The following is a 55,735-nucleotide window of genomic DNA, read 5'->3' on the forward strand; positions in this document are numbered from 1 at the left end:
GGCGCAGCGCCTCGACCTCACCGTGCTCCAGCAGCTCCTGCACCGTGCCCGACCAGGTGGTGCCCAGCGCCTCGTTCACCGCCGTCAACAACACCGCACCCGACGGCCGGACCAGCGCCGCCGGCTCGCCACCGTCGATCCTCAGGGACGTCAGTCGCACAGGAGTCCTCCTCCAGGAGTGGCTTCGGCGGGTAGCCCTATGACAGCGCTCACGCGGCACCCGCTGCGTCGGTGCCGAGCAACTGGTCGACCACGTGCTCGGCGATCGCCAGGCACGAGGTCGCGCCGGGCGAGGGGGCATTGCGCAGGGCGAGCACCGGACCGCGACGGGTGATCCGGAAGTCGTCGACCAGCGCGCCGTCGGGGTCCAGCGCCTGGGCCCGGATCCCTCGCGGTCCGGGAACGACGTCGGAGACCCGGAGCTCCGGCACGTACCTGCGGGCGGCGGCCACGAAGGCCCGCTTGCTGAAGGACCCCACCATCTCCCGGACGCCGGTGCGCCAGTGCTGCCGGGCGAAGCGGCGGAAACCGGGGTAGCCGACGACCTCGGCCAGATCCCGGGGCGAGACGGTCGTCCAGTCGTAGCCCTCGCGCGCCAGGGCCATCACCGCGTTGGGGCCGACCATCACCTCGCCGTCCACCCGTGGCGTCAGGTGCACCCCGAGGAAGGGATAGCGCGGGTCGGGCACCGGGTAGACCAGGCCACGCACCAGACGCCGGCGTTCCGGCCGCAGCAGGTAGTACTCGCCGCGGAACGGCACCACCCGCGGCTCCCGCGCGTCCCCGGCCAGCTCCGCGACCCGGTCACCCTGGAGGCCGGCGCAGGCGACGACGAGGTCGAACAGCTCCTCGGTCCGCGGCCCGTCGGGCGTCCGTCCGGTCACCAGCACCTGCGAGCCACGTTCGGCCAGACCGATCACCTCGACGCCCAGACGCACCTCGCCCCCGCGGTCGACCAGGTCCTCGGCGAGCGCACGGGTGACCCCGGGGTAGTCCACGATCGCCGTCGTCGGGGAGTGCAGCCCGGCCACGCCCCGGACGTGGGGCTCGATGTGGCGGAGCTCGTCCGCGTCGATCCGCCGCACGCCCGGCACCCCGTTGGCCCGGGCCCGGTCCTCGATGTCGGCGAGCCGGCTCTCCTCCACCGCGTCGAGCGCGACCAGCACCTTGCCGATCTCCTGGTACGCGACGCCCCGCCGCTCGCAGTACTCCCGGAGCAGGCCCACGCCCCGGCGGCACAACGTGGCCTTGAGGGAGCCCGGCGCGTAGTACAACCCGGCGTGCACGACACCGCTGTTGCGTCCCGTCTGGTGCCGGGCCAGCCCCTCCTCCTTCTCGATCAGGACGACCCGTGCGGTCGGGTCCGCGCGGGTCAGCCGCTCGGCGACGGCGGCGCCCACGATGCCGCCGCCGATCACCGCGATCCTGGGTCCGGTCATCTGTCGACCACCTCTTCCTCGTGCTGTCCGAGCACCGGTGGCGCGATCGGGCTGGCCGCCGGCGCACCGTCGAACCGCAGGGCCGAGCCGGGAACGGCCACGGTGCCCAGCGTGGGGTGCTCCAGTTCGTGCACCAGGCTCAGGTGCCGCACCTGCGCCCAGTCGTAGACCTCGGGGATCGTCCGGATGCGCCCGGCGGGCACCCCGGCGGCGCTCAGCGCGGCCAGCGTCGCGTCCGCGGGACGGGTCCTCAGGATGTCCCCGATCTCCGCTTCCAGCGCGCGCACGTGGCGGACCCGGTCGTCGTTCGTGGCGACGTCGGGGCGGGCGGGGTCGATCCCGACGGCGTCCGCGAACCGGCGCCACAGCCCCTCGGAGCCGACGGCCACCACGATCGAGGCGTCGGCGCAGGGGAACACCCCGTACGGGGCGATCGAGGGGTGCCGGTTGCCGGTGCGCACGGGCTCCACGCCCGCGGTGAGCCACCCGGCCCCGTGGAAGGCCTGCACCGCGACGACGGCGGAGAGCAGCGAGGTCTCCACCGCGCGGCCCCGCCCCGTCGTCTCCCGCTCCCGGAGGGCGGCGCTCACCCCGAAGGCACCGAACATCCCGGCCAGCAGGTCCGCGATCGGCAGCCCGACCCGGGTCGGCTCCCCGTCGGGCGCACCGGTCAGGCTCATCAGGCCCGCCTCCGCCTGGAGGATCTGGTCGAAGCCCGGTCGGTGCCCGTCCGGGCCGCCCGACCCGAAGCCGGTGATCGACAGGGTCACCAGTCCCGGGTTGTCGGCCCGCAGCGACTCGAGGCCCAGGCCCAGCCGATCGAGCAGACCCGGCCGGTAGTTCTCCACCAGCACGTCCGCCGTCCGGCACAGCTCCCGCAGGCGGGCGGCGCCCTCCTCGGACTTCAGGTCCAGGCGCACCGACTTCTTACCCCGGTTGGCGGCGAGGAAGTACGCCGACTCGCGGGCCCCGTCGCGCTCGACGAAGGGCAGCCATCCGCGGCTGTCGTCGCCCGTCGGCGGCTCGACCTTGAGCACGTCGGCCCCGGCGTCGGCGAGCATCATCGTCGCGTACGGCCCGGCCAGGGCCCGGCTGAGATCGACCACCCGCACGCCGGTCAGCGGACCGGTCACGACTTCCCTCCCATGAGCTTGATGCCGAGGCTCATCAGCACGATCACCGACGTGATCCGCAGGACGTGCACGGCGAGGACCAGGGGCGCGTTCACCTGCGCCTCGGCCGAGAGCGCCCCCATCTGCGCGATCCCTCCGGGGGCGGTCGCCAGGAGCGCCGTGTGGACGTCCAGATCGGTGAAGCGCCACAGCCCCCAGGCCAGGACGAGTCCGAAGACGAGGAACAGGCCCACGCAGACCAGCACGGCGACGACGTGCGACCGCAGGGCCCCCAGGGCGTCCTTGGTCACCGTCTGGCCGAGCAGCCAGCCGACCGCCACGTAGACGATCCACCGTCCGACCCCGGGGATCTGGAAGGTCAGCTCGCTGGTCAGCTTCACCACCCCTACGCCCACCATCGCGCCCAGCAGCGGGGCCGCCGGCAGCTTGAGCAGGGTGGCGAGGGCGGCGCCCACCAGCGCGGCGACCAGCGTGGTCGCCACCGAGGCGAAGGTCATACCGAGGTCCGGTCGCGCTCTCGCGACGCCTCGGCCTCGTCCCGGCGCTCTCGACGCCGCTGGCTCATGGCGTCGAGCCGGGCGGCCGTCGCGCGGCGCAGGTACGGCGTCAGCAGCGGCACCAGGACCAGGAAGGCCATCACACCCAGCAGCACCACCGAGGTGGACCGCTCGAGGAAGATGCCGAAGTCACCGCCGGAGATCAGCATCGTCTGGCGCAGCGTCTCCTCGCCCAGCGGGCCGAGCACCAGGGCGATCACCAGCGCGGCCGGCGAGAAGCCGTACCGGCGCATGAAGAAGCCCAGGATGCCGCAGACCAGCATGATGCCGACCTCGATGATGCTGCCGTTGACGGTGAACGTCCCGACGATGCAGACCAGCAGGATGATCGGCGCGAGCACCCGGAAGGGCACGCGGGCGACACTGGCGAACACCGGGATGCAGAAGATGTTGACCAGCAGCAGCATCACGTTGCCCAGGTACATGCTCGCGATGAGCCCCCAGGCGAACTCCGGGTTCTGCTCCATGAGCAGCGGCCCGGGCTGCAGCCCCCACATCAGGAAGCCACCGATGAGCACCGCGGTCGAGGCCGACCCCGGGATGCCGAGGGTGAGCAGCGGCACCATCGCGCCCGCCGAGGCGGCGTTGTTGGCCGCCTCCGGGCCGACGAGCCCGGCCATCGCGCCCTTGCCGAACCGCTCGGGCTTCCGGGAGATGGACTTCTCCAGGTTGTAGGACATCAGCGAGGCCACGGTGGCTCCCGCGCCGGGCGCGGTCCCCACGAAGAAGCCCAGGAACGAGCCGCGCACCATGGGGCCCCGCGACTCCCGCCGGTCCTCCTTGGTGGGCCAGAACCCACGCTTGCGGGCGCTCACGCTGAAGTAGCCGAGCTTCTCCAGGTGGCCACCGCGCCAGAGGGTGTGCAGCACCTCCCCCACGCCGAACAGCCCGATGGCGACCGGGATGAAGTCGATGCCGTTGATGAGCTCGGTCGACCCGAAGGTGTAGCGCTGCTCACCGCCACCGATGTCGATGCCGACCGTGGCCAGCGCGAAGCCGATCAGCGCCGACAGCGCCCCGAGGAGCCGGTTCTTCCCCACGATCACGATGAGCGTCAACAGACCGAGGATCACGACGAGGAACAGCTCCGGCGGGCCGAAGCTCGCCGCGACCGAGGCCGTGAGTGGAGCGGCCACGCTGATCAGGACGGCGCCGATCGTCCCGGCCACGAACGAGGCGACCGCCGCCATGACCAGGGCCGGGCCGGCCCGGCCCTGCTTGGCCATCGGGTAGCCGTCGAACGTGCTGGCCACCGTCGCCGACTCACCGGGGGTGTTGATCAGCACCGACGTGATCGTGCCGCCGTACATCGCGCCGTAGTAGACGGCGGCGAGCATGACGACCGCGCCGGTCGGATCGAGGGTGAACGTGATCGGCAGCAGGATCGCCAGCCCGGCGGAGGGTCCCAGCCCGGGCATGACGCCCACGACCATGCCCATGAGCACACCGGCGCCGAGCAGGAGCACGTTCTGCACCGTCAGGATGGCCAGGATCCCCTGGCCGAGATCATTGAAGACGTCCAACGTCGGGTCTCCGGGTTCTAGAAGCGCGGCAGGATGCCGCCAGGCAGACCTGCGTTCAGCAGCGTCTGGAACAGCAGGTACACCGCGACCGGCACCGCCAGGCTCAGCACGACGTTCATGACCGGACGCCCGCGGTTGAGGAGGAAGAGGACGGCGGCGAGGAACAGCGCGCTGGCGACGATCATCCCGAGCGGGACGAAGACGATCACGACGAGCGCAGCCAGGCCGATCACCACGAGCAGCGGCAGCGGGTGCCGGCCGAGGTCGGCGTCGCCGGCCTCCTCCTCGCCGCCCACCTCGTCCTCGCCGTCCACCGCACCGGGCAGCAGGCTGGTGACCAGCGCGTACGCGGTGATCGCCAGGGCCAGGACCCCGATGATCCGCGGGAAGAATCCGGCGCCGATCCGGCCGGCCACCGTCCGCCACTCCATGTCGAACGCCATCTGGGTGTAGACGGCGAGCACCACGAGCAGGACGGCCAGGAAGAGGGACCTGCCGGTGGGACGGCGCAGACCACGCCGCCCCACCGTGACGCTCCCCGAAGGGGCGGTCACAGCGCCCCGTGCTCGGTCAGGATCTCCTCGAACCGGTCCTGGGTCTCGGTGAGGTACTCGGTGAAGTCCTCGCCCCAGCGGAGGTCCTCGGACAGGTAGTTCTCGTCCAGGTACTGCTGCCACTCAGGGGTCTCGACGACCTGCTTCATCGTGTCGATCCACCACTCCTGGGCCTCGGCCGGCGCGTCCGGCGGGAGGATCAGGCCGCGCGGCATGGAGGGGAGGCCCTCGAAGCCGAGCTCTTCGGCGGTCGGGACGTCCGGCAGGACGTCGAGCCGTTCCGGGGCGGTGGAGAGCAGCGGCTGCATGTCACCGGCCTCGACCTGGCCGAGGATCGACCCGGGGTTGGAGATCATCGCGTCGACCGCGCCGGACAGCAGCGCCGTCTGCAGCTGGCCCTCCTCGTTGAAGGGCACGTACTCGACCTCGTACCCGGCCTGCTCCGCCAGCATCGCGCTGACGATGAAGTCGACGTTGACCGTGCCGATCCCGCCGACGACCAGCCGCTCCTGCTGGGCGGCCTCGACCCACTGCTCCCAGGTGTCGATCGGGCCCTCGCCCGGCACCAGCAGCAGGGCGTCGTCGGTGGCGAACAACCCGACGGGCGTGAAGTCCGTGGGCTCCCAGCCGGTGTCGGCCTGCAGCGGCGTGGTGATGAACGAGCCCGACGTCGTGGAGACCCCGTAGCCGGAGCCGGCCTGGCCCAGGAGGTACCCCCAGCCGGTCGCCCCGCTGCCGCCCTCCCGGTTCTGGATCTCGATGTTCTCCGGGTACAGCTCCTCCTTCTGGAGGATGTCGACCATGGTGCGGGCCATGATGTCGTTCCCGCCCCCGGGGCCGAAGGCGATCGTCCAGTCCAGCGGCTCGGACGGGTAGTCGCCGCCCCCGGAGCCGCCGGAGTTCGCGGAGCCGGCGCCGCAGGCGGTGAGCGAGACGGTCAACGCTGCCGCGGCGGCCGCGGTGATGAGCTTGGTACGCATTGCTGTACCTCCAACCGGCGTCAGTGCCGGATCCGGGTCATCAGGAAGGGTTCTGGACGCCGTCCAAGCGGTGCCAGGAGCCGGACGCGAAGGCGGCCAGCCGGTCGTGCTCGTCGTACAGACGTGACTCGAGGTGCACGATGCGCCGCCCCGGCTTCAGGAGCCGGCCCTCGATGCGGCCGGTCCCGGTGAGCGGGCGGAAGAAGCGGAACTGCATCTCCACGGTCACGGCCGTGGACAGGAAGCGGTGGCACAGATGGCCCATGGAGATGTCCATCGCCGTCGCGATGATCCCGCCGTGCATCGTCCCCTGCGGGTTGCAGAGGAACGGTGCGTACGGGAGCACCACCGTCGAGGTCTGGGCCTCGTCGTCGTAGCTGATGTCCAGTCCGAGGAACCGGCCCAGGAAGAAGTTGCCGAACTCCTGGGCGGGGTCGGCCGCCGCCTGCTCGGCACGCTCGACGGCCGTCTCGGCGAGGGGGGTCGGCATCCGCGTCACGACCAGGTGAACCGGGGGGCGCGCTTCTCCAGGAAGGAGCGGACGCCCTCGGCGTAGTCCTCGGTGTCGAACGACGAGTTGCGGATCCGGATGGTCTCCTCGTCGTCCGCGACCTGGCCGGCCACCACCCGGCCGACCATGGCCTTGCCCTCGCGGACGCTGACCTGCGCCCGGGTGGTGAGCAGCTCGGCGAACTCGAAGGTTGCCGTCTCCAGCTCCTCGACGGGGTAGACCTCGTCGAAGAGCCCCAGCTGCAGCGCGCGCTCGGCCTGGATCTGCTGGCCGGACATGAGGATCCACTTGGCCCGCGACGGGCCGGTGAGGTCGACGACCCGCTTGGTCGACTCCAGGCTGTAGACCAGCCCCAGCTTCGACGGGGTGATGCCGAACCGCCCGCGGGTGTCGGCGAAGCGGATGTCGCACGCCAGCGCCAGACCCGCGCCGCCGCCGATGCAGTAGCCGTGGATCATGGCGATCGTCGGCTTGGTCGCGCCCTCGATGGCCCGTTCGGCCGCCGCGACGTGCTCGTTGTAGTTCCGCGCCGCCTCGGCGTTGCCGCGCTCGCGCTCGAACTCGCTGATGTCCGCGCCGGACGCGAAGGACTTCTCCCCCGCCCCCCGGAGGACCAGCACCTTCACGGTGGGGTCGGCGTCGAGACCGGCGACCAAGCCGGGCAGGTCCCGGTACATGTCGATGCTGATCGCGTTGTGGCTCTCGGGCTTGTTGAGCACCACCACGGCGACTTCGCCGCGGCGCTCCACGAGGAGGTGGTCGGACATCGTCAGCCTTCCTGCAGGTCGGGGTGGGCGTCGTAGAGGACGCCCTCGGTGAACAGGGTCTTGATGTCGTGCTCGTCGACGCCGGCCTCCGCGAGGACCTGGGCGGTGTGCTGGCCGAGCCACGGCGCAGGTCCTCGGACCTTGAAGTCCAGCCCGGAGAACTTGGCGGGCGGGCCGATGGTCTTCATCGGGCCGATGATCGGGTGCTCGAGCTCGACGACCATGTCCCGCGCGAGCACGTGCTCGTCCCGCAGCGACTCGTCGTAGCTGAGCACCGGGCCACCGACGACGCCCGCCTTGTCCAGCTTGTCGATCCACACGTCGGTGGGAGCCGTGGTCGTGATGGCCTCGATCTCCCGCTCGAGCTCGTCGATGTTCCTCATGCGGTCGGGGAGCGTGGCGAACCGCGGGTCCTCGGCCCACTCCGGGACGCCGAGCACGTCGTTGATGAGGCGCAGCCACAGCCGGTCGTTGTTGGCTCCGATCACCACGTATCCGTCTGCGGTGCGGTACGCCTGGTACGGGGTGGAGCGGCGGTGGCGGGTGCCGGTCGGCTGCGGGATCTCGCCGTCGGCGAAGTAGGCGCCGGACTCCCAGACCGTCCAGGCCAGGCCGGCGTCGACCAAGGAGATGTCGATGTACTGACCCTCACCGGTGGCCCGGCGGACCATCTCGGCCGCCATGATCGAGTAGACGGCGGTGACCCCGGCCGCGATGTCGTTGATGGCGATCCCGACCTTCGCCGGCTTGCCGCCCGGCTCCCCGGTCATGCGCATGAAGCCGGCGACGCCCTGGGCCATGATGTCGAACCCCGGCCGGTCGCGGTACGGCCCGGTCTGGCCGAAGCCGCTGATCGAGCAGTAGAGGATGTCGGGGTTGGTGGCCTTGAGCGACTCGTAGTCGATCCCCAGGCGCCGGACCACGCCGGGCCGGAAGTTCTCGATGACCAGGTCGGCGTCCCGGGCCAGCTGCTGGAACAGCTCCCGGCCGCGATCGCTCTTCAGGTCGACGGAGACGCTGCGCTTGCTCCGGTTCGGCATCGCGAACGGGTAGCTCTCGTCGTTCACCTTCGGCGCCATGCGACGGGAGTCGTCACCGGTCACCGGCTGTTCGATCTTGATGACGTCCGCGCCGAGCTCGGCCAGCACCATCGTGCAGTAGGGACCGGAGAGGAACCGGGTCAGGTCCAGCACCCGGAAGCCGTCGAGTGGAAGCATGGGCTCATTCCGTATAGTGGGATGCAGTTCCGTTTGGTGGGACGACCGTAGAGTGACGCGCGCCATACCGTCAAGGCCTCCGGCATGCTGGTTTCTGAACGCGGCGGTGGAGGTCCGTGAGAGGCACGACCGAGTCATCGGGGGAGAAGACGTGGGCGACGAGGACAGCAACGCCGGCCGCAGCAGCGTGCAGTCGATCGACCGGGCCGTGGCGCTGCTGCGCTGCTTCGACGCGCGGCGGCCGACGCTCGGGATCTCCGACCTCGCACGGGCGACCGGCCTGTCGACCACCACGACCCATCGCCTGCTGATGGCGATGCAGGCCAACCGGCTGGTGCGGCAGACACCCGACCGCCGGTACGGGCTGGGGCCCCTGCTCGTCCAGCTGGCGCGCAGCGGCGCGCTACCGACGACGCTGCGGGACGCCGCTCGGCCGGTGATGACGGCGCTGCGCGACGAGGTGGACGAGACCGTGGGCCTCCACGAGCTGCTGCCCACCGGCGAGCGGGTGGTCGTCGACCAGGTGGAGAGCCACCACGAGCTGCGCCGTACCTACACCGACATCGGTGTGCCCATCCCGCTGCCGCACGGTGCGCCGGGAAAGGTGATCCTGTCCGTGCTCCCGACCGACGAGCAGGACCGGTGGCTCGCCCGTCCCATCACCGCGGTGACGCCCGCGACGATCACCGACCCCGAGCGGCTGCGGGCGGAGCTGGCCGAGGCGCGCCGGCGCGGCTACGCCGGCTCGAACGCCGAGCGCACCTCGGGGATCCGGGCCGTCGCAGCTCCGGTGTTCGACCACACCGGCGAGGTCATCGGCGCCCTGGGCTTGTCGGTCCCGGGCGTGCGGATGGACGACGCCCGCGCGGACCAGCTCGGCCGCCGTGTCGCCCAGAGCGCCTGGGCCATCTCCGAGCAGCTCGGGGCGACGGAGTCGAGCGTCGAGGAGACCGTGCTGCGGGCCGGCGGTCGTTGACCGCCGGCCGGCCGGTCAGTCGCCGGAGGAGGCGCGGGGCTTCCGCAGCTCGTGCGGCAGGGCGAACACCAGCCGCTCCTCGGCGGCCTTCACCGTCTCGACGTCCGGGTAGCCCCGCGCGGCCAGGTAGTCGAGCACCTCGCTGACCAGGATCTCCGGCACCGAGGCGCCGCTGGTGACGCCCACGGTCCGCACGCCGTCGAGCCAGGCCTCGTCGATCTCGGCGGCGTAGTCGACGAGGTGGCTGTCGCGCGCCCCGGCCTCCAGGGCGACCTCGACCAGCCGCACGGAGTTCGACGAGTTGGTGGAGCCGACGACGAGCACCAGGTCGCACTCCCCCGCCATCTTCTTCACGGCTTGCTGCCGGTTCTGCGTGGCGTAGCAGATGTCGTCGCTCGGCGGCGACTGGAGCCCCGGGAACCGGTTCTTGAGCTGGTCCACCGTCGCCAGGGTCTCGTCGACCGACAGCGTGGTCTGGGACAGCCAGACCACCTTCTCCGGGTCGCGCACCTGGACGTTCGCGACGTCCTCGGGGCCGTCGACGAGCTGGATGTGGGCCGGGGCCTCCCCGGAGGTGCCCTCGACCTCCTCGTGCCCGCGGTGCCCGATCAGCAGGATGTCGTAGTCGTCCCGGGCGAAGCGCTTGGCCTCCTGGTGCACCTTGGTGACCAGCGGGCAGGTGGCGTCGATGGTGTGCAGCTGCCGGTCGGCCGCCTCCTGGTGCACCGCCGGGGAGACCCCGTGCGCGCTGAAGACGACGACCGAGCCCTCGGGCACCTCGTCGGTCTCGTCGACGAAGACGGCGCCACGCCGCTCGAGCGTCGCCACGACGTGCTTGTTGTGGACGATCTGCTTCCGGACGTACACCGGCGCACCGTGGATCTCCAGGGCGCGCTCGACGGCGACCACCGCCCGGTCCACGCCGGCGCAGTAGCCCCGGGGATCGGCCAGCAGGACACGTCCGCGCTGATCAGCCATGCACCCATGGTAGGTGGGCCGGGAGCACTCGGACGGCGGCCGCGGGTGACGCGGGGCACGGATGTGACCAGGCACATCCCCCCGGCGGGCGCATCGATGCTGGTCGGGTGTGTCGCCGGGTCCTTTCTGGGGCACGCTGTGGCCATGTCCCGTGAGATCCCCGAGGTTGTCCGCGCCGCCGCCGGTCTGGCGGCCACCGTGCTGGACGAGGCCCGGAAGCTGCCCGAGACCCTGCCCGGCCTGCCGGTCCGCGTCATCGGCGTGGCGATGCAGCACGCGATGAAGGTGCAGCAGACCTACGCCGGGTTCGTCGCCCGCGGTGACGAGCTGCTCGTCGGGCTGCGCGGCGACGCCGAACCGGGGCTGGCAACCTTCGACGACGACGAGGAGCCGGCCGCCGGCTTCCGCGGCTCGGCCTTCGACCGCGTCGCCGACGCCGGCGCGATCACCGACGAGGAGGTGGCCGACCTCCCCGACGACCCGGCCGCCGACGCCGTCGTCGCCGCGATCGACGACCTCAGCCAGGAGCTCGTCGAGGACCTCGCCGACGGGGTCCAGGACCTCGCCGACGGTGCGGACGAGGCCCAGCAGAGCCTCACCGACCTGCCGGCGGAGGAGGCACCGAGCACCGACGAGGTGCTCGACGAGCTCGCCATCGACGAGATGGTGCCGACGACGCCGGACACCGACCCGCTCACCCCGGGCACCGACGAGGCGGCGGCCACCGAGGACGCCGACGCCCTCGAGCGGGCCCTGCTGGAGAGCGACCCGGCCCCCGCGGCCGACGCGACCGCCGACGTCGCCACCTCCGTGGACGTGCTCACGGCCGAGGGCGACATCGAGACCGTCGACGCCGCGATCACCGACGAGGGGGTCGCCGCCGTCGAGGCGCCGGCGGAGGAGCCCGGTACCGACGAGACCGTGGCGACCACCGACGGCAGCACCACCGACACCGCCGCCACCGACACGGACGCCGGTACGGACGTCGCCGTCGACGAGAGCGGTTCCCCCGTGGCCGAGGCCACCGGGGGCACGACCGACGCCGAGCCCGCCACCGACCAGCCCGCCGTCGAGCAGGCCGGCAGCGAGGACTCCGGCGCCCAGGCGCCCACCGAAGCCCCCGTCGACGGCTACGACAGCTTCTCGATCGCCCAGCTGCGCGGCCGCCTCCGCGGGTACCAGCTGAACACCGTCTCCGACCTGCTGGCCTACGAGCAGGCCACGCGCGCCCGCGAGCCCTACCTGCGGATGCTGCGCAACCGGCTGGAGAAGCTCGAGGAGCAGGCGGTCGAGTCCAGCCCGCTGTCCCCGCGCGGCGCCTGAACCAGCACGTCCTGCACCCCGCCCCGGCGCGTGAGCCGGGGCGGGGTCGCGCCCCGGCGTCATGCGCACATGTCGCCGGGAGGGGGCGTCCGGGTGGTGTCGGTGCCGTCTGACACGCTCGGGGCATGACCGCCCCGTCCAGCCCGGAAGCCCCCTGGCCGGTGCGCACGGTGGCCCGCAAGGTGGCCGACTGGATCGGCCGGCTCGGCGAGGTGTGGGTCGAGGGTCAGGTCGCGCAGCTCTCCCGGCGCAGCGGCGCCGCCACAATCTTCCTCACCCTGCGCGATCCCGCGGCCGACCTCTCGGTGCCGGTCACCTGCCACCGCGACGTCGCCGAACGCCCCGGGCTCGAGCTGACCGAGGGCGCCCGAGTCATCGTGCGGGCCCGGCCGGACTACTACGTCGCCCGCGGCTCCTTCTCGCTGCGGGCCACCGAGATCCGGGCGGTCGGCCTCGGCGAGCTGCTCGCACGGATCGAGCGGATCCGCCGCCTGCTCGCCGCCGAAGGGCTGTTCGACACCGCGCGCAAGCGGCCGCTGCCCTTCGCCCCCCGCGTCGTGGGGCTGATCACCGGCCGGGACAGCGCCGCCGAGCGCGACGTCCTCGTGACCGCGCGCCGCCGCTGGCCGGCGGTGCGCTTCGCCGTGCACAACTGCGTCGTCCAGGGCCCGCAGGCGGCGGCCAACGTCATCGACGGCCTGCGCACGCTGGACGCGGACCCGGCGGTCGAGGTCATCGTGGTCGCCCGCGGCGGTGGCTCCGTCGAGGACCTGCTGCCCTTCTCCGACGAGGGCCTGGTCCGCGCGATGGCGGGCTGCCGCACGCCGGTGGTCACCGCCGTCGGCCACGAGACCGACACGACGTTGGTCGACCACGCCGCCGACGTCCGGGCCGCCACGCCCACCGACGCCGCGCACCGCATCGTGCCCGAGATCGGGGAGCAGCGGCGCCTGGTGGACGGGCTGCGGGCCCGCGCCCGGCACCTCGTGACCGCCCGGCTCGAGCAGCAGGAGCGCTGGCTGGAGTCCGTGCGCACCCGCCCGGCGCTGGCCTCCCCCGACCGGTTGCTGCACGGCCGCGAGGACGACGTCCTCGCCCTGCGCACCCGGGCCCGCCGCACGCTGACCCACCGGGTCGAGGCGGCCGAGCGCGACCTCGAGCACGCCCGGGCGCGGGTGGCCGCCCTCAGTCCCGCCGCCACCCTGGAGCGCGGCTACGCCGTCGTGCAGCAGGCCGACGGCTCGCTGGTGCGCGACCCGGCCTCGGTGTCCGACGGCGAGCTGCTCCGGGTGCGCGTGGCCGGCGGCCGGCTCCCCGTCCGCGTCGACCGGGCCGCCGCGCCCACCCCTCAGGAGGACCCAGCATGAGCACCACCGACGAGCGCGGCCCGGAGCCGGCGACCACCTACGAGCAGGCGCGGGAGGAGCTCGCCGACGTCGTCCGCCGGCTGGAGGCCGGCGGCCTCACGCTGGAGGAGTCGCTGGCGCTCTGGGAGCGCGGCGAGGAGCTCGCCCGCCTCTGCCAGCACTGGCTGGACCGCGCCCGCGAGCGCCTGGCCGCAGCGGCGCCCGCCGATGACGCCTGAGCCGCCGAGGGACCGCCGGCACCCGGGGCTCAGGCGGGCGGGCGGAGCCGGGTGTCCGGGGCGACCACGAACCCGGCCTCCACCAGGGCCGCCAGCACACGCTCGACGCGCTGCTGCAGCACCGGCGCCCCGTCCGCGGACGGGCGGGCCCCGGCGGGCGCGCCGAACGCCTCGTCGTCGAGGCAGCGCGCCAGCACGTCCCGCACGTCGGTCGCCACCGGGGCCTGGGCCACGGGGATCCGGGTCACCATCCCGCAGGCGCACGACCCGCCGTCGGCCGGAGCCCGGTGATCACTGCTCGTGCAGTCCTCGCGTGCCAGCATCCGGGGCTCCTCAGGCAGTCGGTCCAGTGGTCGATGCCCACACCTTCCCGGCGCGGGTCCGACGCCGCGGACGGACGCACCGGGGAGTCACCATGTCGTGACCTTGCGCCCGCCGCCCCCCGGCCGGCGGCTCAGCCGGCCCAGGGCCGCACCGCGGCCGCCACGGCTGCCAGCTCGTCGTCGTCGGCCGAGCCGGTGACCACCAGCGTGACGCCGTCGGTGACCCGGGACAGCGCGGTCTCCCCGCGCTGCGTGGTGGAGCGGGTCCACTGCTCGCCGGCCAGCTCGACGGCGCCGTCCTCCGTCGCCCCGTCGAGCACCGCGGTCACCGCGTCGGCCTCGGGGGCGTCGGAGACGACGTAGCCGGCGTAGCCGCCGGACGGCGTCAGGTACCCGATCTGCAGGGTGACCGCGTCGCCCTCGGCCGCGTTGCCGGCATCGGTGCGCGCGCTGGTCGGCCGGTAGTCCTCGCCCAGCCCGCTCGGGGCAGGCACGGGGTAGTCCGCCCGCGACTGGGCCAGCTGGATCGTGGTGGACGGGTCGATCTCGCGCACCGGGTCGCCGGGGTCGTTCTTGAACGCGATCCAGCCCACGATCAGCAGGCAGATCACCACGAGCGGCAGCAGCGAGCGCAGCATGTTGGCCGCGCTCATCCGGTCCGCGCGCTGCACCGCGGACGACGGCGGCGGCACCTCGGCCCTGGAGGCGCCTGCGTCGTCGGGCACCTGGGGACGCTGGTTCGTCGGGCCGATTCCGGTCATGGCCCTAGGATCGCAGGCGAGCTCTCCCCCACCGGCGCCCAGCGCCCACGCGGCATCCGCCCGGCACGCACCCGCCGGGCACGGCCGGGCCCGGGCACCGCCACCACCCGGTGGCCCAACCAGGAGGTCCTGTGTCGCTGCCCCTTCCCGAAGGCCCCCTCCCCGCGACGACGGGCGGGCACAGGTTCTCCGCCGACCGCCCGGCTCCCGACCGGAACCTGGCACTGGAGCTGGTGCGCGTGACCGAGGCGGCCGCGATGGCTGCCGGGCGCTGGGTGGGCCGCGGCGACAAGAACGGCGGTGACGGCGCGGCGGTCGACGCGATGCGCGCGCTCATCGGCACGGTGAGCATGCGGGGCGTCGTGGTCATCGGCGAGGGCGAGAAGGACGAGGCGCCCATGCTCTACAACGGCGAGGAGGTCGGCGACGGTCAGGGGCCCGAGTGCGACGTCGCCGTCGACCCGATCGACGGCACCACGTTGATGGCCAAGGGCATGCCGAACGCGATCGCGGTCATGGCCGTGGCCGAGCGCGGCGCGATGTACGACCCCTCGGCGGTCTTCTACATGGAGAAGCTGGCCACCGGCCCGGCCGCGGCCGACGTCGTCGACATCACCGCGCCGGTCGCGGAGAACATCCGCCGCATCGCCAAGGCGAAGAAGAGCTCCGTCGGCGACGTCACCGTCTGCATCCTCGACCGGCCCCGCCACGAGCAGCTGGTCCAGGAGGTCCGCGAGGCCGGCGCCCGCATCAAGTTCATCACCGACGGCGACGTCGCCGGTGCGATCGCCGCCGCGCGCGAGGGCACCGGCGTCGACCTGCTCCTGGGCATCGGCGGCACCCCGGAGGGGATCATCACCGCCTGCGCGCTCAAGTGCATGGGTGGCGCGCTCCAGGGCCGGCTGTGGCCCAAGGACGACGACGAGCGGCAGAAGGCCCTCGACGCCGGCCACGACCTGGACCGGGTGCTGCACATCGACGACCTGGTGCGCGGCGACGTCTTCTTCGTGGCCACCGGCATCACCGACGGCGAGCTGCTCCGCGGGGTCCGCTACAGCGCCGGGGGCTGCACCACCCAGTCGCTGGTCATGCGCTCCCGCTCGGGCACGATCCGCTCGATCGACAGCCTGCACTCGCTGGAGAAGCTGCGGGCCTACTCCGCGGTGCCCTTCGACCGCGACTGACTGACGCCCGGTCACGCCGGGTGGGGCCCGGAGGCTTCCGCGCAGGCGTGCGGGAGCGGCCCGGGCCCGCCGTCGGTCACATCGGCGGCGGCGGGAACGGCGGCCGGGCACCCGGGATCGGCGGCCGCGGTGGGAGCTGCTTGCGGGCGGCGAGCTTCTCCATCAGGGCGCCCCATCGGGTCGGGGAGTCCCCCGGTGCGAGGCTGCGCAGCCGGAGGTCGCCGAAGACGGCCTTCGCGTGGACGACGACCAGCGGCGTGCCCGCCAGCCGCGGGACGGGCGCCAGGTCGACCCGCCGGTCGCCGAACACGGTGCGCCCGTGCAGCTCGCCGTCCACCCCCTCGGCGAGGATGACGTCGACGTCACCGAAGACGGTGCTGAGGGTCAGGTCGATCCGGTCGGCCTCGGTCCGCAGGCCCCGCAGGTCGATGCGGATGTCGCCGAACACCGTGCCGGCGCGCTGCGGCGGCGCCGTGCCGACCGTCAGCGTGATGTCGCCGAAGACGCTCGTCACCTCCTCGCTCGGGCGCTGCCCCACGAGCTGCACCCGGGGAGGGGCGTCGGAGGGCAGGTCGGCCACCAGCTGGTCGAGGTCGGCGCGGGTCAGCGCCGCGTAGGCGGCCTCCGCGCGCTGACCGAACTCGTCGAGGTCGAGGCGTCCCTCCCCGACGGCCGCCTGCAGCCGGGCCACCACCGCTTCCCGCTCCGCGTCGGAGACGCGCACGGCGGGCGGGCGGGCGGTGTCCTCAGGATCGCTCACGCCCCCGGACGCTAGCCGAGACCGTGCGCCGCGCGGGCGCCCGGAGCTCACTCCAGCTCGGTGCAGACCATCACCGTGTAGGCCTTCACCCGGCCGCCGCAGGTGCTGGCGTACTCCTCGTAGCCCGACAGCGGCGGGGACTCGTACATCAGGTCGTCGCAGGACTGCAGGTCGCCGTCGAAGCAGCCCTGGGCGTAGGCGTCGAGGGTCTGGTCCGGGCCGAGGTCACCGGGCGCCACCGGCGGGAACTGCTCGACGGTCCCGGCCGGCATGCCGCCGTACCAGCCCATGCCCTCCTCGAGCATGCCCATGGCGGAGTCCATCTGGTCCTGGGTGCCCTCCGCCAGCCCCTCGCGGATGCCCTCGGCGAGACCGGGGGTCAGCTCCTCGGCCATCGCGCGGCCGATGTCCTCGGCGCTGCCGACGAACACCGCGCTCACCAGGAACGCGGCGGCGACCGCCCCGACGGCCAGCCCGCCGAGGGCGGCACCGGCGACGACCCGGCGGCTCCGCCCGGCCGGCGCCGTGGGAGCGGGAGCGGGGGCCGGCCCGGCCGGCTGCCACGACGTCGTCGCCGCCCAGTCCGGCACCGGCTGCGCACCGGGAGCGGCCCACCCGGCATCAGGGGCCGGCCACCCGGGGACGGCCTGCTCCGGGGGCGACGGCGTGCCGCCGGAACCCGGCGTCAGGGGCGGCTGGGACATGGGGCCCTCCTCGGGGCTCGGGCCGGGTCGGCACCGTGGACGGCGCGGATCCCTCCGGCACTCACGGCCCTCCTCGGCGGACCCCGGCGAGGGCGGAACCCACCTGTCCTCCCACGGGTGTCTAGGGTCCCGTGCGGAGCACTGTCACCATCCACACCACCGGGAGCACAGCGTGGCCCAGCAGAACGGCGCAGCGCAGGACGGCAACGGCCAGGACACCAGCGACTTCCGCATCGAGCACGACTCCATGGGAGAGGTCCGCGTCCCCTCCTGGGCCAAGTGGCGGGCGCAGACCCAGCGTGCCGTCGAGAACTTCCCCATCTCCGGGACACCGATCGAGCGGGAGCTGATCGGCGCCCTGGCCGCGATCAAGGGCGCGGCGGCCACCGTCAACGCCGACCTCGGCGTGCTGGACCGGTCGATCGCCGACGCCATCACCGAGGCCGCCGGGTCCGTGTCCCGCGGCGACTGGGACGACCACTTCCCCATCGACGTCTTCCAGACCGGCTCGGGCACGTCGAGCAACATGAACACCAACGAGGTCATCGCCTCGCTCGCCACCGAGTCGCTCGGCGCGCCGGTGCACCCGAACGACCACGTCAACGCCTCGCAGTCGTCCAACGACGTCTTCCCGTCCGCGATCCACATCGCCGCCACCCGCGCCATCGTCGTCACGCTCATCCCGGCGCTGCGACACCTGGAGGCGTCGCTGCAGCGGAAGGCCGAGGAGTTCGCGGAGGTCGTGAAGAGCGGCCGCACCCACCTGATGGACGCCACCCCGGTGACGCTGGGCCAGGAGTTCGGGGGCTACGCCGCGGCCGTCCGCTACGGGGTCGAGCGGCTGGAGGCCTCCCTGCCCCGCATCGGCGAGCTGCCCCTCGGTGGCACCGCCGTGGGCACCGGCATCAACACCCCGCCCGGGTTCGCCGCGGCGATCATCGAGAAGCTCGCCGGTCAGATGGAGCTGCCGCTGTCGGAGGCACGGGACCACTTCGAGGCGCAGAGCTCCCGCGACGCCCTCGTCGAGGGATCGGGGCAGCTCAAGACGATCGCCGTCGGCCTGGTGAAGATCGCCAACGACCTGCGCTGGATGGGCTCGGGCCCGCGCACCGGCCTCGGCGAGATCGCCCTGCCGGACCTGCAGCCGGGCAGCTCGATCATGCCGGGCAAGGTCAACCCGGTCATCCCCGAGGCGGTCATCCAGGTCGGCGCCCAGGTGATCGGCAACGACGCCGCGGTCACCTACGCCGGCACCACCGGCGTCTTCGAGCTGAACGTGACGCTGCCGCTGATGGCGCGCAACGTGCTCGAGTCGATCCGGCTGCTGGCCAACGTGAGCCGGCTCCTGGCCGACCGATGCGTCGACGGCATCACGGCCAACGTGGAGCAGTGCCGCACCTACGCCGAGTCCTCCCCCTCGATCGTCACGCCGCTGAACAAGTACATCGGCTACGAGGAGGCCGCGATCGTGGCCAAGCAGTCGCTCAAGGAGCAGAAGACGATCCGGCAGGTGGTCGTGGAGCGCGGCTACGTCGAGCAGGGCAAGCTCACCGAGGAGCAGCTGGATGCCGCACTCGACGTGCTGTCCATGACGCACCCCTGACCCACCGGCGGTCCCGGCCGGCGCGGTGCCGGCCGGGACCGCTGTGACTCCTGGGGCCCAGCGGCACTCCTCTGCCCAGAGACCGTGCGTGGCCGGATGGCGACGGCGAGTCGTGGGCACGGCGGCCCGGCGAGCGGGTGACGATCCCCCCTGTCCGGAGCCGGGCCCGTGCGGGCCCGCCCAGCCCGCCCGTGTGGTCGATGCGCGCTCGGCGCGTCCAGCGGGGCACCCCGCCAGGACGGTCGGCGGAGTCCACGGGCGTCCAGCCGGCGGACCCGTCACGTGAGGAGTGCACCCGGTGGTCGCACACGAGCTGATCCGCTTCCAGGCGCCCGTGCTGCCGAGCCTGCGCGAGGTCGAGCCCTGGTTCGCCGAGGCCGAGCGGCTGCGCTGGTTCTCCAACGGCGGACCGTGCGTCGCCCGGCTGGAGCGCGCCTGCGCCGACCACCTGGGGCTCGACCTCCCCGGCGTCGCGGTCACCAACGCGACGTCCGGCCTGATGGTGGCGCTGCGCGCCTGCCTCGGTACCCCCCGGGGAACGCGGCGCCTGGTCGCGGTGCCCTCGTTCACCTTCGTCGCCAGCGTCAACGCGGTGATCTGGGCCGGGTTCGAGCCGGTGTTCGTCGACATCGACCCCTACGACTGGCAGCCCTCGGAGGAGTCGCTCGCCCGGCTGCGGGGCCTGCGCGGTTCCCTGGCCGGCGTGCTGCAGTGCTCCACGTTCGGCACCGCCCCGAGCCGGGCCCGCCGGGCCTCGCTGGCCGCCGCCCTGCTGGACCTGGGCGTCCCCGTCGTCGTCGACTCCGCGGCCGGGTTCGGCGCCGTCGACGAGGACGGCCGCCCGCTGGGCGACCAGGGCGATGCGGAGGTCTTCAGCTTCCACGCCACCAAGCCCTTCGCCATCGGAGAGGGCGGGCTGGTCACCTCCCGCTCCGCCGAGGTCCTCGAGGCGACGGCCGAGCTGATCAACTTCGGGTTCGACCAGACCCGCTCGGTGACCGGCCACCTCGGCATCAACGGGAAGATGCCGGAGCTCACCGCCGCCGTGGGCCTCGCCGTGCTCGACCGGTTCGACGACGTGCTGGCGCGCCGCCGTGCCGCCGCCGGGTGGCTGCGGGACGAGCTGGAGCCCACCGGCGTCGCGTTCCAGGCCGGTTCCGCCGGCTCCACGTTCCAGTTCGTGCCGGTCGCGCTGCCCACCGCCGCCGCCCGCAACCTGCTGCTCCAGAAGGCACACGACGCACGGATCGAGGTGCGCGCGTACTTCGACCCGCCGATGCACCTGCTCCCGGCGCTCACGTCGGCCCGGCGGGTGGGCGACCTGCCGGTCACCGAATCGCTGTCCCAGCGGATCGTGGGCCTGCCGATGGCCAACGACATCAGCGCGGACTCCCTGGAGCGAATTCGGGACCTGGTGCTCCGCGTCGTCGCAACGACGCCACGCCGCCTGCCGCAGCCCATGCGGGAACCGGCCGCCTTCGGCGCACCGGGCGGCGTACCCCACCCCCGGGAGGTGATCGCCGGGAGCGCAGCGGACCGCCCCGGAGCCGCCCCGGTGACTGCCCCCGGACCGACGCAGTGAACCGCCCGCCGCTGCTCGTGGCCGAACGTGCCGCGGGGAGGTGCTCAGCCCGGGCCGAGGGGGCGGGCGGGGTTGCCGGCGACCGTCGTCGCCGGGGCGACGTCGTGCACCACGACCGCGCCCCCGCCCACCACGGCGCCGCTACCGATCCGGCGGCCGGGCAGCACGACGGCGCCGACTCCGAGGAAGGCGTCATCCTCGACGACGACGCCGCCAGCCAGCAGCACACCGGGGCCCAACGTCACCCGTTCCCCGAGCCGGCAGTCGTGGCTCAGCGAGCAGCCCGTGTTGAGATGGCAGTGGCGGCCGAGCGTGACGGCCGTGCTGATGTGGCTACGAGGAAAGACCACCAGGCCGGGAACCTCCCGCACGGCCAGCGGGACGGTGCTCAGCGGACTCACCGCCTGCACCGGCTCCAGACCCCGGTCTTCCGCGAGCGTCACGAACCGTCGTCGCAGCGCCGGGGCGCCGACGGCCGGCAGGTAGTGGCTGGCATCCGCCGGCAGGGCGTCGACCAGCCCGTAGCCCCGTTCCCGGACGGCCGCCGCCGCCGCCGCGGTGGTCGACCCCGGCTCGGCGAAGACGGTCGTCCGCTCCCGCGCCGGGCCGTCGGGGATGGACTCCAGCACGTCGAGGACCTCACGCGCGTGCCCACCCGCACCCATCACGACCAGTCGTTCCACTGCTGCTCCCGGGTCGTCCGACGACACCCGCCCCTCGGGCGAGTTCGGACACATCTTGGCCGATCGCGGCGCGCTTCCCCCGGACCTACGCGCAGTGGGCGCCCCTCGCTCTCAGCCCTCCCGCCGGACGACGACCGCGTGGATCGGATCCACGCCACCCTCCCGTGGTTCAGCACTCGGAAAGGCGGTCGACGCGCGTGACACCTCCACGAGTGAGCGTCCTCCTGGTCATCCGCGATGAGGGGAGCCTCGTCGAGCGCGCGCTGGAGTCGATCCGGAGCCAGCGACTCGACGAAGCTGTCGAGATCGTCGTCGTCGACGAGTCGTCCGGCGGTCGCACGCTGCCGGTCGTCGCGGCGTGGTCGCAGCGGGTGGCCGTCGAGGTGCGTGCTCTCGCCGGCGAGAGACGACCCGGCGCCGCGCTGGGCCTCCACCGCGGTTTCGCCGCCTGCCGAGGCCGCTACATCGCCGTGCTCGCGGGGAACGACGAGTGGTCGTCGTCCGACGAGCTGCGACGCCAGGTGCAGCTGCTGGACACCCATCCACACGTGTCCATGGCCGCCGCGGGCAGCCTCGCCGAGGGCAGCATCTCCTCCGCCCACGTCGAGGTGACGGCTCGACAGCTGGTGCAGGGTGACGTCGCCCTGGCGTGGAGCCGCGCCACGTACCGGGGCGACGCGGTGGAACGACTCCACCCGGAGATCTTCGAGACGGCAGCCCACGACTGGCTGATCGGCCTGGCGATGACCGGGTACGGGCCGGTGGGACTGCTCCCGGGCGGCGCTCCGCGGCACCGGGCGCCCCACGAGCACGTGCACTCGCTCGTGCCGACCTACCTGCACCTGCTGGCGCCGGACGTCGTGCAGGAGCTGAGTGCGGGCACCGGCGCCCCGGACGCCCCTCCGGGTGTCGCCCCGGCCGAGCCCGCAGCGTCCGCCGCCGCACCGGACGGGGCCCGCGGGATGGTGGTGCTCGACGACTACTTCCCGACGAAGGGCACGGGCTTCCGCATCGCGGAGTTCGACTGGATGCTGCGCCACGGCGTCGTCGCCGAGGTCATGACGACGATCGAGCCGCTCGAGCCCCTGGTCAGCCAGTACGCGGAACTCCACCCCCGGACGGCCACCGGGATCTCGCCGTACGACGCCCGCCGGCTCGCGGAGTTCGACTCCGCGTCGGTCATGTTCCTCAACAACGCCGCGCGCTTCCTGGCCGACCTGGAGCGAGCCGCGCTGCCGTTCGTCCTGACCCTCTATCCCGGGGGTGGCCTGCACCTCGGCGAGGCCGGAGCGGAGCGCAAGCTGCGCCGGGTGCTGCGCTCCCCCCAGCTCCGGCACGTCATCACCACCCAGCCGTTGGTGACCGACCTCGTGCAGACCATCACCGGTGGGTCGGTCCCGGTCACCGAGGTGCTCGGTGTCGTGGTCGATCCGGGCTACCTCAGGCCTGGCCCCGGCCTGCGGACCGAGTATTTCGGCAGCGGCAAGCCGGTCCTCGACGTCTGCTTCGTGGCGCACCGCTACACCCCCGACGGCTCGGACAAGGGCTTCCCCGTGTTCCTGGAGTCCCTGGGTCTGCTCAGGGACGCGGGTCTCCCCGTCCGCGGCCACGTCGTCGGCGGTTTCGGCGCCTCGGACGTCGCCGACGAGCACGCGGACCTCGAGCTCGAGTTCGCCGGGGTGCTGAGCACCCCCCAGTTGCGCGAGTTCTTCGGGAGCATGGACATCGTCGTCTCACCGACGGCAACGGGGCGGCTGGCCCCTGGCGCCTTCGACGGGTTCCCGACCGGCGCGTGCGTCGAGGCGGCGCTGTGCGGCGTCGCCGTGGTAGCGACGGACCCGCTGAACCAGAACCGCCTCTACACGGACCGCCGCGACATCCACATGCCGGCAGCGGACGCCACCGAGGTCGTGCAGCGGGTCCTCGACATGCTGGCGGAGCCCGACGGCTTGCGCCGTGTCGCACAGGCCGGACTCCGGACGACGCGGCAGGCGTACGGGGTCGACGCCCAGCTGTGGAGTCGGCGCCGCGTCCTGGAGGCCACCCAGGCCATCGCACCCGACCGTCAGGAGAAAACGCCCGTGGCAGAGCCCCTCGTCAGCATCCTCGTCCCGACCTACAACGGTGAGCGGTTCCTCAAGGCGGCGCTGAGGTCCGCGCTCGGGCAGAGCCACCGCAACATCGAGGTGCTCGTCGGTGATGACGGGTCGACCGACCGGACCCCGGAGATCCTCGCAAGGGTGGCAGCCGAGGACGCCCGGGTCAGGGTGCTCCGGTTCGATCCCAACATCGGCGCGCTGGAGAACCCTCGCCGACTGCTGGCCGAGGCCCGCGGGGAGTACGTGAAGTACCTCATGCACGACGACGTGCTCGGCACCGACTGCGTGCGGGAGCTGGTGCGCGGCATGCAGCAGCACCCGGAGGCGGCCATGGCCTTCTCCCACCGGATGCTGATCGACGAGCAGGGCAAGGCCGTTCCCGACCACGAGTTCCCCAAGCTGGCCGACCGGCCGACGTTGCTCGCCGGCGAGGGGCTGGGCAACTACGTGCTGCTCAACTGCGCCAACGTGATCGGCGAGCCCACCACCGTGCTGTTCCGACGCGACGACGTCGACCCCGCGGAGCTCTGGATCATCGACGGCCGCACGGTCGACGTGCTCAACGACGTCCAGCTCTGGCTGCACCTGCTCGCCAAGGGCCCGGCCTTCTACACCCCCCGCACGCTGAGCCGGTTCCGCCTCCACGCCGGGCAGAACACCCACAACCCCCGGTACCTCGGCCGGGGGGAACGCGACTGGTCCCGGCTGGCCGACTGGGGCGCCCGACACGGGTTCCTCGCCGGTGAGGGCCACGAGCGGCGGGCCCAGGCCAGGGCCCTGGTGGAGGCGGCCAACCGCCTGCACCAGCTCATCGACACCGAGAACTACGGTGCCGCGCTGGAGGCCGCCTTCCTGTCCACCGCCGCCCTCGTCGAGCTCACCCGGCCCACCCCGGCCACCCGGGCCACCGGCCTGGCCGAGCGCGCCCACGGGCCCGCCGTCCGCGACCGCTTCACCCAGGAGCTCGACGTCTGGACGCGTCGGTACCCCGTCGCCCTCGCCGCCCCCGCCCTCGACCCCGTCGAGGTCGGCGCCACGGTGCAGGCCTTCCGCGAGCTCCTCGCCGCCGGCGTCGCCGAGCGGGCCGTGGTGACGGTGCCGCCGGCGGACCTGGACCACGCCGTCCCCCTGCTGGAGAGCGCCCTGGCCGCCGGTCCCGACATCGACCTGGAGCTCGTGCCCGCAGAGGACCCCGCGGTCCTGCTGCCCGAACCGTGGCTCGCCGTCGTCCCCCGCCGGCGCTGGTGGCACGAGGGCCGCGCCCTCGCGACCTGGACGTTCGACCTCCCCGGCGACCTCCCCGGCGGCACGGACGCGGACCGAGCCGGCGTGGCCCGGCTCCGTCTGCCCGACTGCCGGGAAGTCCTCTCCGGCGTGCAGGAGCAGATCGGCGACTTCAGCGGGATGTGGGATGCGCTGACCGAGGCGGAGTTCCAGCGGTCCGGTCGCCGCACCGGACCGCTGTCCCGGGTGGACGAGCAGTTCGTCCGGGACTTCGCGCGGCTGCGTGCCGACGTCCCGCCGGGCCGGCCGTACTTCACCGGCACCCTCACCGGCGGCGTCCAGTACCTGGGGGACGCCCGGGACTGGCCGTCGGCCCTGCACGCCGTCGACCCGGGGTGCAACAGCACCCTCATCGACGCGCTCGCGGTGGAGCTCTCGCGGCGCCCGGGGGACTACCTGGACGTGGGCACCAACATCGGCGTGGTCGCGGCCAGCATGGCGGCGCACCTGGGTCCGGCAGGGCAGGTCCTGGCCTTCGAGCCCTCGCCGGAGACGATGCGGCTCGCCGCGTCGACCATCGCGCTCAACGACGCGCCGAACGTGACCCTGTTCAACGCCGCGGTGAGCGACTCGGACGGGTCCCTCGTGTTCAACGCGACGCCGGGCAACAGCGCCATCGCGTCCGCCCGGCGGCACGCCTTCGGGCTGCTCAACGAGTGGCAGCAGGTCACCGTGCCGGCGATCCGGCTGGACACCCTCCACGCGGCCGGTGAACTCGACGGCGTCTCGCTGCTGAAGATCGATGTCGAGGGCCATGAACCGGACGTGCTCCGTGGCGCGCTGGAGTTCATCGCCGCGGTCCGGCCGACCGTCGTCTACGAGTACACGCCGGTCGCCGCCGCCGACCACGGCTGGACGCAGGAGGACTCGATCGAACTCCTCGGCCGGGCCGGGGAGTTCGAGTTCACCGCGCTGGCCGAGGAGGACGGCCGGGTGCTGCCGTTCCCCCTGCCGGACGGCTACCTCGGCCAGGTGAACGTGTTCGCCCGCCCGGTCGAGCGGACCTGACCCCGGCCGCGGCACGCGGACGGGAGGACACGCCCGTCCGCCTCCCGCGACGCCCTGGCACGCAGTAACGTGCCGAGCGATGAGCGAATCAGCGAGCACCGACGACGTAGCCCTGCGCTGGAGCGGCGGCGAGCTGCCCCTTCCCATCAGGACCGGGACGGAGGGCGCCGACGGCATCGACACGAGCAAGCTGCTGGCGACCACCGGCAAGGTCGCCCTCGACATCGGCTTCGTGAACACCGCGGCGTGCACCTCGGCGATCACCTACATCGACGGTGACGCCGGCATCCTGCGCTACCGCGGGTACCCGATCGACCAGCTCGCCGGGAAGGCCAGCTTCCTCGAGGTCAGCTACCTGCTGATCTACGGCGAGCTGCCCACCGCCGACCAGCTGGGCGAGTTCGACCAGCGGATCCGGCGGCACACCCTGCTGCACGAGGACCTCAAGCAGTTCTTCAAGGGGTTCCCGCTCGACGCGCACCCGATGCCGGTGCTGTCGTCGGCGGTCAGCGCGCTGTCGACCTTCTACCAGGACTCGCTGGACCCCTTCGACGAGGAGCAGGTCGAGATGTCGACCCTGCGCCTGCTGGCGAAGCTGCCCACCATCGCGGCCTACGCCTACAAGAAGTCGGTCGGCCAGCCCTTCCTGTACCCGGACAACTCGCTGGGTCTGGTGGAGAACTTCCTCCGCATGACCTTCGGGTTCCCGGCCGAGCCCTACGACGTCGACCCGGACCTGGCCGAGGCGCTGGACATGCTCTTCGTCCTGCACGCCGACCACGAGCAGAACTGCTCGACGTCGACCGTCCGGCTGGTCGGCTCCTCGCACGCCAACCTGTTCGCCTCCGTCTCGGCCGGCATCAACGCGCTGTTCGGCCCGCTGCACGGCGGCGCCAACCAGTCGGTGCTGGAGATGCTCGAGGCCATCAAGGCCGACGGCGGGGACATCCCGCGCTTCGTCGAGCGGGTCAAGAACCGCGAGCCCGGCGTCAAGCTGATGGGCTTCGGCCACCGGGTGTACAAGAACTACGACCCCCGCGCGGCCATCGTGAAGTCGACGGCCGACACCGTCCTCGACAAGCTCGGCGGCAACAACGAGCTGCTCGACCTGGCGCGCCAGCTCGAGGAGATCGCGCTGAAGGACGACTTCTTCGTCGAGCGCAAGCTCTACCCGAACGTCGACTTCTACACCGGGCTGATCTACCAGGCGATGGGCTTCCCGACCCGGATGTTCACCGTGCTCTTCGCGCTCGGCCGGCTGCCCGGCTGGATCGCGCAGTGGCGCGAGATGATCGCCGACCCGTCGACGAAGATCGGTCGTCCCCGGCAGCTCTACACCGGCGCGACCGAACGGGACTTCATCCCCCTCGACGCACGCTGAACGCACCTCACCCCCGGGCCGGGTGACCCTCCGGGGTCACCCGGCCCGTTGCGTCCCCGGGTGCGGTCCCTACGGTGGATGCGACCCCGCTCTCGGAAGGACCGCGCATGGCCGAGCTCCCCGACGAGGACCTCCTCGTCCTGCCGCCCATGCCCTTGGCCACCGGCCGGCTCCTCGAGCCCGAGGGCGAAGGTTCGCCGGTCCGGATCACCAAGCTGGAGTTCGTCGTCTCGACCGAGGACGGCGGCGAGCTGAGGATCCCGCTGGAGCACCGGCACGGCGCCTGGTGGGCGCCCTGAGGGGCGTCCCCCGCGGCCTCCGCATCTCCCCCGAGGATCACCCCACCCCGAACGGGTGACCCTCCGAGAGCACTACTTCAAGCATCTCCCACGGCGTGTCGATGGATGTGCGTGAGCTCCTGACCTCACTGGTCCCAGGAGCCCCATCCGTCACGACGAGATCGCCCGGGGGGACGCAGTGGCTGCACCGCGCACACCCGCGCGTGCGAGCACGCCCCGACCGGCGTCCTCGGCCCGCACCCCCGCCGGCCGCAGCGCCGCCCCGCGGACCTCCGCCACCCGTACGTCCAGCACCCGCAGCACCGCCGCCCGCTCCGGTTCCGCCGGTGCGGCCGGCGGGAAGCGCGCCCCGGCCCGACCGCCCCTGACCCCGGCGCAGTCTGCGGCGCTGCGGGAGGCACGGGCACAGCGCCAGGCGGCCGCCGCCCGTCCCGGGGTCACCCCGGAGCAGCTCGCCGCGGCCCGCGCCGCCGTCGCCGCCCGCTCGGGTGACCGGCGCCCGGGCACGTCCCGGACCCCGGCCGGCCGCGGACGCCCCACCGCCGGTCGTGGCGCGGCCCGCCGCGCGCCTGCCCGCAGCCGCACCCGGGCCGCGCGACGCGCCGAGCGCACCGGGACGACGTGGTCGACCCGCCTCGGCGTCGTCGCGACCAGTGCCCTGCTGATCCCGGCCGCGCTCGCCCTCCTGCTCCCCGGCGCCCCGGCGCCCGAGGGGGCCGGCACTGCGCTCGACCCGACCACGCTGGCGCTCACCGCGCGCAGTTCGCTGCTGGAGCAGGCCGACCGCTATCAGCAGCTGGCCGGTGAGGCCGAGCAGCGACGCACCCGCCTCGCCGACGCGCTCACCGCCGAGCAGGCCGCCCGGGACGAGCTCGCCCGCACGCAGCTGCCCGTCGGGGCGGGTGCGGCCGAGCTCTACCGGGCCGGCGCCACCACCCGCTACCCGGTGCTGGCGCTCGACCTGCGCGACGCCGACGCCGTCTCCGGCGTGCTCTACCTGCAGGCCCTGGCCGACCGCGCCGGGACTGACCTGACGGGTGACGCCGTCCGGGCGGCCCGGAGCGCCGCCCGGCTCGAGGCGGCGGTGGCCCGCGTGGCCGACGCGCGCGCCGCCGTGGCGGCCGCCGACCGGCGGGCCGCCGACGTCCTGGTGGCCGTGCGCGCCGAGGTCGACGACCTCCCCGCCGAGGTCTCGGTCCAGCTCGCGGGCCTGAGCACGATCCCCGCCTCCGGCGTGCAGCAGGAACGCAACGACGCGGCGACGCGCCGGTGGCAGGAGTACCTCGGGCAGCTCGCCGCCGCCGGCATCGCGCCGCCGCCCGCGGCCGCGCTGGCCGACCTCGACGCGCTGCCGGCCGGCCTCTCCCCCGCGCTCGACGCCGACGGCCACCCCGTCCCCGGGGTGGCCTGGGCGATCATCGCCAGCCAGCCGGTGACCGTGCTCCCCGCCGAGACGGTGGCCGCGGTCAGCAACGCCCTCTCCCAGCTCGGCAAGCCGTTCGTCGGGGGCACCACCGGCCCGGAGACCTACGACTGCGGTGGGTTCACCGCCGCCTCCTGGCTGCTGGCCGGGTACGCGCTGCCGGGCACCCCCGCGGCCCAGTGGGCGGCCGGCACCGCCGTGCCGACCCGCGACCTCCAGGTGGGCGACCTGGTGTTCTCCCCCGGCGGCCAGGACGTCGGCATCTACCTCGGCGACGGCGACGTCGTCGGCGCCTCGGCGGCGTCCTACCAGGTCGGGGTGCGCCCGCTGCCGGCCGGCGCCGCGGCGGTGCGGGTCCCCGTGCCGGCCCCCGTCGTCCCGAACGCACCCCTGCCCGCCGGCGGCGGGACCGGCGCGTGCGGTGCCCCGCTGCCCGCACCCGGTCCGGTCAGCCCGGCGTGGGGCGGCTGGTCCAACGGCCGCATCCCCGCGGAGGCGCTGTGCCGGCTCGGCATCGCCGGGCACGCGCTGCGCTGCGACGCCGCGGCCTCCTACGCCCAGCTCGACGCCGCCTTCGCCGCGGAGTTCGGCACGCCGCTGCGGATCACGGACTCCTACCGGTCCTTCGGGGCGCAGGTGGCGGCGTACTACGCCAAGCCGGGGCTGGCGGCCGTCCCGGGCACGTCGAACCACGGCTGGGCCCTCGCGGTCGACATCGGCGGCGGGGTCAACGTCGCCGGGACGCCGCAGTGGACCTGGATGACGGCCAACGCCGCCCGCTTCGGCTTCGTCCAGCCCGACTGGGCCCGTCCCGGCGGCGAGAAGCCCGAGCCGTGGCACTGGGAGTTCGGTCGAATCAGCTAGCAGCCCGAGGCGGCCCCGGAGGGATCTGCTGGTAGCAAGTCACACATGACCGTTCCGCTGTCCGTGCCCATGGGGAAGCTTCGGGAGGCCCTCGACCGCGTGCTCACCGCGCTCGAAGCCGAACGCGGGGACGAGGTCCCCTTGTCAGCTGACTACTACTGGGTGCTCGACGCGCGCGCGACGTACCGGGTCGATGAGACGCCGTCGGCGCCGGACTTCACCCTCGGTCAACTCTCTGACGACGTGGACACGCTCGACGAGATCCTGGAACCGGACCAGGTGATATCGGTGTGGCACGACCTGCGGCACCTCGTCGGGATCTTGCACCGCCTCGCCACCCAGGATCTACCGGGGCCGAGCTCGATTCCCTGAGCGTCCGCCCGGTCGTCTTCCATAGGCCGCCCCGGGCCGGGGCTGAAGTACGCATCGGACATCCGGCACTGGGAGTGCGGCTACATCTCCTGACCGTCTGGCCGCCGCAACCGTCCGGGACGGTTCAGAGCCAGGGCAGGTCGACGAGGCGGCGCCAGGGCAGCGTCACGCTCGCGTCGCTGGCCTGGCCGGCCAGCCGCCGGGCGACGCCGGGCCCCGCGCAGGCCACCGGCCGGTGCGGCGTCACCACGACGTGCATGTCGGGTAGCGCCAGGCCCGCGCCGGCGATCCGGTGCAGCAGCAGTTCGGGGGCCACGAGGGCGGCCGAGGCGAGCGCCGGCACGGTGCGGTGCGACCAGAGCGCCAGGGGGCCCTCCACCCGCAGCTCCAGCCGCACGTCGTGCGCCCGGCCGGTGGCCGCGGAGCGCACCCGGTGCAGCTCCGCCGTCCGGGCCGCCGGCGAGGGCGTCCACAGCACGGCCAGCTCCCCCCGCAGCACGACGACGGTCCAGCCGATCGACGTCTGGCCGGCGTCCGCCCAGTCGAGCACCGCGACCCCGCCGGCGGCCGCCGCGGCATCGGTGACGGGGCGGCGGGCCACCCAGGTCCGCAGCGCGGCGGCGATGCCCGCGGCCGTGCCGGGCACCCCTGCCCGGCTCATGTCGTCGGCCAGGTCGGTCAGCGGCACCCGCTGGACCCGCTCGTCCTCCTCGAGGTGGAGCACGGTGCCCGCGCCCGGGCGACGCACCAGGTCCAGCTGCAGCCGTGGGGACGCCAGCCGGGGCAGCAGCTCCGTCGCGACGTCGTGCAGGTCGGCCACCTCGACCGGCGCCGCCCGGAGGCGGTGCAGCAACCGGGCGGACGACGCGGTGCCGAAGAGGCCGGCGGTCACGTGCGGCCCCCACTGGTGAGCAGGCCGCGCAGCCGGTCCGGCAGGCCGGGCAGGGCGAGGACCCCGGCGAGCTCGGCCGGGCTCAGCCGGACGGGGAGGACGTCCGCGTCCCAGCCGGTCGCGAGACGGACCCGGGCCGTCGACGCGGGCCACACCGCCTCGCGGGCGGCCGCCACGTGCAGCTCGGTGAGGACGTCCTGCAGGTGGATGGCGGTGACGGGGTGCAGCGCGTGATCCCCGAGCGCGGTCCGCACGGTGTCGGCGAGCAACTCCCGGGCCGCGGCGTCGAGCCAGTGCGGGGCGAGGACCGGCACACCCGGATCACCCGACGGCAGCGCGCTCACCGGGCACCGTCCCGGCAGGCCGGTCCGAGCGCCGACGACGCCGGATCGGCGTGGTGGCGGTTGCTCGGACGGGGCGTCACATGAGGGATATCGGCAGGTGCAGGAGCCAACGGACCCCTCACCGGCGGCTTTTCCGTATTTGCTCCGAGCGCGGGCCCGTCCGGCGCGCAGGCACGTCCCGTCCCGTGCACACCCCTGGCACCCGGCCGGTTGCCGCTCCACCCCGAACGCACGAGATCCCGCGAGCCGGCACCGTCCGCTCGGGAACGGGTGCGGGCTCGCGGGATCTCGACGATCTCGGATCAGGTCGCCACTCAGTCGGCGAGCTCGGCCAGCCGGTCCTTGAGGGCCTTCTCCACGCGGTCGGCGTAGACGTTCATGTTGCGCACCGAGGTGTTCAGGTCGGCGGACAGCTGGGTCTTGGTCTGCCCGCCCCAGGTGGTGAGGTACCACGTCGCCCAGCCCAGGACGTTGGGCTGGCCGGCGCGCTGGTCGCTGCGCGCGTTCGGGTCGGGGGCGCAGGCGGCGGTGAGGGCGTGCGACAGCAGCGTCTGCTCCGCCTCCCCCATGATCTCGTCGGGCGCCTCGGAGGAGTCGGGCAGCAGGATCTCCGTCGCCTCGGGGGTGCCGTCCAGCGACTGCAGGTTCCGCAACCCGTTGAGGGTGGCGACGGTCTGGGAGTTGCGGCGCAGCGTGGCGACGCTCTGGCCCATGTAGGCGGCCAGCTCCCGCTCGCTCGGCCGGCGCTGGTGCTCGGCCATGAAGGCGGCGATCGCCTTCTGCTGCTTGTGCTCGGTGTCGGCGGCAGTGCGCCCGTGGGCGTTGCGCCCCAGGTCGTGCACCCACTTGGACAGCTGGGTGGCCAGGAAGGCCCCGAACGGGACCGACTTGGTCTCGTCGTACTGGGCCACGGCCTTGAGCACCCACTCGAACACCTGCTGCCCGAGGTCGTCCGGGTCGGGCAGGTGCAGCCGGATGGTGCTCATGTTCCGCTGCAGCCGCTTGAGGCTCACCGGCCCGTAGTGGCGGCACAGGTCGGCGAGGAAATCCGCCGGCAGGTCCCGGGGGGCGCGGCGACGGACCCCGGTCTCGGCGCGCAGCCCGACGGTGGTCACGCCGCGCCCGGCACACCAGGCCTTGACCCAGTCGGCGAGCACCGCGGCCGTTCCGCAGGCGCCGTCGACCCGGTAGAGGCCGTCGCCCTGGTCGTAGCTGGCCGTGACGCCGTCGGGCAGCTCCCGGCGGAACTCGTCGAGCGGCAGCTCGTGGTCCACCCGGAAGTGCACGCGGTCGCGGGGCGTGATGGGCGCCAGCGCCCAGCCGTCGGCCTCGGGCAGCCCGCCGAACACCAGGGGCTGGCGGTTGCGGGCGCGGTCGTCTGCGGTCGAGGGGGTCGGGGACGGGATGCGATCGGACATCGGAACTCCAGGCACTACGGGGAAGAAGAGGTGCCGGGTACGCCGGCGCCGGCGTACCGCGCGGAAGGCCGTCAGGCCGGGATGCGCTCCCCCGGACCGGGGAGGCGAGGCGAGGGGATGGGCGCGTTCGGCGCCGACGGGCCGGGCAGCACGTCGAACGCGTCGACGGAGAGCGCGTCGGCCCGCGCGACGCCCGCGCTGACGTGCTCGAGGAGCGCGGTGGCGGCGGCGCGCTCGGCGCCGCTGGGCTCCGCGGTGTAGACCGGCATGTGGTCGTACAGCGAGGTGAACAGCGCCGAGACGAAGGCGTAGGCCGCCTGCGCCTGCGGCGAGAACCGGGCCACCGCGGTGCGGGGGCCGAGGTCGACCCCGACCGTCACCCGGACGACGCGGTCGTCCTTGCTCAGGCCGGTGACGGCGAAGACCACGTCTTCGTGCTCGGCCGCCAGCGTCGCCAGCGCCGCGAGGCACTTGCGGGTGGCGCCGCGGCGCGGCCGCAGCTGCACGTGGACCACCACGGACTCCTGCTCACCGGCCTGGTCGCCGGCCGCCGAAGCGGTGATTGCGTTGCGTGCCATCTTGATCGCCCCCTGTCACTTGCTTGGGGAGAAATCTGCCGCATGCACGCACCGATCACGGAACACAACTCGCTGTGTCCACCGCAGTTGTCGAGCCGAAGCTTCGGCAATAGTTGCCCGTGTCGCGGCCGTCAGGCCCCGTCGGGCCGTCAGATTGGCACGGTCTGCCGAGGTCCACCCCCGGCAGCCGTGCAGATCTGTCAGTCGCCGGAGCGCGCCGCGTCCACGGGGCCCGGGCTCTCCGCCACTGCTGCTCCCTCGTCGGCCGCGTCCGACAGGGCCGTGGGCGCGAACGCCGCGAGGGCGCCGAGCGTGTCCGCGGTGACCTGCGCGGCCAGGAGGTTGGCCTCGGCGATCTGCCGGTAGACCTCCTCGCGGTGGATGGCGACCTCGCGGGGGGCCTTGAAGCCCAGCCGCACGGTGCCGCCGCGTACCTCGACGACGTGGACCTCGATGTCGTCCCCGATGCGGATCGTCTCGCCGACGCTGCGGGTGAGTGTGAGCACGAGTACCCCTCCATGGGTGTGTGATGGCCGTCCGTGGCGGTGCCCGCGGGTGCGGGCACGGGAGCCGCGTCCCTGACGCGGCTTCACTGAGGTTATCGGCGCAGGCGCCGCCGGAGCGGAAGGGCGCCGTCGGTCTGCACGACCTGCCGCGCCCGGTGCGTCGCGGGGGCGACCACGACCGGAGCCCGCAGGTTCGCCGTCGCCTCGGCCACGTCGCCGCCGGGCACGCTGACCAGGCAGTAGACCCGGGCGTCGGCGATGTCGGCCAGCCCGAGCTCCGCCCGCACCGCGGCCGGCACCACGGGCGCGTACTCCGGGAAGAACTCCCTCGCCGGCACGGCCAGGAACCGGGGGCCGTCGGGAGCGACCGCCTGCAGCCAGAAGAGCAGCCCGGCGGTGTCCCCGGCGACCAGGACGTAGTCGGACCACCGGGGGAACCCCGGCAGCGGCTCGGCGAACGACAGCACCTGGACCGGGGGCGGAGCCGGTGTTGTCGTCAGCGGACCCACCGCTGGGCTGTCGGCGAGGACGGTCATCAGCGCAGGTAGTCCATGAGCGTCGGCGAGATCGCCTTCGCCGTCGCCTGCAGCGCCGCCTGGTATCCGACCTCCTGCATCTGCAGCCGCATGATCGTGTTCGGCAGGTCCACGTTCTCGACCTCGCCCAGCTGGGTCTCCAGGGTCAGTGCCAGGTCGCTGTTGATCTGCTGCTCCCGCTCGATCCGGGCCGCCCGGGCGCCGACGTCGGCGACCCCGCCGAGCATCCGCTTCATCGCCGCGTCCAGGTCCACCAGCCCCTGGTCGAGGGAGGCCGGGTCGTTGACCAGGTCGTCGGCGATCCGGGCGACCACGGCGAAGAGGTCGTCACCGGCGGGCCCGAAGGCCTCCGGGCCGGTCAGATCCACGCGGACCTCCTCGGTGAACGAGACGCGGCGCATCACGTCGGCACCCGCGATGCCCTGGAAGGCGCCGGCGTCGTCGTAGGCCGTGGTGCCGGTGGTCACCCCGCCGAAGAGGGGGCGGCCCTGGATGTTGGTGTTCGCCAGGCCCAGCAGACTCTCCCGCAGCGACGCGACCTCCGTGGCCAGCGCCATGCGGCTCGCCTCCGAGGAGCTGCCGGTGCTCGCGCCCTGCACGGTGAGGTCGCGGACCCGCCGGGTGACGTCGAGCATGTTCTGCAGCGTGGAGTCGGTGATCGACAGCCAGCTGTCGGCATCGGAGATGTTGCGGCTGAACTGCGCGACGGCGGCCTGCTCCGACCGGGTCTGCATCGCCTTGTTCGTGCCGGTCGGCGAGTCGGACGGCGCGTTGATGAGCCGGCCCGAGGTGAGCTGCTGCTGGAGCTTGCCGAAGGTATCGAGGTTGCGGTTGAGACCCTGCAGGCTGGTGAGGGCGACGGCCTTCTGCGTGATGCGCACTCAGATCACAGCCCCACGCGGCCGGTGCGGTTGATCAGGACGTCGAGCATCTCGTCGATCGCCGAGACCAGCCGCGACGCGGCCGAGTACGCGTGCTGGAAGGACAGCATGTTGGTCATCTCCTCGTCGAGGTTCACCCCGGCCACGGACTCCCGGGCGGCGTCCACCTGCCCGGTGATGACCGTCTGGATGTCGAGGTTGCGCTGCGCGACCGCGGACTGGACGCCCAGCTCGACGATCATCGCGCGGTAGGCCGTGTCCGGGGAGCCCACGCCGGTGCCCAGCTGGGCCAGCTTGTCGGCGTTGCCGTTGTCGAGGTTCGCGGTGCCGGGGCCGATGGACGACGCCGCGATCTTCTGCGGCTCGGTGATGGCCACGGTGATGGACGACGCCGTCACCGGCCCGCCCGAGGAGCCAATCAGCGGGCCGCCCGCGAGGCCGTCGAGGTCGTAGCCGGCGGCGTGGGCGGTGTTCAGCGCGGTGGCCAGCGACGAGGCCACGGTGTCGAGTTCCGCCCGGTAGGTGGGGAGGATCGAGTTGAGCGAGTGCAGCTGCCCCCCGGCGGTGCCACCGACGGTCACCGCGAGCCCCCCGGTGGCGGTGACGACGCGGGGCGGGTCGCCGGCGGTGCCGGCGGGGTCGACCGTCCCCTGGACCGCGAGCTTCGACGCGGCCCCGCCGGAGACCAGCGTGACACCGCCGACGACCACGTCGACGACGCCACCGTCCCGCGGTCGCACCGACACCCCCACCTGGTCGGCGAGCTTCATGACCAGCAGGTCGCGCTGGTCGGTGAGGTCGTTGGCCGGCAGCCCGCTCTGCGAGGCGCGCAGGATCGCGGTGTTCAGCTGGGCGATGGTCTCGGCCGCCGCGTTGACGTCGTCCACGAGGACGGTGAGGTTCTCGCGGGTCTGCTGCCACTGCCCGTCCAGCTGCGCGCTGCTGAAGTGCAGCCCGCCGACCAGCGTCTCGAGCCGCTTCAGCACCTGGCCCCGGGCAGCCGGGTCCGCCGGGTTGTTGGCCACGTCCTGCCACCCGCTCCACATGTCCGCCATGAGGTTCTGCAGACCGGTGGTCCCGGGCTCGCGGAACGCCGCCTCCACCTGCGTGTACGTGTCGGTCTCGGCGGTCAGCCGCGCGCTGTTGGCGTGCTCGGTGTGCCCGCGGCCCTCGAGGAACGCGTCCCGGATCCGGGTCACCTGGTCGGCGTTGACGCCGCCACCGATGCCGCTGCTCGTGGAGTAGAACGCCGGGACGGCGCTGCCGCCGATGGCCGTCATGTCGACGCGCTGGCGGGAGTACCCGTCGGTGTTGACGTTCGAGATGTTCTGACCGGTGACGTCGAGCGCCCGGCGCTGGGCCCACAGGGACGTGGTGGCCGTGTTGAGGGAACCGAAGGTGCTCATGTCAGAGTGCTCCGTCCAGGGTGACCGCACGGTGGGTGCCGTCGGAGTGCCGGCCGGTCGCCCCGTACGTGCCGGCCGACGACGACCGCGTCTGCAGGAGCGCATCCCCGATGGCGGACAGGCCGCCCTCGATGAGCTCCCGGTTGGCGTCGGACAGGCTGCGCAGGTCGGTGATCAGACCCAGGAGCGCCTCGTGGTGCTGGGCGAGGAGATCGCTCCAGGGCGCGGGCGCCGCGTCGGCCACCTGGCGCAGGGACGGGTTGGTCGCCAGGCCGAGCCGGCCCGCGATCACCTCGGTGGCCGCCGACCGCTCCACCTCGAGGGTGCGCAGCTGGTCGAGGATGACCTCGATCTCGTGCGCGATGCGCGCCAGCCAGCGGGTCTTGCCGGTGAGGATCAGGTACTGCTTCTCCTCGGCCTTGAAGAGCAGCAGGTCCAGGAGCTCCTGCTCCCGCCACAGCATCGTCGACAGGTGCTGGTAGTCCACTCCGTCCACCGCCTTCCGTCGTCTCACTCGTGCTCGCTCGCGGTGCCCGGGAACGGATCCGGGGGCAACCGCCGTCGGTGCTGCCATCGGCACCCGCTCGGAGGGGGTTGAGCCGAAGTACGGAACTGGCTCTCAAGTTCGGCGCAGTTTGTGCCGACGGGTGGTGCCGATCCCGGCCCCGGCCGCCGAGAGATACGGACGTGACCCCAGTCCGTTCCCTCGCGACCGAGCGCCCCCTCCGTGAGCGGTCCGCGCACGACCGGCCGATGCGCGAACGTGCCCAGACCGGCCGGGTGCCGCACCCGGTCAAGGGGCGGTCCGCCCAGGAGGTCGACGCGCTGGTGACCCAGCACCTCCCGCTGGCGGCGTTCGCCGTCAACGCCGTCGCCGCCCGCATCTCGCTGCCCGGCCACGTGAGCCGCGAGGACCTGCTGTCGTGCGCCCACGTGGCCCTGGTGGAGGTGGCGCGCCGGTTCGACCCGGACGCCGGCGCCTCCTTCGCCACCTACGCCCTGGCCCGCCTGCAGGGCGCGGTCCTCGACGAGCTGCGCTCGGGGGACTGGGCCAGCCGGTCGGTGCGCGCCGCGGCCCGCCGGACCGACGCCGCCGCCGACGCGCTGACCGTCAGCCTGGGCCGACCGCCCACGCGCGAGGAGCTCGCGCAGAGCATGGGCGTCGCGCGCAGCGAGCTCGACCACCTGCAGGTCGACGTCCACCGGGCCGTCATGGTCAGCATCGACGCCGAGGCCGGCCCCGAGGGGACGCCTCTCGACCTCCCCGACACCGGGGAGTCCCCCGAGCGCGCGGTCCTGCGTGGCGAACGCGCCCGCTACCTGCACGACGCCATCCGCGCGCTCCCCGACCGGCTCGACGAGGTCGTGGAACGGAATTTCTTCGGTGATGAATCACTGACGGACATCGCCGCGGACCTGGGCGTCACCCTGTCGCGGGTCTCCCAGATGCGGGCCCGGGCCCTCACCCTCCTGCACGCGGCGATGAGCGAGGTCTGGGAGGGCCGCCAGGTCGCGCCCGACGGCGGCGTGCGGGCCCGCAACCAGCAGAAGGCCTACGTCGACCGGGTGGCCGGGCGCAGCGGCGCGCCACTCCCCCGGCAGCCTGCCGCCTGGCCGGCCGGCCATGACCGCACCGCCCGGACGGCCTGAGACACCCGACCGGAAAGAAATCGTCCACTCGGCTCAAGAGCCCCCCGCTCCCGGCCGAAGACCTTTCATGTACGGCCCGCAGCACGGATGCAGCGGGAGACCGAGTACGACCCCGTCCAAGGAGGAACATCATGGGTCTGCGCATCAACCAGAACATTGCCGCTCTCAACGCTCACCGGAACCTGTCGATCACCGACAACCAGATGAGCAAGTCGCTCGAGAAGCTGTCCTCCGGCTTCCGGATCAACCGCGCCGCCGACGACGCGGCCGGTCTGGCGATCTCCGAGGGCCTGCGTTCGCAGGTCGGTGGCCTCAAGGTCGCCGTCCGCAACTCGCAGGACGGCGTCTCCGTCGTGCAGACGGCGGAAGGTGCCCTCACCGAGGTGCACTCGATCCTGCAGCGCGTCCGTGACCTGACGGTCCAGGCGGGCAACAGCGGCGTCGTGGACGACAAGGCCCGCGGCTACATCGCCAAGGAGGTCACCGAGCTCGCCGGTGCGCTGACCGACATCGCCGGCCGGACCGACTTCAACGGCACCAAGCTCCTGAACGGCAGCGCATCCAGCCTGTCGTTCCAGACGGGTGCCAACGGCGGCGAGACGATGACCGTCGAGCTGAGCAACGTCACCAACGTTGCCACGGCGGTCACCGGCGTGGCCACCAACATGTCGGCCTCGGGCACCTACAGTGCCACGGCCGACCTGGCGACGCTCGACACGCAGATCAAGAACGTGTCGGAGTCCCGCGCCAGCCTCGGTGCGAAGCAGAACCGCTTCGAGAGCACCATCAACTCGCTCAACGTCTCGATCGAGAACCTGAGCGCGTCCGAGAGCCGGGTCCGCGACGCCGACATGGCACAGGAGATGGTCGGGTTCACCCGCGCCCAGATCCTGTCCCAGGCCGGTACCGCGATGCTCGCGCAGGCCAACCAGGCCTCGCAGGGCGTCCTCTCGCTGCTCCGCTGATCCCGATCAGCTGAGTAGCTGAGGCCGCAGACCCTCAGCACCACCCCGGGTGAGGGGGGAGGCCCTCGTGCCTCCCCCCTCACTCGCTTGGGGCCCTATCCCGTCGACACAGGAGCCAGTGACATGACGATGAGCATCAACACCGGCCTGGTGTCCGGGATCGACACGGGCACGATGATCACCCAGCTGCTGCAGCTCGAGGCGCAGCAGCAGAACTCGCTCAAGACGCGGCTGTCCACCACGCAGGTCACCGCCAGCGCCTACCGCACCGTCAACAGCGCGCTCGCGGCCCTCACCACCAGCGCCGAGTCGCTGCTCAAGCCGGAGTCGTTCGCCAGCACCAAGGCCACCAGCACGGTGTCCTCCGTCGGCGTCACCACCGCCTCCTACGCCACCCCGGGCTCCCTCACCTTCACCGTCGCCAAGGTCGCGACCACCGCCTCCTGGACGAGCGCCGGCCGGTGGCCGGACACCGCCACCACCGCCGCCGGGCTGAGCAGCCTCGACATCCGCACCGCCGATGGCGCCACCAGCAAGGGCACGGTCACGCTCGACGGCACCGAGACCCTCGAGCAGGTCGCGGCGAAGATCAACGGCGACACCGCCCTCGGCCTGAAGGCCTCCGCCGTGCAGGTGTCACCCGGGCAGTTCGCCCTCCAGATCAGCGCGAGCACGTCCGGCGCGGCCGCCGGCTTCTCCGTCGGCGGCACGGAGTTCAGCGCCACCAGCGCCGGCCAGAACGCGGAGCTGGTCGTCGGCGGGACGACCGCCGGCACGACGGGCTACACGATCAGCTCGGCCACGAACACGTTCGAGGGCGTCCTGCCCGGCGCCACCATCACGGTGACCAAGGAGGAGCCCGCCCCGGTCACCGTCACCATCGCCACGGACCCCGACGCCGTCGCCACCAAGGTCTCCGCGCTCGTCGACGCCGTGAACAACGCCCTCTCGACGATCAAGACCTACACGGACAACACGCCGGGCAGCACGGCGGCGCTGCGCGGCGAGTACGCGGTGACGTCCATCGCCGGCCAGCTGCTGCAGGCCGTCTCCGACGCGGTCGGGGACGACGGCTCACCGGCCCAGATCGGTTTCCAGACCACCCGTGAAGGTCGGATCACCTTCGACAAGGAGAAGTTCGCCGCCGCCCTCGCGGCGACTCCCGACCTCGCCCAGCGCATGGTGTCCGGCTCCGGCGTGGCCGGCGAGCCCGACGCCGTCACCGGCCTGGCCGCACGGGTCCGCGATGTCAGCAAGGCCGCCTCGGACGCGACGACCGGCACGCTCGGCTCCCTGGCCACGGGCCAGGACAACCTCGCGAAAGACATCAAGGACCGGATCGCGGACTGGGATCTGCGGCTGGCCGCTCGCAAGGTGGCCCTGACCCGCCAGTTCACCGCCATGGAGACCGCGCTGAGTTCGCTTACCAACCAATCCAACTGGCTGGCCGGTCAGCTCGGCTCGCTGCCGTCCGCCTGACGTCCCCCGCCCGACCCGCTCGACCCTTCACCTCAGGAGCCCTTCCCGATGAGTGCCGCTTCGCTCCGCGCCCGCTACCTCGGCGACGCCGTCGCCACCGCCTCGCCGCAGCAGGTGCTGGTGATGCTCTACGACCGGCTGGCCCTGGACCTCGAGCGGGCCCAGGTCGCGGTCGCCGAAGGGAACCGCGCCCGGGTCAACGAAGAGCTCCAGCACGCCCAGGCGATCGTCCTCGAGCTGCTGTCGAGCCTGCAGGTCGACATGTGGGAGGGCGGCCCCCGCCTGGCCGCCCTCTACAACTGGCTGATGAGCGAGCTCGTCCAGGCCAACCTCAAGTTCGACGCCAACCGGATCAGCTCCTGCCGGGCGGTCGTCGAGCCGCTGCGCGACGCATGGCGGCAGGCCGCCATGTCCTTGGCCGGCGTCCCGTCGTGACCGTGAGCCCGGTCGGCGGCTCCGCCACGGCGGGCTTCGGCCAGAGTCCGTACACGCCGGCCACCCAGCCGAACGCGTCCGGCAGCTCGACCTCCGGCGGTCGGCGTCAGCCCGCCGACTGGCACACGGCCCTCGCCGAGCTCGAGGCCGACGTCCTCGATGCACAGGAGAGCCTCGCCCGCGGCCGGGCCGAGGAGATCGCCGCCTGGGGCCGGCGTGCCACCGACTGGGTGCCCCCCACCGACCTCGGGCCGGTGCCCGCAGACCTGCGCGAGCGCGCCGCCCGACTCCTCCAGCACCAGCTGGCCGTCGCCGAGGCTCTGGTCGAGCGGATCACCCAGTCCCAGAAGCAGCGCGACGTCGCCGCGCGCATGTCCTACGGCGACCAGCGCCCCCCGGCCTCGTTCATCGACCGGGCGCTCTGACCGTCAGCTCCGCCGGAGAAAAGCAGTCCTGACGGAACCCTTCCGGGATCGGACTGCCGATGACAGAGGAGCGCGCACCGGCCCCGACGCCGGGGCGGCGTCCCGCGCCCCACCGGCAGCAGGCCTCCACAGAAGGGTTCTCCCATGCGCGTCTTCCTCACCCACGCGATCGCAGCCGGCTCCACGTACTACCGCATCGAAGAGCCGGCCCGGGCGGTCCAGGCCGCCGGGCTCGGCATCGAGGTCGCCGTCTCCCGCGGGATCGGCACCACCATGCGCGCGATGACCGAAGGCGCACCGATGGAGGTCGTCGACGTCGACTCCCAGGGCGCCGACGTCGTCGTCCTCCAGCTGCCCAAGACCGCCGAGATGCTGCAGGTCCAGCGCATCCTGCAGGCGCAGGGGGTGGCGGTCGTCGTGGAGATGGACGATCTGCTGTCCGGGGTCCCCTACGGGCACATGGGCCACGACGCCCTGGTGCGGGCCGGCGGCAGCGAGTTCGCGGCGCAGGCCGCCCGCGAGGCCGACCTGGTCACCACGTCGACGCCCGCGCTGCTGAAGGAGTACGCCCGGCACGGCCGCGGTGTGGTCGTCGAGAACGCGGTCCCCCGCCGCACCGCCGAGCTGCCGCCGGCCTACGAGCGCACCTCGGACACCGTGACCATCGGCTGGGCCGGCAGCGTGCCGAGCCACCCGTACGACCTGCAGGAGATGGGCTCCGGGCTGCAGCAGGCGCTGGACCGCACCCGCGGCCGGAGCCGGCTGGTCATCCTCGGCCAGAAGTGGGACATCAAGAAGCGCCTGGGGCTGCCGGACGAGCCGGACGAGGTGCCCTGGGTGATGGACGTGGACGGCTACGCGGCGCGGATGGGCGAGCTGTTCGACATCGGGATCGCCCCGCTGCGGGTGGACCGCTTCAACACGAGCAAGAGCTGGCTCAAGCCGCTCGAGTACTCGGCGCGGGGCGTGTACTGCGTGCGGGCACGCACGGAGGAGTACGACCGGCTCGGCCTGGGGATGCCCGCCCGGTCCCCCAAGGACTGGGCGAAGTGGCTCACGCTCGGCGTGCAGGACGCCGACCGCCGCCGGGAGGTCGCCGCGGCGGCCCGCGAGCACGTGCTCGCCCACCACCTGACCGAGCACACCGCCGAGCGCTGGGCCGCCGCCTGGCGGACGGCCCGCGACAACCGCACCCGCGCCCTCGGCGGCGGGCGGCTCGCCACCGCCGCTCGCTGACCCCACCCGCACACCAACGCCCCGTCGCCGGTCCCCGGCGGCGGGGCGTTGTGCTCTTCTGCGGTCCCGGCGGCCCGACGACCGCCCCGCGGCGCGGAAGGTGCCAACTCCCCTGCCCCGGTCGGCGCACGACGTGCCCGGGTCACCGCTGGTCACATCCGTACCGGTCACCCCATCCGGTACCTGCCGTCCCTCGCGTGGCGGAACGGCGGTCAACCGGTACCGGCCGGCTGCCGATGTAGCAGCTGCACGGAGAGCACCACTTTCGCCACGGATCGGCGGCCCCGCACTCGCTCGCGAGTGCTCTTCCGCCTACCCGGAGGTCGATCGTGTCCTGCTCCACCCGCCGGAAAGCCTGTCGATGATCGCCGACGCCACGTCGACGGTGCTCAAGGCGGCCCTCGCCGGGCTCGCACAGCGGCAGCGTGTCACCGCCGACAACATCGCGAACGTCAACACCCCCGGCTTCCTGGCCGGGCGGACGGACTTCGAGACGTCGCTGCGCGGAGCCATCAGCAGCGGATCGACCCCGGCGGTCACGGGCGGCACCACCGTCCGCTCGCTGGAGCCGACCAACACCAACGGCAACAACGTCAACCTGGACGCGGAGACGGTGATCGCCACCGAGACCGGCCTCCGCTACCAGCTGGCGCTCACCGCGCTCGACGGGAAGTACAACTCGATGCGCACGGCACTGAGGACGTCCTGACATGAGCATGTTCCAGGCTCTGAGCATCTCCCAGTCCGGGCTGATGACCCACCGGAAGTGGCTCGACGCCGCCGCCGACAACATCGCCAACATCAACACGGTCCGGCGGACCGACGAGGACGCCTTCCAGGCGCGGCTCGTCGTGGCCCAGGCCGTGGACTACGGCAGCGGCGAGGGCGGCGTCCGCGTCGCCCGCGCCGAGTTCGGCGACCCGGAGGGCCGCATGGTGTACGAGCCCACCCACCCGCTCGCCGACGCCGAGGGCTACGTCAAGTACCCCGACATCGACCTGGGAGACCAGATGACCTCCATGATGATGGCCCAGCGCGGCTACCAGGCGAACCTCGCCGTCGTCGAGCGGGCCACCAACGCCTACCAGGCGGCCCTGCAGCTCGGGAAGCGCTGATGACCATCCCGCTCGGCGGCATCACGCCGGTCGGCGTCGGTGCGGTCACCGGCGTCGCCGGCAGCACCCGGGGCACCACCGCCACCGAGGGCACCGACGGCTTCGCCGCCGTCCTGGCCTCCACCTTCGACGCCCTCCAGGCCAAGCAGTCGGTGACCTCCGACCTGGCCGTGCAGGCCGCCACCGGCGACCTGGCGGACGTGCACGACTACATGATCGCCAGCGCTGAGTCCGGCGTGGCCCTCGAGATGGTCGTGACCCTCAAGAACCAGGCCGTCTCGGCCTTCACCGAGATCATGAGGATGCAGATCTGATGAAGTCCGCACTCGCCGGGACGCTGGAGCGTGCCCGCTCCACGTTCGACACGGTCAGCCTGGGGCAGAAGGTCGTCATCGGCCTGCTGCTCGCCGGGCTGGCCCTCGGCGGCGTCTTCTTCTACACCTGGATCACCACGCCCACCCAGGCCCCGCTGTTCTCCAACCTCGCCGCCGCCGACGCCGCAGCGATCGTCGACGAGCTCAACGCCCAGGGCGTCGCCTACGACCTGGCCGACGGGGGCAGCACGATCATGGTCGCCAAGGACTCGGTCTACGACCTGCGCCTCGCCATGAGCAGCGAGGGCCTGCCCGCCGGCCAGGACACCGGCTACGCACTGCTCGACGAGCAGGGCATCACCACCAGCGAGTTCCAGCAGCAGGTCACCTACCAGCGCGCCCTGGAGGGCGAGCTGGCCAACACCCTCAAGGCGCTGGCGGGGGTGAACTCCGCCGTCGTGCACGTCGCCCTGCCCGAGGACGAGGTGTTCGTGAGCGACCAGGCCGAGCCGACCGCGTCGGTCCTGCTCGACCTGACGCCGGGCACCACGCTCTCCGGGGAGCAGATCCAGGCGGTCACCAACCTGGTCTCCTCCAGCATCCAGGACATGGAGCCCGACCAGGTCACCGTGGCCGACTCGACCGGCCAGGTGCTCTCGGCCGCCGGCACGGGCGTCACCGCGGCCGCCGGCGACGCCCGCTCGCAGGTGGAGCAGGAGTACGAGAACCGCCTCTCGGCCAGCGCGCAGAAGATCCTCGACTCGGTCGTCGGCCCCGGCCGCTCCGTCGTCTCCGTGCGCGCCGACGTCGACCTCTCGGAGCGCAGCACCACCTCGAAGACGTACACGTTCGACGAGGGCACCCCGCCGATCTCGGAGCGCACGGACATCGAGGAGTACACCGGTGCCGGCACCCCGGTCGGCGGCGTCCTCGGCCCGGAGAACATGCCCGACGCCGCGGCCGACGCCGGCGGCGAGTCCACGTACACCAAGGAGTCGACGACGGCCAACAACGCCGTCGGGGAGACGACCGAGGTCGTGCAGGGGGCCCCTGGCGAGCTGAACCGGCTGACCGTCTCCGTCGTCATGGACGACGCCGTCGCCGGCAACCTCAACCAGCAGCAGATGACCCAGCTCATGGTCACCGCCGTCGGCCTCGACGAGGCGCGCGGCGACGACATCACGGTGGCCTCGCTGCCCTTCGACGCCACCGCGGCCGAGAACGCCGCCGCGGCGATGGAGGCCGCCCGCGAGGCCGAGGCGAGCGCGCAGATGTGGTCGATGATCCGCACCGGCGGCATCGCCGCGGGCATCGCCCTCGTCGTCCTGATCGTCTGGCTGCGCTCGCGCCGCCGGGAGGACGACGAGGAGGACTACGAGGAGCTGGAGTTCGACGACGACGTGCTCGCCGAGCTCGACCGCCTCCGCGTGGCGAGCACCCGGCAGGAGGTCGCGCCGGACAACGCGGCCCTGGAGCTGGAAGCCGTCGAACGGGCGAAGGTGCGGGGGGAGATCTCGACCATGGTCAGCGAACGTCCCGACGAGGTCGCGGCCATGCTGCGCGGCTGGCTGGGCGAGACCAAGCCATGACCCTCGCCAGCATTCCCACGATGCCCGGCTCGGCCGTCGCCGCGCCGCCGCGCCCCGAGCTGCCCGGCCTGCGCAAGGCCGCCGTGTTCCTCGCCCAGATGAGCAAGGAGGAGGCCGGCGTCCTGCTCGCCCAGCTGCGCCCCCGCGAGGTCGAGGCGCTCACCCGCGAGCTGATGAAGCTCGGCTCCGTGGAGCTCGAGGACGTCGATGGCGTCATGCGCGAGTTCCACCACCTGATGACCGCGCAGCAGTTCGTCGGCCGCGGCGGCGTCGAGTTCGCCCGCGAGATCCTCGCCGCGGGGCTCGGCCAGGACAAGGCCGAGGGCATCCTGTCCCGGCTCAACGTCGTCTACACCGAGGTGCCGTTCGCCTCGCTGCGCAACGCCGACGTCCGCCAGCTGGTCACCTTCCTCAAGGACGAGCACCCGCAGGTCATCGCGCTGGTGCTCGCCCACCTGACGGCCGCCCAGTCCGCGGAGGTGCTCTCGGGGTTCGCCCCGGAGCAGCAGGCCGAGGTCGCCCACCGGATCGCCACCATGGACCGCACGTCGCCGGAGATGGTGCGGCTGGTGGAGGAGGAGCTCGGCCGCCGGATGGGCTCGATCCTGGCGCACCAGGACATGACCACCGTGGGTGGCGTCGAGACCCTCGTCGAGATCATCAACCGCTCCCCGCGGCCGACCGAGCGCTCCATCCTGGAGTGGCTGGACAGCACCGACCCGGAGCTGGCCGACGAGGTCCGTTCGCAGATGTTCGTCTTCGAGGACATCGTCACCATCGACGACCGCTCCCTGCAGCTGGTGCTGCGCGAGGTGGAGGCCAACGACCTCGCCACCGCGCTCAAGGGCGTGCGGCCCGACGTCCAGGACAAGATCAAGCGCAACCTCTCCGAGCGTGCCGCCGAGAACCTCTCCGAGGAGATCGAGCTGCTCGGCCCGGTCCGCACCCGCACCGTCGAGGAGGCGCAGGCCAAGGTCGTCGCGGTCATCCGCACCCTCGAGGAGCAGGGTGTGCTGACCATCAACCGCGGTGGGGACGATGAGTTCGTTGCGTGACGACAGCCTCGGGAGCATCGCAGCGAGGCGGGCGACGACAGGGAGCGAGCATCGCAGCGAGCTTGCGAGCGAGGAGCGGAGCAACCGCGGAGGCGCCCTGGGCGGGGTGCGAGGAGCGGACCGTGGTGCGGAGTCACGCCCATGGGCGCTGCGTGAGGGCGCGGTCCTGCGCGGAGGCTCCGCCGCGCTGGCCCGCCCCTACCGGGAGGTCATGGCCGAGCGCGGCGCGGCCGCTGTGCCGGTCGCCCGCCCGGAAGCCGTGCTGCCGGCGTCCCCGCCGGCACCGGCGCCCGCCCCCTCCCCCGCCATCCCGTTCCAGCCCTCGCCGGTGGAGCGCCGGACGACGGTGCGCCGCGCCGAGGACCAGCCGGTCGCCGGCAGCAAGCCGTCGTTCCGGCTCGGCGAGGTCTACGCCGAGGAGCTCGCCCGGCTGCAGGCGCAGGCCCGCACCGAGGGCTTCGCCATCGGCCACGCCGAGGGTCTGCTGGCCGCGGACGCCGTCGTCGCCGAGGCGGAGCGCGCCGCCGAGCAGCGCCTCGCCGAGGTGCAGGCGCGGTGGGAGCGCCGCCTGGTCTCCGCCACCGCCGCGCTCGGTGCGGCGACCCGGCAGCTGGACGAGACCGCCCGCCCGGTGGCCGACGACATCCGCGACTCGATCGTCGGCACGGTGCTCACCCTGCTCGAGCAGCTGTTCGACCGCGAGCTCGCCCTGGCGGCCGATCCGGTCATGGACGCGATCCGCCGGGCCCTGACCTTCTGCCCGGCCGACGCCCCGGCGATCGTCCGGCTGCACCCGGACGACCTGGCCGAGGTGCCCGCCGAGGCGCTCGCGGAGCTGCCCGACAGCGTGCGCGTCGTCGCCGACCCGTCCGTGGAGCGGGCCGGGGCGATCGCCGACTCCGGCCCCCGCCGGGTCGACGCGCAGCTGAGTTCGGCGCTGCAGCGCGTCCAGGCGGTGCTCGCATCATGACCGTCTCCCCCGTGCTCCTGGAGCGCGCCCGCGCGGCGGCCCGCCCGCAGGTGACCGGCGCGGTGACCGGCGCCATGGGCCTGACCCTCAGCGTCGACGGCGTCAGCGCGGCCGTGGGCGACCTCGTCGAGGTGAACCCGGCCGACAAGCCGCTGCTCGCCGAGGTCGTCGCCGTCGGACGCGACCGCCTCACCTGCATGCCGCTGGGCGGGCTCTCCGGCATCCACGCCGGCGCCCGCGTCCGTGCCACCGGCCGCCCCCTGCAGGTGCCGGTGGGCGAGGCGCTGCTCGGCCGGGTCCTCGACGGCCTCGGCCGCCCGGTGGACGGCGGTCCGCCGCTGGGCGGCCTGGTCGACTGGGTGGACCTGGAGACGCAGACCCCGCACGCGCTCTCCCGCGCCCGCGTCGAGGAGCCCCTCACCTTCGGCGTCCGCGCGCTGGACACCCTCGTCCCCTGCGGCAAGGGCCAGCGCCTCGGCATCTTCGCCGGCTCCGGCGTCGGCAAGTCCAGCCTGCTCGCCCAGATCACCCGCGGCACCGACGCCGACGTCCGGGTCATCGGCCTGATCGGCGAGCGCGGCCGCGAGGTGCGCGAGTTCATCGAGGAGAACCTCGGCCCGGAGGGCCTGGCCCGCACGGTCGTCGTCGTCGCCACCTCCGACGAGCCCCCGCTGGTGCGGCTCAAGGCCGCGTTCGTCGCCACCCGCATCGCGGAGGCCTTCCGCGACGAGGGCCGCGACGTCCTGCTGCTGATGGACTCCATCACCCGCACGGCGATGGCCCAGCGCGAGGTCGGCCTGTCCGCCGGGGAACCGCCCGCGACCCGCGGCTACCCGCCGAGCGTCTTCGCGATGATGCCGCAGCTGCTGGAGAAGGCCGGCACCGGCGCCACCGGCTCCATCACCGGCCTGTACACCGTGCTCGTCGAGGGCGACGACCACAACGAGCCCATCGCGGACACCGCCCGCTCGATCCTGGACGGGCACATCGTCCTCACCCGCAAGCTGGCCACGACCGGGCACTTCCCCGCCATCGACGTGCTGGAGTCGATCTCCCGCGTCGCCGGTGCGGTGGTCCCGCCGGCGCAGATGGCCGACGCGCGGGAGATCCGGCGGCTCATGGGCGCGCTGCGCGACGTCCGCGAGCTGATCGAAATCGGCGCGTACCAGGCCGGCAGCGACCCGCTGGTCGACCGTGCCCGGCAGCTGGCGCCCGGCATCGACGCGTTCCTGCAGCAGCCGATGGGCGAGTCCACCTCCCCCGCCGAGGCGTGGGCGTGGCTGCAGCGGATCGTGAGGAGCGGGTGAAGCGCGCGGCCTTCCGGTTGCAGCCGGTCCTCGAGCTGCGCCGGACCGAGGAGCGCACCGCTGCCGCGGCGGCGGCCGCCGCGGCCAACACGGCCGCCGACGCCGCCCAGCGGGCGACCGAGTACGAGACGGCCCTGTCCGGTGCGGTGCTGCCGGCGTCGCTCCCGGCCGGCTCCTTCGTGGCGGCCATGGTGCTGCTGCGCACGGCCGCCACCGACGCCGCCGACGCCCGGGCCCTGGCCACGGCGCAGGCGGAGCAGGCCGAGGCCGTCCGCGCCGAGTGGACCGCGGCCGCGCAGCGCACCAAGGCCCTGGAGCGGCTCGCCGAGCGGCACCGGGCCGCCCAGCAGCACGCCGCCGACGTCGCCGGGGAACGCGCCGCCGACGACCTGGTCACCGGCCGGGCCGGTCGGGGCACCAGCACGTCGAGGGGGACGGCATGGACGGACTGACCGCTGTCCAGGCGCGGATCTCGGAGATCCACGCCCGGTTCCAGCCGACCGCCACCGCCGCGACGTCCGCGGCCTGGGCATCGGCGGCCAGCGCCGCGGGCCTGTCCGGCACCTCGTCGGTCAGCACCTGGTCGACCGGCGGGGGCACCGCGTCGCAGAGCGCCGTGGTCGCCGAGGCGCAGAAGTACCTCGGCGTGCCGTACCTGTGGGGCGGGACCGACCCGAGCAAGGGCCTGGACTGCTCCGGCTTCACCCAGCTGGTCATGGGCAACCTGGGCATCGAGCTGCCGCGTACCTCCTCCCAGCAGGCGACCACCGGCAAGGCCGTCGCCTCGCTGGACTCCGCCCGCCCGGGTGATCTGGTCTTCTTCGACTACTCCCCGGACCGACCCGGGGTCGACCACGTGGGCATCTACCTCGGCAACGGCAAGATGATCGACTCGCCGAAGCCCGGTGGCACCGTGGGGATCCGCGACGTCGGCACCCCGACCGCGATCCGGCGGGTCCTCCCCGAGGCGGCGGCCGCTGCGCCGACGGGGGGCCCCACGGGCTCCGCGCTCGCCGGCGTCCCGTACTCGGACCTGTTCGCCCGTGCGGCGAGCAAGCACGGGACCGACGCCGCGCTGCTGGCGGCGGTCGCCTCGCAGGAGAGCGGCTTCAACACCTCGGCCGTCTCGCCGGCCGGCGCCCAGGGCCTCATGCAGTTCATGCCGGCGACCGCCCGGGGGCTGGGCGTCGACCCGCTCGACCCGGCCTCCGCGATCGACGGCGCCGCGAAGTACCTGAGCAGCCTGACCAAGCAGTTCGGCTCCACGGAGCTGGCGCTGGCGGCCTACAACTCCGGCCCCGGAACGGTCAGCCGCTACGGGGGCATCCCGCCCTACCCGGAGACCCAGAACTACGTCCGCTCCGTGCTGAGCAAGGCAGAGGCCTACCGATGACAGCTCCTGTGACGTCCACCGTCCCGGCCGCGCGCGCGGCGTCGACGGCGTCCTCCGCCGGGGGGACCACCGACAGCGCGGCGCCCTTCGCGTCCGCCCTGGACGGCGCCCTGGCCGGCGGCTCGGGCGTCACCCGGGACGCCGGGACCGACGGCGGGCAGCAGTCCTCCGGTGGTCCGGCGACCGGGAACGAGACCGAGCTGCCTGCCGACGGCGCGGTCCCCGTGGTGGACCCCGCCGTCGCGGGCGTGGCCGCGGCGCTGTGGGCCTTGGCCCTCGGCGCGACCGCCACCCCGGCGACGGGCGGCCCCGTCCCCACCGACCCGGCGGCCGCCGGACTGCCCGGGGTCCTCCCGGTGGGGGCCGTGGCGGCCGACGCGGTGCTGTCCGCACCTGTTCCGGGCGGCACGGCCGGGGACGGCCCGGTCCCCGCCGCGACCGTGCCCACCGGCGCCGCCCCGGCAGCGGGCGCGGCCGCGGGCAGCACCCCTGCCGGCGCCCTCCCGGGCACCGCGGGTGCGGTCGCCGGGGCGCTGACCGTGGTCACCGTCCCGACGGCGACCGGCGGCGGTGGCGCCGAGCAGCCGGCCGGCCCGCTGCCGGCCGGTACCGGCCCGGCCACCACGGCCGGGACCGGGCCGTCCGCCGGCGCACCCGCACCGGTCCTCCCGGCGGGTTCCACCGCCCCGGGTTCCACCGCACCGGGCTCCGGCGGGCCGGGCGACGGCGAGCCGGGCCAGGGCTCCCCCGCCCTTCCCGTGCCGGGGACGGAGACCACCGCGGAGCCGGCCTCGGCGCCCGCGGCACCGGTCACGTCCCCGGCCGGGGGCGCCCCGGCCGGCCTCCCGGCGACCGCGGCCGTGCCGGCTCCGGCCGAGGCCGAGGCGGCCACCGGGACGGCTGCCTCGCTGCCGGTCTCCGGGCAGGTCGCCCGCCAGGTGGCGGTGCTCAGCGGCGCCGGCAACGGCTCGCACACGATGACGCTGGTGCTCACCCCCGACAACCTCGGCCCGGTCGAGGTCCAGGTGACCGTCAGCGGCAGCAGCCTCGACCTGACCCTGCGCGGCGCCTCCGAACTGGGCCGCGCGGCGCTCCTGGACGCGCTGCCCGAACTGCGCCGCGACCTGGAGTCCGCCGGCCTGAGCCCCTCGCGGGTCGAGGTCGACGCCGACGCCGGTGGCTCCTGGCTCGCCCGGCACGCCGCCGAGCAGCAGGCCTCCGGCGACCGCGGTGCAGCGCGCGGCCAGGCCGGCGAGCAGGTCCGGTCCGGGGCGCGGGCTGCCGATAGCGAGGAGGGGCGCCCGAACCAGCCCGCCACCCGATCCACGTCGTCCGGCGTGGACGTGCTCGCCTGAGAGGAGACCGACCACCGATGCCGGACGCAGTGAGCGGATCCGTTCCGACCGGGCCCACGTACACGGCCACGCAGGCCGTGGAGCGCGGTGACCAGATGGGGAAGGACACCTTCCTCAAGCTCCTGGTCGCCCAGATGAAGTACCAGGACCCCGGCAACCCCGCCGACACCAACCAGCTGATGGCGCAGACGGCGACCTTCAGCCAGGTGGAGAAGCTCGAGGAGATCGCCAAGCAGAACGCCTCCATGTTGGCGCTGCAGCGATCGAGCAGCGCCGGCGCCATGGTCGGCCAGACCGTCACCTACACCGACACGACCGGTGCCTCCCTGACCGGCGTCGTCAGCTCGGTCCGCCTCGGCACCGACACGGTCGAGGCCGTGGCCACCGTCGGCGGCGTCGCCGTGCCGCTCGGCCGGATCACCGACGTCGGCACCCGCTGACCGACGCCCACCGCACCCCCACCCCGAGCCACCACCCGGAGGAGACCCCCCGATGCTCCGCTCCATGTTCTCCGCCATCTCCGGTCTGCGCGCCCACCAGACCAAGATGGACGTCACCGGCAACAACATCGCCAACGTCAACACCGTCGGCTACAAGAGCAGCTCCACCGTCTTCCAGGACACGCTCTCCCAGGTGGTGCGCGCCGGTGGCGCCCCCGCCGCGGACCGTGGCGGCACGAACCCGGCCCAGATCGGTCTCGGCGTCAAGCTCGCGGGCATCACCACGAACTGGACGAACGGCGCGGCCCAGTCGACCGGCCGCTCGACCGACTTCATGATCGAGGGCGACGGGTTCTTCGTCACCCGGGGCGCCGGTGGCGAGCAGCTGTTCACCCGGGCGGGCTCGTTCGACTTCGACGCCAGCGGCCGGCTGGTCACCCCGGACGGCAGCATCCTGCAGGGCTGGGTGGCCGACGCGGACGGTGTCATCAACCCCAACGGCCCGATCCAGGACCTGCTGGTGCCCTACGGCCAGATCGTCAACCCGTCGGCCACCACGGCCGGCCAGCTGGAGGGCAACCTCAACGCGGCGGCCGCGGTCGGCTCCTTCGTGCAGACGCCGACCACGATGTACGACGCCCAGGGCGTCGAGCAGCGGGTCACCTACACCTTCACCAAGACCGCCGCGGACACCTGGGGCCTGACCGTCCAGAACAACGGCGGCGCGGCGCTGACGCTGACCAACGCCGACGGCTCCGCCTTCGACGGCACCGTCACCTTCGACACGGCCGGCAACATGACCGCACCCACCGGCGGCATCTCGTTCGCCCCCGGTGCCGCCGGCTGGCCCGGCCCGGTCGCGGTCGACCTCGCCTCGATCAGCCAGTTCGCCGGCTCGAGCGAGGTCACCGCCCCCGAGCAGGACGGCTTCGCGCTGGGCTCCCTGCAGTCCTTCCAGCTCTCCAACGACGGCACGATCATGGGCGTCTACTCCAACGGCCTCCGCCAGCCGCTGGGCCAGCTCGCGATGGCCGCCTTCAACAACCCCAGCGGCCTGGAGAAGGCCGGCAACTCCTCCTTCCGCGTGGGCGACAACTCCGGCGTCGCGATGATCGGCATCGCCGGCGCCGGCGGCCGGGGCTCGCTGGTCTCCGGAGCGCTGGAGATGTCGAACGTCGACCTCTCCGAGGAGTTCACCAGCCTGATCATCGCCCAGCGCGGCTTCCAGGCGAACAGCCGCGTCATCACCGCATCGGACGAGATCCTCCAGGACCTGGTGAACCTCAAGCGCTGACGCGCCCCGCTCCACCGGCCGACGGCCCGGTCACCCGGAAGGGTGACCGGGCCGTCCGTCACACGCCCCCGGCCAGGGGGTTTCGGCTCAAGGAAGCCCGTTCCGGGGCCGATGACAACAGTGCTGCCCGTTGCACGGGCCCCACCGAGCAAGAGGACCGACCCGTGATCCGAGTGACGCGCCTGAACGGCGACCAGTTCGCGCTCAACCCCGACCTCATCGAGAAGGTCGAGGCCCACCCCGACACGGTGGCCTTCCTGGTGGACGGCACGAAGTACGTGGTGCGCGAGAGCGTGGAGGAGGTGCTCCAGGAGATCTGCGAGTACCGCGCCGGCATCCTCGCCATCTCCTACGCGATGGACCGCGGCACCTACCGTCCGCACGTCCCCGAGCAGCAGCAGGTCACCGACTCGTCGGTCGTGCCCTTCCCGATCCGAGAGGAGCGCTGACCCGTGGATCCGGCCACCCTGATCGGCTTCGCCATCTCCGTCGTCGCCCTGTGCGTCTTCATGGTCCTCGAGGGCGTCTCCCCGACAACGCTGATCTTCCTGCCGGCAATCGTCCTGGTCGTCATCGCCACCTTCGGTGCGGCGGCGGCCAGCCAGACGATGGACGACCTGAAGAAGGTCGGCAGCTGGTTCAAGATGGCCGTGATGCCGGCCAAGGTGCCGCCGCCGACCGACCAGATCCAGACCCTGGTGACCCTCGCCGAGAAGGCCCGCAAGGAGGGGCTGCTCGCGCTCGAGGCGCAGGTCAAGGCGATCGAGGACCCGTTCCTCAAGCGCGGTCTGCAGATGGGCATCGACGGCACCGACCCGGAGGAGCTGCGCGCCGTCCTGGAGAGCGAGATCGCGGCCAAGAAGGCCGAGGACAAGGTCGCCGCCAAGTTCATGAACAACATGGGCGGCTACGCGCCGACCATCGGCATCCTGGGCTGCATCGTCGGCCTGATGAACGTGATGGGCAACCTGAACAACCCGGAGACGCTCGGCCCGATGGTCTCCGCCGCGTTCATCGCCACTCTGTGGGGCGTCATGGCCGCCAACTTCTGGTTCCTCCCCATGGGCGCCAAGATCATCCGGGTCAGCGAGCTGCAGGCCGCGCAGATGGAGCTGCTGGTCGAGGGCATCGCCGAGATCCAGGCCGGCACCAGCCCGCGCGCCGTCCGGCTCAAGCTGACCTCCCTCGTGCCGCCGGGCTCCGTCGCCAAGGAGGCGGCGTGAGGCCCGTAGCCCCCGGGGCCGGCTCGTGAGCGCCGGTCACGGCCGTCGCCGCAAGAAGCACGAGGAGCACGAGGAGCACGAGAACCACGAACGGTGGCTGGTGTCCGCCTTCGACATGATGACGCTGCTCTTCGTGCTGTTCGTGGTGCTCTTCGCGATGAGCAAGGTGGACGAGCAGAAGTTCGCCGCCCTCGCCAAGGGCATGGCGGACGCCTTCGGCACCCCGGTCAGCGTGCAGACCAGCGCCACGCCCGAGGGGTCGGTGCTCGACGGGCTGCCGGGCGTGATCGACATCGCGTCCGCGATCCCGCCGGACCCGACCGTCCAGCAGGCGCAGGTCGACCAGGCGGCGGCCCAGGCCGCCGCCGAGCGCGCCGAGCGGATCGCCGCCGAGGCCGCGGCCGCCTACGACGAGCTGGCGGCGGCCCGCGAGAAGATCGAGGCAGCGCTCGCGCAGGCGGGGTACGCCGGCGCCGCGCGGTACGAGATCGACGAGCGCGGCCTGGTCGTGCACATCGTGGCCGACCAGGTGCTCTTCGACGCGGAGGCGGCCGTGCTGCGGCCCGAGGGCCGCGCGATCCTGGCCGCCGTCGCCCCCGCCGTCACCGAACTGCCCAACCAGCTCGGCGTCGAGGGCCACACCAACCACCTCCCGGTCACCCCGGGCGGTCAGTGGCCGTCGAACTGGGAGCTGTCCACCTACCGCGCCACCACCGTGCTGCGGTACCTCGCCGGCGAGGGCGTCCCGCAGCCGCGGATGTCCGCCACCGGCTACTCCTCGACCCGGCCGCTGGTGCCCGAGTCGGACCCCAACGCCGTCACCGTCAACCGGCGCGTCGACGTCGTCGTCCTGTCCACCGCCTCCGCGGAGGCCAACGCCCTCCTGCCGGGCATCGACGCCGCCAACCAGGGAGACCCCGAATGAGCAAGAAGGACAAGAACGCCCCCGTCGACGGTGAGGAGACCGAGGGGAAGGGCGGGAAGAAGAAGCTCTTCCTCGTCCTGGCCGTCGTACTGCTCGCCGGAGCCGGCGCCGCGTACTTCTTCCTCTTCGCC

58 protein-coding genes (1 of these 58 cut by a window edge) are annotated in these 55,735 nt (G+C 73.3%); 34 read left to right on the plus strand and 24 right to left on the minus strand.

Translation table 11 applies throughout. From position 1 onward, the window contains the following. Positions 1-209: 209 nt before the first annotated feature. The 9 genes from lhgO to ACI79T_RS02610 are packed head-to-tail and all read right to left on the minus strand — an operon-like array spanning position 210 to position 8,681. Entirely contained in the window at positions 210-1,439 is a 1,230-nt protein-coding gene (lhgO, locus tag ACI79T_RS02570) for an L-2-hydroxyglutarate oxidase (protein ID WP_456608482.1), read from the minus strand. After that, entirely contained in the window at positions 1,436-2,572 is a 1,137-nt protein-coding gene (locus ACI79T_RS02575) for a CaiB/BaiF CoA transferase family protein (protein WP_456608483.1), read from the minus strand. The genes lhgO and ACI79T_RS02575 overlap by 4 nt, the downstream gene beginning before the upstream one ends. Continuing rightward, positions 2,569-3,069: an AbrB family transcriptional regulator gene (locus ACI79T_RS02580; RefSeq protein WP_456608484.1), complete on the minus strand. Its 501-nt coding sequence runs from the start codon at positions 3,067-3,069 to the stop codon at positions 2,569-2,571. The genes ACI79T_RS02575 and ACI79T_RS02580 overlap by 4 nt, the downstream gene beginning before the upstream one ends. Further along, positions 3,066-4,652: a tripartite tricarboxylate transporter permease gene (locus ACI79T_RS02585; protein WP_456608485.1), complete on the minus strand. Its 1,587-nt coding sequence runs from the start codon at positions 4,650-4,652 to the stop codon at positions 3,066-3,068. The genes ACI79T_RS02580 and ACI79T_RS02585 overlap by 4 nt, the downstream gene beginning before the upstream one ends. Positions 4,653-4,669: 17 nt before the next feature. Beyond that, complete coding sequence (locus ACI79T_RS02590; protein ID WP_456608486.1) at positions 4,670-5,179, minus strand: tripartite tricarboxylate transporter TctB family protein; 510 nt, start codon at positions 5,177-5,179, stop codon at positions 4,670-4,672. 23 nt (positions 5,180-5,202) lie between these two features. Continuing rightward, positions 5,203-6,186, minus strand: a complete 984-nt coding sequence (locus ACI79T_RS02595) for a Bug family tripartite tricarboxylate transporter substrate binding protein (RefSeq protein ID WP_456608487.1) — start codon at positions 6,184-6,186, stop codon at positions 5,203-5,205. A 40-nt stretch (positions 6,187-6,226) separates the two neighbouring features. Continuing rightward, complete coding sequence (locus ACI79T_RS02600; protein ID WP_456608488.1) at positions 6,227-6,676, minus strand: PaaI family thioesterase; 450 nt, start codon at positions 6,674-6,676, stop codon at positions 6,227-6,229. A 5-nt stretch (positions 6,677-6,681) separates the two neighbouring features. After that, entirely contained in the window at positions 6,682-7,464 is a 783-nt protein-coding gene (locus tag ACI79T_RS02605; protein WP_456608489.1) for an enoyl-CoA hydratase-related protein, read from the minus strand. A gap of 2 nt (positions 7,465-7,466) precedes the next feature. Beyond that, positions 7,467-8,681 (minus strand): CaiB/BaiF CoA transferase family protein, encoded by a 1,215-nt coding sequence (locus ACI79T_RS02610; RefSeq protein WP_456608490.1) that lies wholly within the window; start codon positions 8,679-8,681, stop codon positions 7,467-7,469. Between the two features lie 151 nt (positions 8,682-8,832). Here ACI79T_RS02610 and ACI79T_RS02615 point away from each other — a divergent pair, with 151 nt between their 5' ends. After that, the gene (locus tag ACI79T_RS02615) at positions 8,833-9,657 is read left to right on the plus strand and encodes an IclR family transcriptional regulator (protein WP_456608491.1); all 825 of its coding nucleotides are present in this window, start codon (positions 8,833-8,835) and stop codon (positions 9,655-9,657) included. A gap of 15 nt (positions 9,658-9,672) precedes the next feature. Here the strand turns inward: ACI79T_RS02615 and ACI79T_RS02620 are convergent, their stop codons facing one another. Then, positions 9,673-10,635 carry a 4-hydroxy-3-methylbut-2-enyl diphosphate reductase gene (locus ACI79T_RS02620; RefSeq protein WP_456608492.1) on the minus strand — a complete coding sequence of 321 codons (963 nt, stop codon included), beginning with the start codon at positions 10,633-10,635 and terminating at the stop codon, positions 9,673-9,675. A 144-nt stretch (positions 10,636-10,779) separates the two neighbouring features. On the opposite strand from ACI79T_RS02620, the gene ACI79T_RS02625 reads away from it, so the two are divergent. The 3 genes from ACI79T_RS02625 to ACI79T_RS02635 all read left to right on the plus strand — a co-directional run bounded on the left by ACI79T_RS02625 (position 10,780) and on the right by ACI79T_RS02635 (position 13,543). After that, positions 10,780-11,958, plus strand: a complete 1,179-nt coding sequence (locus ACI79T_RS02625) for a lipid droplet-associated protein (RefSeq protein ID WP_456608493.1) — start codon at positions 10,780-10,782, stop codon at positions 11,956-11,958. A 125-nt stretch (positions 11,959-12,083) separates the two neighbouring features. Beyond that, complete coding sequence (gene xseA / locus ACI79T_RS02630; protein WP_456608494.1) at positions 12,084-13,325, plus strand: exodeoxyribonuclease VII large subunit; 1,242 nt, start codon at positions 12,084-12,086, stop codon at positions 13,323-13,325. Then, entirely contained in the window at positions 13,322-13,543 is a 222-nt protein-coding gene (locus tag ACI79T_RS02635; protein ID WP_456568223.1) for an exodeoxyribonuclease VII small subunit, read from the plus strand. The genes xseA and ACI79T_RS02635 overlap by 4 nt, the downstream gene beginning before the upstream one ends. A gap of 29 nt (positions 13,544-13,572) precedes the next feature. Here ACI79T_RS02635 and ACI79T_RS02640 read toward each other — a convergent pair whose 3' ends face one another. Both ACI79T_RS02640 and ACI79T_RS02645 read right to left on the minus strand, forming a co-directional pair. Further along, positions 13,573-13,866, minus strand: coding sequence for a hypothetical protein (locus tag ACI79T_RS02640; protein ID WP_456608495.1), 294 nt, complete (start codon positions 13,864-13,866; stop codon positions 13,573-13,575). Between the two features lie 131 nt (positions 13,867-13,997). Next, positions 13,998-14,591: a DUF4245 domain-containing protein gene (locus ACI79T_RS02645; RefSeq protein ID WP_456608496.1), complete on the minus strand. Its 594-nt coding sequence runs from the start codon at positions 14,589-14,591 to the stop codon at positions 13,998-14,000. Positions 14,592-14,758: 167 nt separating this feature from the next. On the opposite strand from ACI79T_RS02645, the gene glpX reads away from it, so the two are divergent. Then, the gene (gene glpX, locus ACI79T_RS02650) at positions 14,759-15,811 is read left to right on the plus strand and encodes a class II fructose-bisphosphatase (RefSeq protein WP_456608497.1); all 1,053 of its coding nucleotides are present in this window, start codon (positions 14,759-14,761) and stop codon (positions 15,809-15,811) included. 76 nt (positions 15,812-15,887) lie between these two features. On the opposite strand, the gene ACI79T_RS02655 is transcribed toward glpX, so the two are convergent. After that, positions 15,888-16,571: a DUF1707 domain-containing protein gene (locus tag ACI79T_RS02655; RefSeq protein WP_456608498.1), complete on the minus strand. Its 684-nt coding sequence runs from the start codon at positions 16,569-16,571 to the stop codon at positions 15,888-15,890. Positions 16,572-16,618: 47 nt separating this feature from the next. Continuing rightward, positions 16,619-17,275 (minus strand): hypothetical protein, encoded by a 657-nt coding sequence (locus ACI79T_RS02660; protein ID WP_456608499.1) that lies wholly within the window; start codon positions 17,273-17,275, stop codon positions 16,619-16,621. A 172-nt stretch (positions 17,276-17,447) separates the two neighbouring features. Here ACI79T_RS02660 and ACI79T_RS02665 point away from each other — a divergent pair, with 172 nt between their 5' ends. Together ACI79T_RS02665 and ACI79T_RS02670 are read left to right on the plus strand one after the other, a co-directional pair. Further along, on the plus strand, positions 17,448-18,878 hold the full coding sequence (locus ACI79T_RS02665) for a class II fumarate hydratase (RefSeq protein WP_456608500.1): 1,431 nt from the start codon (positions 17,448-17,450) through the stop codon (positions 18,876-18,878). Positions 18,879-19,176: 298 nt separating this feature from the next. Then, complete coding sequence (locus ACI79T_RS02670; RefSeq protein ID WP_456608501.1) at positions 19,177-20,460, plus strand: DegT/DnrJ/EryC1/StrS family aminotransferase; 1,284 nt, start codon at positions 19,177-19,179, stop codon at positions 20,458-20,460. A gap of 44 nt (positions 20,461-20,504) precedes the next feature. On the opposite strand, the gene ACI79T_RS02675 is transcribed toward ACI79T_RS02670, so the two are convergent. After that, positions 20,505-21,143, minus strand: a complete 639-nt coding sequence (locus tag ACI79T_RS02675) for a PglD-related sugar-binding protein (RefSeq protein WP_456608502.1) — start codon at positions 21,141-21,143, stop codon at positions 20,505-20,507. Between the two features lie 212 nt (positions 21,144-21,355). On the opposite strand from ACI79T_RS02675, the gene ACI79T_RS02680 reads away from it, so the two are divergent. From ACI79T_RS02680 to ACI79T_RS02700, 5 genes are all read left to right on the plus strand, one after another. Further along, positions 21,356-25,534, plus strand: coding sequence for an FkbM family methyltransferase (locus ACI79T_RS02680; RefSeq protein WP_456608503.1), 4,179 nt, complete (start codon positions 21,356-21,358; stop codon positions 25,532-25,534). Between the two features lie 79 nt (positions 25,535-25,613). After that, positions 25,614-26,915, plus strand: a complete 1,302-nt coding sequence (locus ACI79T_RS02685; protein ID WP_456608504.1) for a citrate synthase — start codon at positions 25,614-25,616, stop codon at positions 26,913-26,915. A 107-nt stretch (positions 26,916-27,022) separates the two neighbouring features. Next, positions 27,023-27,214 carry a hypothetical protein gene (locus tag ACI79T_RS02690; protein WP_456608505.1) on the plus strand — a complete coding sequence of 64 codons (192 nt, stop codon included), beginning with the start codon at positions 27,023-27,025 and terminating at the stop codon, positions 27,212-27,214. 178 nt (positions 27,215-27,392) lie between these two features. Next, on the plus strand, positions 27,393-29,501 hold the full coding sequence (locus tag ACI79T_RS02695; protein ID WP_456608506.1) for an NlpC/P60 family protein: 2,109 nt from the start codon (positions 27,393-27,395) through the stop codon (positions 29,499-29,501). A 45-nt stretch (positions 29,502-29,546) separates the two neighbouring features. Then, positions 29,547-29,873, plus strand: a complete 327-nt coding sequence (locus ACI79T_RS02700) for a hypothetical protein (protein WP_456608507.1) — start codon at positions 29,547-29,549, stop codon at positions 29,871-29,873. Positions 29,874-29,997: 124 nt separating this feature from the next. Here ACI79T_RS02700 and ACI79T_RS02705 read toward each other — a convergent pair whose 3' ends face one another. The 9 genes from ACI79T_RS02705 to ACI79T_RS02745 form a co-directional block, all read right to left on the minus strand. Further along, positions 29,998-30,765 (minus strand): hypothetical protein, encoded by a 768-nt coding sequence (locus tag ACI79T_RS02705; RefSeq protein ID WP_456608508.1) that lies wholly within the window; start codon positions 30,763-30,765, stop codon positions 29,998-30,000. Beyond that, on the minus strand, positions 30,762-31,109 hold the full coding sequence (locus ACI79T_RS02710; protein ID WP_456608509.1) for a hypothetical protein: 348 nt from the start codon (positions 31,107-31,109) through the stop codon (positions 30,762-30,764). The genes ACI79T_RS02705 and ACI79T_RS02710 overlap by 4 nt, the downstream gene beginning before the upstream one ends. 314 nt (positions 31,110-31,423) lie before the next feature. After that, a complete protein-coding gene (locus ACI79T_RS02715) occupies positions 31,424-32,527 on the minus strand; it encodes a flagellar biosynthesis protein FliA (protein ID WP_456608510.1) in 1,104 nt (367 codons plus the stop codon). 71 nt (positions 32,528-32,598) lie between these two features. Further along, positions 32,599-33,105 (minus strand): hypothetical protein, encoded by a 507-nt coding sequence (locus ACI79T_RS02720; RefSeq protein ID WP_456608511.1) that lies wholly within the window; start codon positions 33,103-33,105, stop codon positions 32,599-32,601. 200 nt (positions 33,106-33,305) lie between these two features. Continuing rightward, the gene (csrA, locus tag ACI79T_RS02725; protein WP_456608512.1) at positions 33,306-33,611 is read right to left on the minus strand and encodes a carbon storage regulator CsrA; all 306 of its coding nucleotides are present in this window, start codon (positions 33,609-33,611) and stop codon (positions 33,306-33,308) included. Positions 33,612-33,703: 92 nt separating this feature from the next. Then, complete coding sequence (gene fliW / locus ACI79T_RS02730) at positions 33,704-34,147, minus strand: flagellar assembly protein FliW (RefSeq protein WP_456608513.1); 444 nt, start codon at positions 34,145-34,147, stop codon at positions 33,704-33,706. Further along, the gene (gene flgL / locus ACI79T_RS02735) at positions 34,147-35,028 is read right to left on the minus strand and encodes a flagellar hook-associated protein FlgL (protein WP_456608514.1); all 882 of its coding nucleotides are present in this window, start codon (positions 35,026-35,028) and stop codon (positions 34,147-34,149) included. Before flgL ends, fliW begins: the two co-directional genes overlap by 1 nt. Positions 35,029-35,033: 5 nt before the next feature. Then, positions 35,034-36,434 (minus strand): flagellar hook-associated protein FlgK, encoded by a 1,401-nt coding sequence (gene flgK, locus ACI79T_RS02740; RefSeq protein WP_456608515.1) that lies wholly within the window; start codon positions 36,432-36,434, stop codon positions 35,034-35,036. A 1-nt stretch (position 36,435) separates the two neighbouring features. Beyond that, on the minus strand, positions 36,436-36,948 hold the full coding sequence (locus ACI79T_RS02745; protein ID WP_456608516.1) for a flagellar protein FlgN: 513 nt from the start codon (positions 36,946-36,948) through the stop codon (positions 36,436-36,438). Between the two features lie 239 nt (positions 36,949-37,187). Between ACI79T_RS02745 and ACI79T_RS02750 the strand changes: the two genes are divergently transcribed. From ACI79T_RS02750 to ACI79T_RS02855, 22 genes are all read left to right on the plus strand, one after another. Beyond that, positions 37,188-38,084, plus strand: a complete 897-nt coding sequence (locus ACI79T_RS02750) for a sigma-70 family RNA polymerase sigma factor (RefSeq protein ID WP_456608517.1) — start codon at positions 37,188-37,190, stop codon at positions 38,082-38,084. Positions 38,085-38,215: 131 nt separating this feature from the next. Then, on the plus strand, positions 38,216-39,049 hold the full coding sequence (locus tag ACI79T_RS02755) for a flagellin N-terminal helical domain-containing protein (RefSeq protein WP_456608518.1): 834 nt from the start codon (positions 38,216-38,218) through the stop codon (positions 39,047-39,049). A gap of 123 nt (positions 39,050-39,172) precedes the next feature. After that, a complete protein-coding gene (gene fliD, locus ACI79T_RS02760; RefSeq protein WP_456608519.1) occupies positions 39,173-40,528 on the plus strand; it encodes a flagellar filament capping protein FliD in 1,356 nt (451 codons plus the stop codon). Positions 40,529-40,576: 48 nt separating this feature from the next. Next, positions 40,577-40,963: a flagellar export chaperone FliS gene (fliS, locus tag ACI79T_RS02765; protein ID WP_456608520.1), complete on the plus strand. Its 387-nt coding sequence runs from the start codon at positions 40,577-40,579 to the stop codon at positions 40,961-40,963. Next, a complete protein-coding gene (locus tag ACI79T_RS02770) occupies positions 40,960-41,388 on the plus strand; it encodes a hypothetical protein (RefSeq protein WP_456608521.1) in 429 nt (142 codons plus the stop codon). Before fliS ends, ACI79T_RS02770 begins: the two co-directional genes overlap by 4 nt. A 144-nt stretch (positions 41,389-41,532) precedes the next feature. Continuing rightward, on the plus strand, positions 41,533-42,624 hold the full coding sequence (locus tag ACI79T_RS02775) for a glycosyltransferase family protein (protein ID WP_456608522.1): 1,092 nt from the start codon (positions 41,533-41,535) through the stop codon (positions 42,622-42,624). A 361-nt stretch (positions 42,625-42,985) separates the two neighbouring features. Beyond that, on the plus strand, positions 42,986-43,333 hold the full coding sequence (gene flgB, locus ACI79T_RS02780) for a flagellar basal body rod protein FlgB (RefSeq protein ID WP_456608523.1): 348 nt from the start codon (positions 42,986-42,988) through the stop codon (positions 43,331-43,333). Position 43,334: 1 nt separating this feature from the next. After that, positions 43,335-43,739 (plus strand): flagellar basal body rod protein FlgC, encoded by a 405-nt coding sequence (gene flgC, locus ACI79T_RS02785; protein ID WP_456608524.1) that lies wholly within the window; start codon positions 43,335-43,337, stop codon positions 43,737-43,739. Continuing rightward, positions 43,739-44,053: a flagellar hook-basal body complex protein FliE gene (locus ACI79T_RS02790; RefSeq protein ID WP_456608525.1), complete on the plus strand. Its 315-nt coding sequence runs from the start codon at positions 43,739-43,741 to the stop codon at positions 44,051-44,053. Before flgC ends, ACI79T_RS02790 begins: the two co-directional genes overlap by 1 nt. Further along, positions 44,053-45,642, plus strand: coding sequence for a flagellar basal-body MS-ring/collar protein FliF (gene fliF / locus ACI79T_RS02795; protein WP_456608526.1), 1,590 nt, complete (start codon positions 44,053-44,055; stop codon positions 45,640-45,642). Before ACI79T_RS02790 ends, fliF begins: the two co-directional genes overlap by 1 nt. Positions 45,643-45,662: 20 nt before the next feature. Next, positions 45,663-46,697 (plus strand): flagellar motor switch protein FliG, encoded by a 1,035-nt coding sequence (gene fliG / locus ACI79T_RS02800; protein WP_456608527.1) that lies wholly within the window; start codon positions 45,663-45,665, stop codon positions 46,695-46,697. 211 nt (positions 46,698-46,908) lie between these two features. Continuing rightward, positions 46,909-47,667: a FliH/SctL family protein gene (locus tag ACI79T_RS02805; protein WP_456608528.1), complete on the plus strand. Its 759-nt coding sequence runs from the start codon at positions 46,909-46,911 to the stop codon at positions 47,665-47,667. Next, positions 47,664-48,974, plus strand: a complete 1,311-nt coding sequence (locus ACI79T_RS02810; protein WP_456608529.1) for a FliI/YscN family ATPase — start codon at positions 47,664-47,666, stop codon at positions 48,972-48,974. The genes ACI79T_RS02805 and ACI79T_RS02810 overlap by 4 nt, the downstream gene beginning before the upstream one ends. Then, positions 48,944-49,426, plus strand: coding sequence for a flagellar export protein FliJ (locus ACI79T_RS02815; RefSeq protein WP_456608530.1), 483 nt, complete (start codon positions 48,944-48,946; stop codon positions 49,424-49,426). The genes ACI79T_RS02810 and ACI79T_RS02815 overlap by 31 nt, the downstream gene beginning before the upstream one ends. Beyond that, positions 49,414-50,367, plus strand: coding sequence for a transglycosylase SLT domain-containing protein (locus tag ACI79T_RS02820; RefSeq protein WP_456608531.1), 954 nt, complete (start codon positions 49,414-49,416; stop codon positions 50,365-50,367). Before ACI79T_RS02815 ends, ACI79T_RS02820 begins: the two co-directional genes overlap by 13 nt. Then, positions 50,364-51,722, plus strand: a complete 1,359-nt coding sequence (locus ACI79T_RS02825) for a flagellar hook-length control protein FliK (RefSeq protein ID WP_456608532.1) — start codon at positions 50,364-50,366, stop codon at positions 51,720-51,722. Before ACI79T_RS02820 ends, ACI79T_RS02825 begins: the two co-directional genes overlap by 4 nt. 17 nt (positions 51,723-51,739) lie before the next feature. Next, positions 51,740-52,162, plus strand: coding sequence for a flagellar hook assembly protein FlgD (locus ACI79T_RS02830; protein ID WP_456608533.1), 423 nt, complete (start codon positions 51,740-51,742; stop codon positions 52,160-52,162). Positions 52,163-52,214: 52 nt separating this feature from the next. Further along, positions 52,215-53,456: a flagellar hook protein FlgE gene (locus tag ACI79T_RS02835; RefSeq protein WP_456608534.1), complete on the plus strand. Its 1,242-nt coding sequence runs from the start codon at positions 52,215-52,217 to the stop codon at positions 53,454-53,456. Positions 53,457-53,620: 164 nt separating this feature from the next. Next, a complete protein-coding gene (locus ACI79T_RS02840) occupies positions 53,621-53,905 on the plus strand; it encodes a flagellar FlbD family protein (RefSeq protein WP_456608535.1) in 285 nt (94 codons plus the stop codon). Positions 53,906-53,908: 3 nt separating this feature from the next. Beyond that, the gene (locus tag ACI79T_RS02845) at positions 53,909-54,679 is read left to right on the plus strand and encodes a motility protein A (RefSeq protein ID WP_456608536.1); all 771 of its coding nucleotides are present in this window, start codon (positions 53,909-53,911) and stop codon (positions 54,677-54,679) included. 25 nt (positions 54,680-54,704) lie between these two features. Continuing rightward, a complete protein-coding gene (locus ACI79T_RS02850; protein WP_456608537.1) occupies positions 54,705-55,604 on the plus strand; it encodes an OmpA/MotB family protein in 900 nt (299 codons plus the stop codon). Beyond that, a protein-coding gene (locus tag ACI79T_RS02855; RefSeq protein ID WP_456608538.1) for a flagellar basal body-associated FliL family protein crosses the window boundary here: on the plus strand, positions 55,601-55,735 show its start. It continues 348 nt past the right edge of the window; only the first 135 of its 483 coding nucleotides appear in the window; it begins with the start codon at positions 55,601-55,603; the stop codon falls past the right edge of the window. Before ACI79T_RS02850 ends, ACI79T_RS02855 begins: the two co-directional genes overlap by 4 nt.

It is taken from the genome of Blastococcus sp. SYSU DS0619, from assembly GCF_054051035.1.

Excerpts from the sequence above, each read along its gene's own strand:
- lhgO (WP_456608482.1), bottom strand. The coding sequence starts at position 1,439 with ATGACCGGACCCAGGATCGCGGTGATCGGCGGCGGCATCGTGGGCGCC.
- ACI79T_RS02580 (WP_456608484.1), bottom strand. The coding sequence starts at position 3,069 with ATGACCTTCGCCTCGGTGGCGACCACGCTGGTCGCCGCGCTGGTGGGC.
- ACI79T_RS02595 (WP_456608487.1), bottom strand. The coding sequence starts at position 6,186 with ATGCGTACCAAGCTCATCACCGCGGCCGCCGCGGCAGCGTTGACCGTC.
- ACI79T_RS02600 (WP_456608488.1), bottom strand. The coding sequence starts at position 6,676 with ATGCCGACCCCCCTCGCCGAGACGGCCGTCGAGCGTGCCGAGCAGGCG.
- ACI79T_RS02605 (WP_456608489.1), bottom strand. The coding sequence starts at position 7,464 with ATGTCCGACCACCTCCTCGTGGAGCGCCGCGGCGAAGTCGCCGTGGTG.
- ACI79T_RS02610 (WP_456608490.1), bottom strand. The coding sequence starts at position 8,681 with ATGCTTCCACTCGACGGCTTCCGGGTGCTGGACCTGACCCGGTTCCTC.
- ACI79T_RS02620 (WP_456608492.1), bottom strand. The coding sequence starts at position 10,635 with ATGGCTGATCAGCGCGGACGTGTCCTGCTGGCCGATCCCCGGGGCTAC.
- ACI79T_RS02625 (WP_456608493.1), top strand. The coding sequence starts at position 10,780 with ATGTCCCGTGAGATCCCCGAGGTTGTCCGCGCCGCCGCCGGTCTGGCG.
- xseA (WP_456608494.1), top strand. The coding sequence starts at position 12,084 with ATGACCGCCCCGTCCAGCCCGGAAGCCCCCTGGCCGGTGCGCACGGTG.
- ACI79T_RS02635 (WP_456568223.1), top strand. The coding sequence starts at position 13,322 with ATGAGCACCACCGACGAGCGCGGCCCGGAGCCGGCGACCACCTACGAG.
- ACI79T_RS02640 (WP_456608495.1), bottom strand. The coding sequence starts at position 13,866 with ATGCTGGCACGCGAGGACTGCACGAGCAGTGATCACCGGGCTCCGGCC.
- ACI79T_RS02660 (WP_456608499.1), bottom strand. The coding sequence starts at position 17,275 with ATGTCCCAGCCGCCCCTGACGCCGGGTTCCGGCGGCACGCCGTCGCCC.
- ACI79T_RS02685 (WP_456608504.1), top strand. The coding sequence starts at position 25,614 with ATGAGCGAATCAGCGAGCACCGACGACGTAGCCCTGCGCTGGAGCGGC.
- ACI79T_RS02690 (WP_456608505.1), top strand. The coding sequence starts at position 27,023 with ATGGCCGAGCTCCCCGACGAGGACCTCCTCGTCCTGCCGCCCATGCCC.
- ACI79T_RS02700 (WP_456608507.1), top strand. The coding sequence starts at position 29,547 with ATGACCGTTCCGCTGTCCGTGCCCATGGGGAAGCTTCGGGAGGCCCTC.
- ACI79T_RS02715 (WP_456608510.1), bottom strand. The coding sequence starts at position 32,527 with ATGTCCGATCGCATCCCGTCCCCGACCCCCTCGACCGCAGACGACCGC.
- ACI79T_RS02720 (WP_456608511.1), bottom strand. The coding sequence starts at position 33,105 with ATGGCACGCAACGCAATCACCGCTTCGGCGGCCGGCGACCAGGCCGGT.
- fliW (WP_456608513.1), bottom strand. The coding sequence starts at position 34,147 with ATGACCGTCCTCGCCGACAGCCCAGCGGTGGGTCCGCTGACGACAACA.
- flgK (WP_456608515.1), bottom strand. The coding sequence starts at position 36,434 with ATGAGCACCTTCGGTTCCCTCAACACGGCCACCACGTCCCTGTGGGCC.
- ACI79T_RS02750 (WP_456608517.1), top strand. The coding sequence starts at position 37,188 with ATGCGCGAACGTGCCCAGACCGGCCGGGTGCCGCACCCGGTCAAGGGG.
- ACI79T_RS02755 (WP_456608518.1), top strand. The coding sequence starts at position 38,216 with ATGGGTCTGCGCATCAACCAGAACATTGCCGCTCTCAACGCTCACCGG.
- fliD (WP_456608519.1), top strand. The coding sequence starts at position 39,173 with ATGACGATGAGCATCAACACCGGCCTGGTGTCCGGGATCGACACGGGC.
- fliS (WP_456608520.1), top strand. The coding sequence starts at position 40,577 with ATGAGTGCCGCTTCGCTCCGCGCCCGCTACCTCGGCGACGCCGTCGCC.
- ACI79T_RS02775 (WP_456608522.1), top strand. The coding sequence starts at position 41,533 with ATGCGCGTCTTCCTCACCCACGCGATCGCAGCCGGCTCCACGTACTAC.
- flgB (WP_456608523.1), top strand. The coding sequence starts at position 42,986 with ATGATCGCCGACGCCACGTCGACGGTGCTCAAGGCGGCCCTCGCCGGG.
- flgC (WP_456608524.1), top strand. The coding sequence starts at position 43,335 with ATGAGCATGTTCCAGGCTCTGAGCATCTCCCAGTCCGGGCTGATGACC.
- ACI79T_RS02790 (WP_456608525.1), top strand. The coding sequence starts at position 43,739 with ATGACCATCCCGCTCGGCGGCATCACGCCGGTCGGCGTCGGTGCGGTC.
- fliF (WP_456608526.1), top strand. The coding sequence starts at position 44,053 with ATGAAGTCCGCACTCGCCGGGACGCTGGAGCGTGCCCGCTCCACGTTC.
- fliG (WP_456608527.1), top strand. The coding sequence starts at position 45,663 with ATGCCCGGCTCGGCCGTCGCCGCGCCGCCGCGCCCCGAGCTGCCCGGC.
- ACI79T_RS02805 (WP_456608528.1), top strand. The coding sequence starts at position 46,909 with ATGGCCGAGCGCGGCGCGGCCGCTGTGCCGGTCGCCCGCCCGGAAGCC.
- ACI79T_RS02810 (WP_456608529.1), top strand. The coding sequence starts at position 47,664 with ATGACCGTCTCCCCCGTGCTCCTGGAGCGCGCCCGCGCGGCGGCCCGC.
- ACI79T_RS02820 (WP_456608531.1), top strand. The coding sequence starts at position 49,414 with ATGGACGGACTGACCGCTGTCCAGGCGCGGATCTCGGAGATCCACGCC.
- ACI79T_RS02825 (WP_456608532.1), top strand. The coding sequence starts at position 50,364 with ATGACAGCTCCTGTGACGTCCACCGTCCCGGCCGCGCGCGCGGCGTCG.
- ACI79T_RS02830 (WP_456608533.1), top strand. The coding sequence starts at position 51,740 with ATGCCGGACGCAGTGAGCGGATCCGTTCCGACCGGGCCCACGTACACG.
- ACI79T_RS02835 (WP_456608534.1), top strand. The coding sequence starts at position 52,215 with ATGCTCCGCTCCATGTTCTCCGCCATCTCCGGTCTGCGCGCCCACCAG.